General features: G+C 47.2%; 49 protein-coding genes. 41 read left to right on the top strand and 8 right to left on the bottom strand.

Going from position 1 to position 57,671, the window contains the following annotated elements; genetic code table 11:
- Positions 1–56 precede the first annotated feature (56 nt).
- The 9 genes from PGS38_RS11385 to PGS38_RS11345 all read left to right on the top strand — a co-directional run bounded on the left by PGS38_RS11385 (position 57) and on the right by PGS38_RS11345 (position 11,444).
- Positions 57–695, top strand: coding sequence for a metal-dependent hydrolase (locus tag PGS38_RS11385; RefSeq protein ID WP_158565921.1), 639 nt, complete (start codon positions 57–59; stop codon positions 693–695).
- Positions 696–950: 255 nt separating this feature from the next.
- A complete protein-coding gene (locus tag PGS38_RS11380) occupies positions 951–2,210 on the top strand; it encodes an AfsR/SARP family transcriptional regulator (protein ID WP_117805122.1) in 1,260 nt (419 codons plus the stop codon).
- A complete protein-coding gene (locus PGS38_RS11375; RefSeq protein WP_117805121.1) occupies positions 2,207–2,557 on the top strand; it encodes a winged helix-turn-helix domain-containing protein in 351 nt (116 codons plus the stop codon). The genes PGS38_RS11380 and PGS38_RS11375 overlap by 4 nt, the downstream gene beginning before the upstream one ends.
- A gap of 167 nt (positions 2,558–2,724) precedes the next feature.
- On the top strand, positions 2,725–4,443 hold the full coding sequence (locus tag PGS38_RS11370; RefSeq protein WP_055225852.1) for a phospho-sugar mutase: 1,719 nt from the start codon (positions 2,725–2,727) through the stop codon (positions 4,441–4,443).
- A gap of 107 nt (positions 4,444–4,550) precedes the next feature.
- The gene (locus tag PGS38_RS11365) at positions 4,551–6,740 is read left to right on the top strand and encodes an alpha-galactosidase (RefSeq protein WP_119188830.1); all 2,190 of its coding nucleotides are present in this window, start codon (positions 4,551–4,553) and stop codon (positions 6,738–6,740) included.
- A gap of 12 nt (positions 6,741–6,752) precedes the next feature.
- Positions 6,753–7,754, top strand: coding sequence for a substrate-binding domain-containing protein (locus PGS38_RS11360; protein ID WP_055266843.1), 1,002 nt, complete (start codon positions 6,753–6,755; stop codon positions 7,752–7,754).
- A gap of 305 nt (positions 7,755–8,059) precedes the next feature.
- Entirely contained in the window at positions 8,060–9,082 is a 1,023-nt protein-coding gene (locus PGS38_RS11355) for a glycoside hydrolase family 130 protein (RefSeq protein ID WP_117510535.1), read from the top strand.
- Positions 9,083–9,100: 18 nt separating this feature from the next.
- Positions 9,101–10,279, top strand: coding sequence for an AGE family epimerase/isomerase (locus PGS38_RS11350; RefSeq protein ID WP_055221154.1), 1,179 nt, complete (start codon positions 9,101–9,103; stop codon positions 10,277–10,279).
- On the top strand, positions 10,269–11,444 hold the full coding sequence (locus tag PGS38_RS11345) for a glycoside hydrolase family 130 protein (protein WP_022461807.1): 1,176 nt from the start codon (positions 10,269–10,271) through the stop codon (positions 11,442–11,444). Before PGS38_RS11350 ends, PGS38_RS11345 begins: the two co-directional genes overlap by 11 nt.
- A gap of 149 nt (positions 11,445–11,593) precedes the next feature.
- Here PGS38_RS11345 and PGS38_RS11340 read toward each other — a convergent pair whose 3' ends face one another.
- Positions 11,594–13,651, bottom strand: coding sequence for an ATP-binding protein (locus PGS38_RS11340; RefSeq protein ID WP_118601459.1), 2,058 nt, complete (start codon positions 13,649–13,651; stop codon positions 11,594–11,596).
- A 283-nt stretch (positions 13,652–13,934) separates the two neighbouring features.
- On the opposite strand from PGS38_RS11340, the gene PGS38_RS11335 reads away from it, so the two are divergent.
- From PGS38_RS11335 to PGS38_RS11255, 17 genes are all read left to right on the top strand, one after another.
- Positions 13,935–14,885, top strand: coding sequence for a 3'-5' exonuclease (locus PGS38_RS11335; protein ID WP_117761367.1), 951 nt, complete (start codon positions 13,935–13,937; stop codon positions 14,883–14,885).
- A 122-nt stretch (positions 14,886–15,007) separates the two neighbouring features.
- Positions 15,008–16,633: an AAA family ATPase gene (locus tag PGS38_RS11330; protein ID WP_117761366.1), complete on the top strand. Its 1,626-nt coding sequence runs from the start codon at positions 15,008–15,010 to the stop codon at positions 16,631–16,633.
- An 82-nt stretch (positions 16,634–16,715) separates the two neighbouring features.
- Complete coding sequence (locus tag PGS38_RS11325) at positions 16,716–16,946, top strand: hypothetical protein (RefSeq protein WP_117510543.1); 231 nt, start codon at positions 16,716–16,718, stop codon at positions 16,944–16,946.
- Positions 16,947–17,038: 92 nt separating this feature from the next.
- Complete coding sequence (locus tag PGS38_RS11320; protein WP_117761365.1) at positions 17,039–17,644, top strand: thymidine kinase; 606 nt, start codon at positions 17,039–17,041, stop codon at positions 17,642–17,644.
- 348 nt (positions 17,645–17,992) lie between these two features.
- Positions 17,993–18,553: a histidine phosphatase family protein gene (locus tag PGS38_RS11315; RefSeq protein WP_117805117.1), complete on the top strand. Its 561-nt coding sequence runs from the start codon at positions 17,993–17,995 to the stop codon at positions 18,551–18,553.
- On the top strand, positions 18,550–19,044 hold the full coding sequence (locus PGS38_RS11310) for an AAA family ATPase (protein WP_117510549.1): 495 nt from the start codon (positions 18,550–18,552) through the stop codon (positions 19,042–19,044). Before PGS38_RS11315 ends, PGS38_RS11310 begins: the two co-directional genes overlap by 4 nt.
- Before the next feature lie 27 nt (positions 19,045–19,071).
- The gene (locus PGS38_RS11305) at positions 19,072–19,512 is read left to right on the top strand and encodes a GNAT family N-acetyltransferase (RefSeq protein WP_117510551.1); all 441 of its coding nucleotides are present in this window, start codon (positions 19,072–19,074) and stop codon (positions 19,510–19,512) included.
- Positions 19,513–19,537: 25 nt separating this feature from the next.
- Positions 19,538–20,062, top strand: coding sequence for a GNAT family N-acetyltransferase (locus tag PGS38_RS11300; protein WP_055225836.1), 525 nt, complete (start codon positions 19,538–19,540; stop codon positions 20,060–20,062).
- 277 nt (positions 20,063–20,339) lie between these two features.
- The gene (locus PGS38_RS11295; RefSeq protein ID WP_117510553.1) at positions 20,340–20,828 is read left to right on the top strand and encodes a hypothetical protein; all 489 of its coding nucleotides are present in this window, start codon (positions 20,340–20,342) and stop codon (positions 20,826–20,828) included.
- Positions 20,829–21,247: 419 nt separating this feature from the next.
- Positions 21,248–23,212: an ABC-F family ATP-binding cassette domain-containing protein gene (locus PGS38_RS11290; protein ID WP_118640507.1), complete on the top strand. Its 1,965-nt coding sequence runs from the start codon at positions 21,248–21,250 to the stop codon at positions 23,210–23,212.
- A 460-nt stretch (positions 23,213–23,672) separates the two neighbouring features.
- On the top strand, positions 23,673–24,674 hold the full coding sequence (locus PGS38_RS11285; protein ID WP_117510557.1) for a calcium/sodium antiporter: 1,002 nt from the start codon (positions 23,673–23,675) through the stop codon (positions 24,672–24,674).
- A 12-nt stretch (positions 24,675–24,686) separates the two neighbouring features.
- The gene (locus PGS38_RS11280) at positions 24,687–25,376 is read left to right on the top strand and encodes a TMEM165/GDT1 family protein (protein WP_055225810.1); all 690 of its coding nucleotides are present in this window, start codon (positions 24,687–24,689) and stop codon (positions 25,374–25,376) included.
- A 463-nt stretch (positions 25,377–25,839) separates the two neighbouring features.
- Positions 25,840–27,426, top strand: a complete 1,587-nt coding sequence (locus PGS38_RS11275; RefSeq protein WP_119188829.1) for an AAA family ATPase — start codon at positions 25,840–25,842, stop codon at positions 27,424–27,426.
- A 38-nt stretch (positions 27,427–27,464) separates the two neighbouring features.
- Positions 27,465–27,947 (top strand): prolyl-tRNA synthetase associated domain-containing protein, encoded by a 483-nt coding sequence (locus PGS38_RS11270; RefSeq protein WP_119188828.1) that lies wholly within the window; start codon positions 27,465–27,467, stop codon positions 27,945–27,947.
- A gap of 113 nt (positions 27,948–28,060) precedes the next feature.
- Positions 28,061–28,270 carry a hypothetical protein gene (locus PGS38_RS11265; protein ID WP_330427051.1) on the top strand — a complete coding sequence of 70 codons (210 nt, stop codon included), beginning with the start codon at positions 28,061–28,063 and terminating at the stop codon, positions 28,268–28,270.
- An 86-nt stretch (positions 28,271–28,356) separates the two neighbouring features.
- Complete coding sequence (locus PGS38_RS11260) at positions 28,357–29,121, top strand: nucleoside phosphorylase (protein ID WP_119188827.1); 765 nt, start codon at positions 28,357–28,359, stop codon at positions 29,119–29,121.
- A gap of 109 nt (positions 29,122–29,230) precedes the next feature.
- A complete protein-coding gene (locus tag PGS38_RS11255; protein ID WP_243110786.1) occupies positions 29,231–29,491 on the top strand; it encodes a GNAT family N-acetyltransferase in 261 nt (86 codons plus the stop codon).
- A 107-nt stretch (positions 29,492–29,598) separates the two neighbouring features.
- Here the strand turns inward: PGS38_RS11255 and PGS38_RS11250 are convergent, their stop codons facing one another.
- Entirely contained in the window at positions 29,599–30,735 is a 1,137-nt protein-coding gene (locus PGS38_RS11250) for a glycerate kinase family protein (RefSeq protein WP_119188825.1), read from the bottom strand.
- Entirely contained in the window at positions 30,735–32,333 is a 1,599-nt protein-coding gene (locus PGS38_RS11245; RefSeq protein ID WP_118640503.1) for an AAA family ATPase, read from the bottom strand. The genes PGS38_RS11250 and PGS38_RS11245 overlap by 1 nt, the downstream gene beginning before the upstream one ends.
- A 490-nt stretch (positions 32,334–32,823) precedes the next feature.
- On the opposite strand from PGS38_RS11245, the gene ileS reads away from it, so the two are divergent.
- The 4 genes from ileS (at position 32,824) to rsmA (ending at position 42,503) form a co-directional block, all read left to right on the top strand.
- Complete coding sequence (ileS, locus tag PGS38_RS11240; protein WP_270476271.1) at positions 32,824–35,943, top strand: isoleucine--tRNA ligase; 3,120 nt, start codon at positions 32,824–32,826, stop codon at positions 35,941–35,943.
- Positions 35,944–36,050: 107 nt separating this feature from the next.
- Positions 36,051–38,513: a glycogen/starch/alpha-glucan phosphorylase gene (locus PGS38_RS11235; RefSeq protein WP_118640502.1), complete on the top strand. Its 2,463-nt coding sequence runs from the start codon at positions 36,051–36,053 to the stop codon at positions 38,511–38,513.
- 207 nt (positions 38,514–38,720) lie between these two features.
- Positions 38,721–41,615 (top strand): hypothetical protein, encoded by a 2,895-nt coding sequence (locus PGS38_RS11230; RefSeq protein ID WP_118640501.1) that lies wholly within the window; start codon positions 38,721–38,723, stop codon positions 41,613–41,615.
- 15 nt (positions 41,616–41,630) lie between these two features.
- On the top strand, positions 41,631–42,503 hold the full coding sequence (rsmA, locus tag PGS38_RS11225) for a 16S rRNA (adenine(1518)-N(6)/adenine(1519)-N(6))-dimethyltransferase RsmA (RefSeq protein WP_022461748.1): 873 nt from the start codon (positions 41,631–41,633) through the stop codon (positions 42,501–42,503).
- A gap of 726 nt (positions 42,504–43,229) precedes the next feature.
- Here the strand turns inward: rsmA and PGS38_RS11220 are convergent.
- Positions 43,230–44,381 carry an ROK family transcriptional regulator gene (locus PGS38_RS11220; protein WP_118640500.1) on the bottom strand — a complete coding sequence of 384 codons (1,152 nt, stop codon included), beginning with the start codon at positions 44,379–44,381 and terminating at the stop codon, positions 43,230–43,232.
- 513 nt (positions 44,382–44,894) lie between these two features.
- Between PGS38_RS11220 and PGS38_RS11215 the strand changes: the two genes are divergently transcribed.
- The 3 genes from PGS38_RS11215 to PGS38_RS11205 all read left to right on the top strand — a co-directional run bounded on the left by PGS38_RS11215 (position 44,895) and on the right by PGS38_RS11205 (position 46,683).
- Positions 44,895–45,293: a Fur family transcriptional regulator gene (locus PGS38_RS11215; protein ID WP_022462913.1), complete on the top strand. Its 399-nt coding sequence runs from the start codon at positions 44,895–44,897 to the stop codon at positions 45,291–45,293.
- A 170-nt stretch (positions 45,294–45,463) separates the two neighbouring features.
- Positions 45,464–46,009 carry an NADH peroxidase gene (locus PGS38_RS11210; protein ID WP_022462914.1) on the top strand — a complete coding sequence of 182 codons (546 nt, stop codon included), beginning with the start codon at positions 45,464–45,466 and terminating at the stop codon, positions 46,007–46,009.
- Positions 46,010–46,149: 140 nt separating this feature from the next.
- Positions 46,150–46,683, top strand: a complete 534-nt coding sequence (locus PGS38_RS11205; RefSeq protein WP_022462915.1) for a cob(I)yrinic acid a,c-diamide adenosyltransferase — start codon at positions 46,150–46,152, stop codon at positions 46,681–46,683.
- Positions 46,684–46,862: 179 nt separating this feature from the next.
- Here the strand turns inward: PGS38_RS11205 and PGS38_RS11200 are convergent, their stop codons facing one another.
- Genes PGS38_RS11200 through PGS38_RS11185 form a run of 4 tightly spaced genes read right to left on the bottom strand, consistent with a single transcriptional unit; the run spans position 46,863 to position 49,893 of the window.
- Positions 46,863–48,215 carry an MATE family efflux transporter gene (locus PGS38_RS11200; RefSeq protein ID WP_118640499.1) on the bottom strand — a complete coding sequence of 451 codons (1,353 nt, stop codon included), beginning with the start codon at positions 48,213–48,215 and terminating at the stop codon, positions 46,863–46,865.
- Positions 48,216–48,233: 18 nt separating this feature from the next.
- Positions 48,234–48,632, bottom strand: a complete 399-nt coding sequence (locus PGS38_RS11195) for a DUF4234 domain-containing protein (RefSeq protein ID WP_118640498.1) — start codon at positions 48,630–48,632, stop codon at positions 48,234–48,236.
- A gap of 15 nt (positions 48,633–48,647) precedes the next feature.
- A complete protein-coding gene (locus tag PGS38_RS11190; RefSeq protein WP_199692286.1) occupies positions 48,648–49,112 on the bottom strand; it encodes a DUF2752 domain-containing protein in 465 nt (154 codons plus the stop codon).
- Entirely contained in the window at positions 49,078–49,893 is an 816-nt protein-coding gene (locus tag PGS38_RS11185) for a MurR/RpiR family transcriptional regulator (RefSeq protein ID WP_022462919.1), read from the bottom strand. The genes PGS38_RS11190 and PGS38_RS11185 overlap by 35 nt, the downstream gene beginning before the upstream one ends.
- Positions 49,894–50,135: 242 nt before the next feature.
- Between PGS38_RS11185 and nagA the strand changes: the two genes are divergently transcribed.
- From nagA to PGS38_RS11145, 8 genes are all read left to right on the top strand, one after another.
- Positions 50,136–51,245 carry an N-acetylglucosamine-6-phosphate deacetylase gene (nagA, locus tag PGS38_RS11180; RefSeq protein WP_270476268.1) on the top strand — a complete coding sequence of 370 codons (1,110 nt, stop codon included), beginning with the start codon at positions 50,136–50,138 and terminating at the stop codon, positions 51,243–51,245.
- A 34-nt stretch (positions 51,246–51,279) separates the two neighbouring features.
- Entirely contained in the window at positions 51,280–52,020 is a 741-nt protein-coding gene (gene nagB, locus PGS38_RS11175; RefSeq protein WP_117761352.1) for a glucosamine-6-phosphate deaminase, read from the top strand.
- A 462-nt stretch (positions 52,021–52,482) separates the two neighbouring features.
- Complete coding sequence (gene metG / locus PGS38_RS11170; RefSeq protein WP_117510577.1) at positions 52,483–54,465, top strand: methionine--tRNA ligase; 1,983 nt, start codon at positions 52,483–52,485, stop codon at positions 54,463–54,465.
- 191 nt (positions 54,466–54,656) lie between these two features.
- Positions 54,657–55,415, top strand: a complete 759-nt coding sequence (locus tag PGS38_RS11165; protein ID WP_118595657.1) for a hypothetical protein — start codon at positions 54,657–54,659, stop codon at positions 55,413–55,415.
- A 208-nt stretch (positions 55,416–55,623) separates the two neighbouring features.
- Positions 55,624–56,301, top strand: coding sequence for a DUF3990 domain-containing protein (locus PGS38_RS11160; protein WP_082426280.1), 678 nt, complete (start codon positions 55,624–55,626; stop codon positions 56,299–56,301).
- Positions 56,282–56,929, top strand: a complete 648-nt coding sequence (locus PGS38_RS11155) for a helix-turn-helix domain-containing protein (protein WP_055220951.1) — start codon at positions 56,282–56,284, stop codon at positions 56,927–56,929. Before PGS38_RS11160 ends, PGS38_RS11155 begins: the two co-directional genes overlap by 20 nt.
- 169 nt (positions 56,930–57,098) lie before the next feature.
- On the top strand, positions 57,099–57,422 hold the full coding sequence (locus PGS38_RS11150) for a hypothetical protein (protein ID WP_147399300.1): 324 nt from the start codon (positions 57,099–57,101) through the stop codon (positions 57,420–57,422).
- 44 nt (positions 57,423–57,466) lie between these two features.
- Positions 57,467–57,625, top strand: a complete 159-nt coding sequence (locus PGS38_RS11145) for a hypothetical protein (protein ID WP_158579565.1) — start codon at positions 57,467–57,469, stop codon at positions 57,623–57,625.
- The last annotated feature ends 46 nt before the right edge of the window (positions 57,626–57,671 follow it).

The following is a 57,671-nucleotide window of genomic DNA, read 5'->3' as shown; positions in this document are numbered from 1 at the left end:
AAAGGGCGGGAATGTGCTATGATAAAGGAAATTTTACGAAAGGAAAAAACAGACAAATGCTTGGAAGAACACATTTTTTTATTGGAACAGCAGCGGCACTTGCTGTTTTACAGCCGCAGACGGTTCCCGCGCTTGTGGCCGGTGCCGGGGCTGCCGCGATCGGCGGTTTGATCAGTGACATTGATGTCGGCACTTCACAGGCGCACCGCGATGCCGATAAGATTATTACGGCAACAGTTGCAGTTGCGGTGCTCACAATTCTTGCGGAGTATAAACTGAATCTTGGAATTTACCGCCGCCTCACAAGCGACAGCAGCGTGCTGCGTCTCCTCACCGGAACGGCAGCATTTTTGCTGATCTGCGCCTATGGGAAACAGCAGCCGCACCGCTCCTTCATGCATTCATTTGCGGCGCTGGCATTGCTGACGGCGTGCGTGGACATCATCTACCCGGATGCGTCCGCTTATTTTACCGTGGGCTTTCTGTCCCATCTGGTGCTCGATTTTTTCAACCGGAAACCGGAAAAGCTGTTCTGGCCCTGGAAGAAGGGATTCTGCCTCGGATTCTGCTCAGCACGGGGACTTGTGAACCGCGCACTGCTCGGGTGCGGCATGGTATCTCTTGCTGTAGTACTGGTGCTCTCGGCGCCTGCAGGGCGGCTGATGGCTAAAATCATGCGGGCAATTTACGGATGAGATGGGATTGACAAAAAGATAACAAGACAAAAGAAGAAAAAGCAGGAATTTTTCGGTGTTAAAGTTAATATTTTATACATTTTATAGTAGGATTTTTGATTAAAATGATGTAAAATAGAAAACAGAAATCCGGCGTCCGTAATTGTTTTTGAAATGAACGAACAGGGAACCGCCGGCCCGTTACCGCAGCCGATTGCGGAGCGCAGCGCAACCGACCACAGAGATTAGAGCACAACAGGCAATACAGGAGTTAGTATGAACGAAGAAATGAAAAACCAAACAGAACAGTTACCGCTTTTAAAAGTACACATGATGGGAAGTTTTTTCCTGGAGTACGGCGACCAGCCGATTTCCTTCCGGAAAACAATGGCAACAAAATCGATGAGACTTCTGCAGATTTTCCTCTATAACAAGGACAATGGAATTTCCAGAGGAAGACTGTTGGAGAGCACATACGGAAGAGAAGATGTGGCGGACGCGGCAAACAGCCTGCGTGTCGGCGTACATCGCCTGAAAAGAAGCCTTGTCGAGGCAGGACTTCCGCAGTTTGAGTACATTTATACACAGAAAGGCGTTTACCACTGGACCAGCCCGATGCCGGTCGAGGTAGATGCGATTGATATCAAAAATAAGATCCTGGAAGCAGGAAAAGAGACGGACGAGAAAGCGCGCATGGATCAGATGATCGAAGCACTGGAGCTGTACACCGGAGAGTTCCTTGCAGATTTCGGCGAGGAAGAGTGGGTACAGGCGGAGCGCGCGCAGCTGAAAAAAGTATATTCCGATGCACTGAAAGAAGTAAGTGAGTATCTTCTGAAAAACGAGGAGTTCGATGAGCTGCAGAAACTGACTTCTGTTGCTTCCGAACTGTATCCGTTCGACGAGTGGCAGGCAGTCCAGATGCAGGCGCTGATCGGCCTGGAGAGATACAAAGAGGCCATGAAACTGTACGAGCAGACCTCGAAACATTACTTTGAAGAGCTTGGCGTTACACCGAGCGAGAAACTGGTGGAGCAGTACCGCTATCTGGGAAGCCGCATGGGCAGCAGACACCGCGTGATCGAAGAGGTACAGGCAGATCTTCAGGAGAGCCCGGGAGAAAAGGGCGGAGCATTCTTCTGTTCCCTCGCCGGATTCCGTGACTGCTACCGACTTGTTTACCGTATGTCCGAGCTGAACGGACAGATGCCGTGGCTGATGCTGTGCACCATTACAGACGGAAAAGGTTACCCGGCAAAAGGCGGTCCGCGCCTTGACCGTATGTCCGAAAAGCTGCTTGAGGTAATGAAACGCAGCCTGCGTCATTCCGATTTTTTTGCAAAATACAGCCCGTCCCAGTATGTGATTCTGCTGCAGGGCGGCAGCCAGAGAGGATGCGAACTCGTCTACAAGAGAATCAGCGAGCGCTTCTCCGAGGAGAAAAAAGGCTGGGCAAAGAATCTGAAATACAGTGCACTGCCGGCAATTCAGATCGAAAAAGAGCTTGAGTTCTTAGAAGGAGACGATGTTTTATGATTCGCGTACAGCTGCTTGGAAGATTCCGCATGTACGATGAAACACGCTGCCTCAACGAGGAAGCGATTCATTCCCCGATGATCACAAAGCTGCTGGTTTATATGATCTGCAACAAAAACCACATCGTAACACTGGAACAGTTAACCGAAGCACTCTGGACGGATGAGGAGAGTGAAAATCCGTACGGAGCACTGAAAAATATGATGTACCGTCTGCGCGGAACGCTGCGGAAGGTATGGCCGGTTAAGAGAGGATCATGCCTGCTATATGAAGGCTGTCATGGAACTGACGAAAAGCCTGGAGCACCGCAGACCGCAAAGGAAAAGTACAGGTTCTCAGTGATCTAAAAGAGCTTTATCAGGAACCAAGAGAATTAGAAAAAATAAATTAATTTTTAAGTTGACAGCAGACTAAACAAATGGTAACTTTAAGCTGTGATGAAACGAGCTTAAATCCAGAAAAAGTCTGCTGTCTTAAGTTAAATAAAGTACAACAGACAGGGAGGATAACAAACATGAGTTACAGAGAAGTATATGAAAAATGGTGCAATGATCCATATTTTGATGAGGCATCCAGAGAAGAGCTGAAAGCACTCGAAGGAAATGAGGCAGAAATCGAAGACCGTTTCTACCGTCAGCTTGAGTTCGGTACCGGCGGACTCCGCGGTGTCATCGGAGCGGGTACCAACCGCATGAACATCTACACCGTACGCCAGGCAACCCAGGGCCTTGCCAACTACATCATTTCCCAGAACGGACAGGAAAAAGGCGTAGCCATCGCACACGATTCCAGAAGAATGTCTCCGGAATTCGCACGCGAAGCAGCACTCTGCCTGAATGCAAACGGAATCAAAACGTATCTGTTCGAGTCCCTGCGCCCGACACCGGAGCTTTCTTTTGCTGTCCGTGAATTCGGCTGCATTTCCGGTATCGTCATTACCGCAAGCCACAACCCGAGAGAGTACAACGGATACAAAGTATACTGGGAGGACGGCGCACAGATTACACCGCCGCACGACAAAAACATTCTCGCAGAGGTAGCAAAAGTAACCGAGTTTTCTGCCGTTAAAACGATGGAAGAAGATGATGCAAGAGCAGAAGGCCTGTTCCAGGTCATCGGAACCGATTTTGATGACCGTTACGTTGCAAAATTAAAAGAGCAGAGCATTCATCCGGAAATCATCAAAGATGCGGCAAAAGATATGAAGATCGTCTACACACCGCTTCACGGAACCGGAAATGTGCCGGTACGCCGCGTTCTGCGCGAGCTTGGCTTTAATCAGGTTTACGTTGTAAAAGAGCAGAAAGTGCCGGACGGAAACTTCCCGACGGTGGCTTACCCGAACCCGGAAGACGAGAAAGCATGGACACTGGCGCTGAAACTGGCAAAAGAAGTAGACGCTGACATCATCCTTGCAACCGACCCTGATGCAGATCGTCTCGGCGTTTATGCAAAAGACAGCAAGACCGGCGAGTACGTAAGCTTCACCGGAAACATGTCCGGTATGCTGATCGCAGAGTATATTCTGCGTGAGCGCACCAAGAACGGAACCATGCCGGAGAACCCGGCACTCGTTGAGACGATTGTTACGACCGATATGGCAAAAGCAATCGCAAAAGCTTATAACGTGGCACTGATCGAGGTTCTGACCGGATTCAAATACATCGGCGAGCAGATCAAATTTTTTGAGCAGAGCGGTGCACACAATTATGTATTTGGTCTGGAAGAGAGCTATGGCTGCCTGGCCGGAACATATGCAAGAGATAAAGATGCCTGCGTGGCAGTTATGATGCTCTGCGAGGTTGCTGCATACTACAAACAGCAGGGCAAAACACTGTGGGATGCCATGGTGGATATGTACGAGGAGTACGGCTACTACAAAGAGGGTCTTGCAACGATGACCTTAAAAGGTATCGACGGTGCAAAAGAGATCCAGACCATGATGACCAACTTCCGTGAGAACCCGCCAAAAGAGCTGGGCGGTTTCCAGGTTCTTGCCGTACGCGATTACAAAGCAGATGTACGCCAGGATCTCGTAAGCGGAGAGAAGAGCGCGACCGGACTTCCGTCCTCCAACGTTCTTTACTATGAGCTGGAAAACAACGCATGGTGCTGTGTGCGCCCATCCGGTACTGAGCCGAAGATCAAATTCTATTTCGGCGTAAAAGGCACATCCCTTGAAGATGCAGCCGAGAAACTGGAAAAATTAAAAAATGCAATGGTAACTGCTTAAACGCTGTGTGATATAGAAACAAAAAAAGGCCTCAGCCCGGCGGGTGAGGTCTTTTTGTACAAAAATCGGCCCGGCGGATCAAGCTTACCTGAAATAAGGAGAAGAAAATGGCGATTTTATATTATGATGAGAAAAAGCTTTTTCAGTTAAATACAGAGAATACGACGTATGTGATCGGCCTGAGCCCGGAAGGCTACGTCGGACATGTTTACTACGGACCCCTTCTGCACGGAGAGCCGGATCTGTATCCGCTCCGCATGGATGAGCCGCCGTTCACCCCGTCCGTCAATAAGAGAGAGAAATCTTCGTTCCTCGACCGTTTTCCAATGGAATACCCGACCGGAGGAGTCGGCGATTACCGTGAGAGCTGTCTGAATATAAGAAATGCACAGGGCCGTATGGGATGTGAGATTTTCTTTGATTCCTATGAAATTTTCAAAGGAAAACGCCCGCTGACCGGTCTTCCGGCTTCTTTTGGAACCGAGGACGAAGTAGAAACTCTGGAAATCACCTGCAAAGATCCTGTTCTTGATCTTGTTGTTATCCTTTCCTACTCTGTTTTTACAAAAGAAAACGTTATCACCCGAAGTGTCCGCGTGAAAAATGAAGGCAGTGAAGCGCTGAAGGTAGAGAAAATCTACAGTGCCTGCCTCGATATGGACAACGAAGACTTTGAGATGCTTTCTCTTCATGGATCCTGGGGAAGAGAACGCCACATCCAGCAGGGTGCGCTCCGTTACGGAAAACAGCTCGTTTCCTCCGGAAGAGGCGAGTCCAGCCATCAGGAGCATCCGTTCGTGGCAATGGTAACACCGGGAACGGATCAGGAGCGCGGCGAGGTTTACGCAATGCATTTCGTATATTCCGGAAACTTCATCGGTCAGGTGGAACGATGCCAGTTCGACACCGTGCGTATGGTGATGGGTATCAACCAGGAGGAGTTCTGCTGGAATTTAAAAGCCGGCGATGAATTCCAGGCGCCGGAGGTTGTTATGGTCTACTCTGCCGAGGGACTTGGCAAAATGACGCGTTCCTACCATGCATTTTATCGCAGACATATGATCCGCAGCCCGTACAACCACAAAAAACGCCCGATTCTGATTAACAACTGGGAAGCAACTTACTTTGATTTTGATACCGATAAACTCCTCGATATCGCAAGAGAGGCAAAAAAAGACGGCATCGAGATGCTTGTTATGGATGACGGCTGGTTCGGAAAACGAAATAAAGACGATTCTTCCCTCGGTGACTGGGTTGTCAACGAAGAGAAGATCAAAGGCGGCCTGAAAAATCTGGTTGACAAAGTGAATGAAATCGGTCTTGAATTCGGTATCTGGTTCGAGCCGGAGATGATCTCCCCGGACTCTGATCTCTACAGAGAGCACCCGGAATGGGCGATTCAGATTCCGGGAAGAGAAGCGACTGAGATCCGCTGCCAGTACGTGCTGGATCTCTCCCGCCCGGAAGTGCAGGATTATGCGTATGAATGTGTGGCAAAAATCCTGCGCAGTGCAAACATCAAATACGTGAAATGGGATATGAACCGTCAGTTAAGCGACCTGGGAAGCACCTACCTGGACAAAGATTCCCAGCAGGAGCTGTTCCACCGCTACGTGCTCGGTATGTATGCGATGCAGGAGCGTCTGGTACAGGAGTTCCCGGATCTGCTTCTGGAGAACTGCTCCGGCGGCGGTGCACGTTTCGATCCTGGAATGCTTTACTACAGCCCGCAGATCTGGTGCTCCGACGACACCGATGCGATTGAGCGTCTGGAAATCCAGGAGGGAACAGCCCTCATTTACCCGCTCTGCTCAATGGGTGCACACGTCAGCGTATGCCCGAACCACACGGTTGGCCGTGTAACTCCGTTTACAACGAGAGGCCATGTGGCACTGGCCGGAACGTTCGGCTATGAGCTTGATATCACAAAACTGCCGGAAGAAGAGAGAAAGCTGATTCCGGAGCAGACCGCAATGTATCACAAATATCATGAACTGATCCGCGAGGGAGAGTATTACCGTATTCTTTCCAGCCGTGAAAACCACAGATCCGACTGCTGGGCAGTAGCATCGGAGGATAAAAGCGAAGTGCTTGTGACCTACGTACAGGTGCTGGCACAGGCAAATATGCCGTCCCGCAAGGTTCGCCTGCGCGGCTTTGATCCGGCGAAAAAATATCGTCTGGAGGGAACCGATGAGGTTTACAGCGGCGAGATGCTGATGAATGCCGGTTTCCGGATGAAAGATTTCTGGGGTGATTTCGTCAGCAGACTGTATCACTTTGTTGCAGTAGACTAAGGAGCAACGGATATGGCAAAAGTAAGATTGGCAGATATTGCAAAGGTGGCGGGCGTCAGCGCCGTCACCGTGCATAACGCGATTACAGGACAGAAAGGGGTCAGCGATGAGATGCGCGCCCGGATTCTGGAAATTGCAAAGGAAATGGGGTACCGCCAGCCGGGAAGCGGAGCGAGAAATACACAGGGAAAAAGCCTGCGCTGCATCGGAGTGGTGATTCCGGAACGGTATCTGGCAGAGTATACGACATTTTACTGGAAAATGTATCAGGAGATGGCACTGGCGGCGACGGAAAAGAGCTGTATGGTGACCGTGGAGATCCTGAAACAGGAGATGGAAGATGAGATGATCGTGCCGTGCATCGCCAAGGAGCAGACCGTCGATGCACTGATCCTTATGGGAGACACGAGCCGCGATTACATCCACTATCTGAAGAAAAACGTGGATCTTCCGATCGTATTTCTGGATTTCTACGACAATGAGCTGGCAAAAGATGCCGTGATCGCAGATAACTTTCACGGAATGTATCTGATGACGGAATACCTGTATGAGCATGGCCTTACCAAGCTGGCTTTTGTCGGTTCGATTCATTTTTCCAGCAGTATCATGGATCGGTACTGCGGTTTTTCTAAGGCTGTTCTGGAACACCGCGATGTGACACCGGCGGAATGGATTCTGGAGGACCGTGATGAGCGGGGCCAGATCGAAATTCATCTCCCGGAACAGATGCCGGAAGCGTTCGTCTGCAACTGCGACCTGACCGCCGGCCTTCTGATGCTCGAGCTGGAAAAACGCGGCATCTCCGTGCCGGAGGACGTTTCCGTTGTCGGCTTCGATAATTACCTGTATCCGGGTTTCCCGGATCTCAAGATCACTTCGTATGAGATCAATACGAAGGCGATGGTAAAAGTAGCGCTCGAAAAAGCGCTGAAGCAGATCCGCGGCGCGGCATCCGGCAAAAATATGGAAATTGTCTCCGGACAGCTGGTGCCGAAAGAGAGCGTAAAGCTTTGATTTTTATAACTGAATTATAAATTAAGAAACGGGGCATTTTGAAATGCCCCGTTTTTGTACATATTACACAACAAAGTCACTTAAAAATTGACAGTATCTAACGGAACTTATTTTTTAAGTAATTTCCAGTTGAAAAATTAATCATCTATGTTAAAATTAAGCTAAAGGACTGGGCGTGAGGGTGATAAAACACGGCGGTTCGGAGAAAAAAGAATTAAAAAACAAGATTCTGTCCACTAACAGAAACTTAAAAAAACAAAGTACAACTCATAAACAAACAATATTTTTCATGGAGGTTTCAAAAAATGAGCGAAGTTAAAATTATTGGAGATGCTGTCAAAAATATGCCATGGCAGGAAGGCCCGGCTGAGTTTTCCGGTGCACCGGTATGGAGATACAGCGAGAATCCGATCATCGGAAGAAATCCGGTGAAGGAAGTAGCAAGAATCTTCAACAGCGCCGTTATGCCGTACGGCGACGAGTTCATCGGAGTATTCCGTGGTGAGCAGACAAACGGAATCCCGTACATCTACCTTGGAAGAAGCAAAGATGCGATCCACTGGAATTTCGATGAGAACAAAATCCAGTTCGTTGACGAAGAAGGCAAACCGTTCATGCCGGTTTACGCATATGACCCGCGTCTTGTAAAAGTAGAAGATACCTACTACATCATCTGGTGCCAGGACTTCTACGGTGCAGCCATCGGAATGGCAAAAACAAAAGATTTTGAAACCTTCGTACGTGTGGAGAATCCATTCCTTCCATTCAACAGAAATGCCGTTCTCTTCCCGAGAAAAATCAACGGCAACTTCGTGATGCTGTCCCGTCCAAGCGACAGCGGCCACACACCGTTCGGTGACATCTTCCTGTCCGAGAGCCCGGATATGCTGTACTGGGGCAAACACCGCCACGTCATGAGCAAGAGCCCGGAGTGGTGGGAGTCCTTAAAGATCGGCGGCGGCGCAGCTCCGATTGAGACCAACGAAGGATGGCTGCTGTTCTACCACGGTGTAAGCGGCACCTGCAATGGCTATGTATACAGCATCGGCGGCGCAATCCTCGACAAAGAGAATCCGTCCATCGTAAAATACCGCTGCCAGAACTTCCTTCTGACACCGGAAGAGTGGTATGAGGAGAGAGGCTTCGTTCCGAACGTAACCTTCCCGTGCGCAACCATTCACGATGCAGAGACCGGAAAGATCGCGATCTACTACGGCGCAGCCGATACGTATGTAGGACTGGCATTCACAACCGTAGATCTGATTGTAGATTATATCAAGAAAAACAGTGTCGTACGCGAGTCTGACACCGAAATTGGAAGAAGATAAGAAAGAAGGAAAGAAAAGATGCAGTCTTTGGCAAAGGAAGTAAAGCAGGAGCTTACTGGACGGATCGTTCCGTTCTGGGAGGGCTTAAGAGATGAGGAATACGGCGGATTTTACGGCTATCAGGACTTTGATCTGAACGTGCAGAAAACGTATGAGAAGGGCTGCATCTTAAACAGCAGAATTCTCTGGTTTTTCTCGAATGCGTACCTGACCTTAAAGGACGAGAAGCTGCGCGCCGATGCGGAGCATGCGTACCGCTTTATGAAACAGGCGTGTGTGGACCGCGAGTACGGTGGCGTGTTCTGGTCTGTCACCTACGACGGAAAACCGCTCGATACGACAAAGCATACGTACAATCAGGCATTTGCAATTTATGCGCTGTCTACGTATTTTGATGCGACGGGCGACACCGAGGCGCTGGAGCTGGCAAAATCGCTGCAGCAGATCATCGAGACACACTGCACCGACGAGTACGGTTATCTCGAGGCATTTACCCGCGATTTCAAGCCGGAGAGCAATGAAAAGCTCTCGGAGAACGGCGTCATGGCAGAGAAGACCATGAATACGCTGCTGCATGTTTTCGAAGCATATACCGAGCTGTACCGCGTGACAAAGGATCCGTTTACCGGTGACCGTCTCCGCTTTATGATGGATCTCTTCGCGGATAAAGTATATAACAAAGAAAAAGGCCGTCAGGAAGTATTCTTCGACCGGACATGGAATACGCTGATTGATCTGTATTCTTATGGCCATGATATCGAGACTTCCTGGCTGATCGACCGGGGTACAGAAGTGCTCGGCGATCCGGCTTACCGGGAAAAACTGCTGCCGATCACCGGAGAGATTGCGGAAAATATCTACAACACGGCATACAAAAATCATTCGCTGATGAATGAGTGCGAGCGCGGTGTGGATGATACCACAAGAGTCTGGTGGGTACAGGCAGAAGCAGTCGTTGGATTTTTAAATGCATGGCAGAAAAAACCGGAGGAAACAAAGTATCTCGATGCGGCAAAAGACATCTGGGGCTACATCAAGGAATATGTGATCGACAAACGAGAGGGGTCTGAGTGGTTCTGGTGCGTGAATGCAGACGGAAGCCCGATTCATGAGCCGATTGTAGAACCGTGGAAATGCCCGTATCACAATGGACGTATGTGTATGGAAGTAATTGGGAGGTTAAAAGATGCTGAATAAACAGTATTATGTGGAAAAAGCCAAGGTAGACCGCCTTGTGGCAAGAAAGAACACAAAAGCAGATTTTTACAACGGTATTTATGACCGCTATGAGTATCCGGTGCTGACAAGAGAGTTCGCTCCGGTTCACTGGAGATATGATCTGGATGAGGAGACGAATCCGTACTTTATGGAGCGTCTCGGCATCAACGCTGTGATGAACTCCGGCGCGATTTATCTGAATGGAAAGTATTATCTCGTTGTCCGCGTGGAGGGCAATGACAGAAAATCTTTCTTTGCTGTTGCAGAGAGTGATACTGGTATCGACGGATTCCATTTCTGGGATTACCCGGTTGTGCTGCCGGATACCTGCGCAGAGGAAACCAACGTTTATGACATGCGTCTGACCCAGCACGAGGACGGCTGGATTTACGGAGTGTTCTGCTCTGAGAGCAAGGACAAAAACGATCCGGATCTGTCCGCGGCTGTTGCTGAGGCTGGTATCGTAAGAACGAAAGACCTGAAGACCTGGGAGCGTCTGGACAACCTGAAAACCTTACGTTCTCCGCAGCAGAGAAACGTTGTTCTGCATCCGGAGTTCGTAGACGGAAAATATGCCTTCTACACCCGTCCGATGGATGGTTTCATTGAGACCGGAAGCGGCGGAGGAATCGGCTTCGGACTCTGCGATGATATCACACACGCTGTCATCGACGAGGAGAAGATCATCAGCAAACGTATTTATCATACCCTGACCGAGTCCAAAAACGGTGCTGGAGCAGTGCCGATCCGAGGTAAGAAATGCTGGATCAACATTGCACACGGTGTAAGAAATACAGCAGCAGGCCTTCGCTACGTTCTGTATGTCTTCGGTACCGATCTGAACGATCCGTCCAAAGTCATTGCAGAGCCGTCCGGTGTATTCCTGGTTCCGCTTGGAAAAGAGAGAGTCGGAGACGTTTCCAACGTTGTATTTACAAACGGCGCGATTGCGCGTGAGAACGGAGAGGTTTACATCTACTATGCATCCTGCGATACAAGAATGCATGTAGCAACTACCACAATCGACAAACTCGAGGACTATCTGTTCAACACACCGCAGGATCCGCACAGATCCCCGGACTGCGTAAAACAGAGATGCGAGCTGATCTCCAAAAACCTGGAGCTGCTGAAAAACGAGAAATAAAAGCGTCCGCTGCGGCGCATGAAAAAAGGAGCTGTTCTCTTTACGGGAACGCTCCTTTTTTCATGCATATTATTTGTTTTTGGGTTTCTGATCGTCGATGGAAGTTAAAATTCCATAGAAGAGGCGCGGTGCATCGGGATCTGTAAAGGTCATGAAAACCTGGAAAGTGTTTCGAGAAGAACCGAAACGTCAACGGGTTTCGCGATATGGGCGTTCATGCCGGATTCCAGTGCTTTTCGGCGGTCCTCTTCAAACGCGTTTGCCGTCATGGCGACAATCGGGATTTCCCCGCGTTTTCCCGGGAGTGCACGGATCGCTTCTGCGGCCTGATAGCCGTTCATGTTCGGCATCTGAATATCCATCAGAATAACATTGTAATAATCTTCTGGTGCGTTCTGGACTGCTTTTAAGCAGAGGGCGCCGTCTTTTACGTGCTCGGCGTGAATGCCGTTTTCTTCCAGAACGGTGAGTACAATTTCTGCATTCAGGTCATTATCCTCGGCAAGCAGCACGCGTTTTTCGGAAAGCGTCTGCAGGGACTGCTCGAGAATCTCGTCTTTATGCTGGTGAGCCGCAAGCTGTTCTTCGGTCGGAAGTTCAAACGTGAGGCAGATCGTAGTTATTGTTCCGGCACCGAGTTCGCTTTCCACATCGATCGTTCCGCCCATCAGATTCACGAGGGATTTTACGATCGGAAGGCCGAGGCCGGTTCCGGTGATGTGGCTTTCGGTGGAGGAATGTTCTCTTGTAAATTCTTCAAAAATATGCGGCAGATACTCTTTGCTCATGCCGATGCCGTTGTCCTTCACGGTGATGCGGTAGGAGGCAAAGCCCTTCCTTGGTGCCGGTGTCTCTTCGATTTTTACGGAAATTTTTCCGCCCTCCGGCGTATACTTGATGGAGTTGCTGATGATATTCAGCAGAATCTCCCGTATTTTTGTCCGGTCGCAGAGGATGGCATCGTGTTCCACCGTGTTGTAACAGAGATAGGAAAGATTTTTGCTTTTTAACGAAGGCTCAAACACTGCATTCAGGGAATTGATCAGCTCGCTGTAGCTGCCGAGCTCGATTTTCAGCGAGGCTTTACCGCTCTCAATGCGCGCCATCTCAAGCACGTAGTTGATCAGGGAGAGCAGAAAACTGCTGGAGGACTTGATTTTTGCAATGTAGTCGACCGCGCGGTCCTTCTCGTCGATGTGCTTTTCCAGCAGATCCGAGAAACCGATGATGGCATTCATCGGGGTTCGGATGTCGTGGCTCATGTTGAACAGAAAACGTGTTTTTGCTTCGTTGGCAGACTGTGCTTCCTGTACGGCTTTTTCCAGTTCTGCTGCGTGAATCTCGTCTTTATAGCGGCGCATCTGGAACTGCAGAAAACCAATAGAGGCAAGCAGGGAAAGGATGAGCCCGAGTGCAAAGAAAACAAAAACCTGCAGCAGACTGAGCCAGCCGTTTTTCGGTACAATTTCAAAATGCCAGGTGTCGTTCGGCACGGTGCAGAGAACTTCCATGGCATCGGAACGCCGGGAATTACCGGAGTGTGCGATGGAAACGTGTTCGCCGGTGGCCGGAGAAATTTTCCAGATTTCGTAGGTATAGCCGGCTTCTTCCAGCGTATTCAGTTCGATTTCATCCAGAAAGGATTCCCAGTCGAGAACGAGAAGCGAAAAGCCCCAGAAGGTCTTGTTTCCACTGTCATCGGTTGTGTAGATCGGGTCAAAAAGCAGTGCGCCGATGCCGCCCTGCTGCAGTTCAAATGGTCCTGCGATGGTGTACTCACCGCTCTCTTTGGCAAGAGTGGCCTCCTGCCGTCTGGCAGGATTTTCGAGCGTATTGAGTCCGAGAGCGGCTTCGTTTCCACGCATCGGATAAATCAGTGTGACAATGCCGTCCTTTGCAAGCTCATGTGCTTTGATGACATTCTGGTCGTCCTGCATCAGCGAGGAGAGGACGGAAAACTCTTCGTCATTGACGGTATAACCGGCTTCAATCATGTGTTTCATCAGATTGGATTCGGCAAGATAATGGTTTAACTGCGATTTCACGCGGCCGATGGTCGTCTGTGCGGTATAGTCAGCTTTCAGCTTTGCTTCCTTTAACTGATTCTGATACAGAAAACCGGCGCAGAGCTCGACAAGAAAAAATGTAATAAAAAACAGCAGAAGCGCCTGAAATCGAATCTGTTTTTGCGTTAATTTTGTTTTCATATCGGATGCTCATCTAAATTCGTAATATTTCCGGCTTTTTCAGGTGATTTTTTTGAGTAAAAACGAAGGCCGGAGTTAAAAATATTATATCGGATTTACCCTGGGATTTCAATAAAAGAAGCGTTAAGTTTGAAAGAGAACAGGATGAAATGAATGGGAAATGTAATGCACAGGAAGAAAATTGCCAGAATGGGCAGAGAATGGAATTGCCAGATAGTTGCTCATTATATCAAAATCATTTATAATAGGGACAGACGACACAGAATGAAGGATTGACAATACAATGGACTATGTGATTTTTGACCTGGAATGGAACCAGTGTCCCTATGGAAAAGGAAAAGAGAACCCGAAGCTGCCATTTGAGATTATTGAGATCGGCGCGGTGAAGATGGATGGTGAGCGGAATGTGCTGGGAACGTTTCACCGGATTGTAAAACCGGTGGTCTACCAGCATCTCCATCACCGGACGCGCGAGGTCGTCGGACTGACAGAAGAGGATCTGCAGAACGGAATCCCATTTGCGCAGGCCGTGCAGGAATTTTTTGCATTCTCCGGCGGTGCGTGCATGTTCGGCACCTGGGGACCGGGAGACCTGACGGAGCTCCAGCGGAACATGAAATTTTATAACCTCCTGTCGCTGATCCGCGGGCCGATTCATTTTTACGATGTACAGAAACTGTTCGCGATCCAGTACGAAACGATGAAGAGCCGCCGGGCGCTCGAGTACGCCGCCGACTTCCTCCATCTCCCGAAGGACGAGCATTTTCATCAGGCGCTTTCGGATGCAAAATATACGGCCGACATTTTTGCGCGCATCGATATGGATGTTGTGCTGGCGTACGACTCGATCGACGTATATCAGAACCCGAAATCGAAAAAAGAGGAGATCCACGCCGTCTATAATGGCTACACGAAATTCATCTCCCGCGAATTCGACACAAAAGAAGAAGCCATGCACGACCGCGAGGTCTGCAGCACGCACTGCTGCATCTGCGGGAAAACGGCAAGAAAACGCTTACGCTGGTTTTCGGCCGGCGGGAAAAACTACTACTGCGTAGCCTGGTGCCCGGAGCACGGATATTTGAAAGGCAAAGCCCGCATGAAACATTCGGATGAAGGAAAACTCTTCGTCGTGAAAACCATCCGCATCAGCAGCGAACAGGAGGCGGGGGAAATCCGGCAGAAGAAAGAGAACCTGCGGAAGAAGAGGAATCAGAAGAGGAAAGAAATGTAAGAAAGGCAGAGGAAATGGAAACGGGATAAAAGGTTTCATTTCTTCTGCCTTTTTAATTGGAAAACAGAGCGGGATCGGTTATAATAAAAAATAATGGAACGTATGAAAAGAGGAGGCGCAGAATGGGAGCTTATTTAAACAGTCAGACACCGTATACCCTGTATCAGAGTGAGAGCCGCAGCCCGTATTTTGTGGATAAAACAATGCTGCTGCAGGAACTGTTTCCCTATGTGGCTGCAGGGAATCGCCATCTTTGCGTCACAAGGCCGCGCAGATTTGGAAAAACAATTGCGGCCAATATGATCAGCTCGTTTTTTCAGAAGGGTATTGATTCAGGTGAACTTTTTGACCGGCTTAAAATTTCAGAAGCGGATGACTGCCAGAAATACAAAAACAAGTATAACGTCATTCGGATTGATTTCAGTAAAATGCCGAGAAACTGTGAATCTTACCGACAGTATATCGAGCGTGTGGAAGAACTTCTGATCAGTGATCTGCGGGAAGCGTATCCGGATGCAAAAACCAGTGAAACAGATGCGATTGGAGATATTCTGGAAGAGATCTTTCAACAGTATCATGGCGAAAAATTTATTTTTGTTCTGGACGAATGGGATTTTATTTTTCACAGGGGATTTATAACAGAAGCGGATAAAGCAAAGTATGTGGCATTTTTAAGTAATCTGCTGAAGGACCGTCCCTATGTGATTTTATCGTATATGACGGGAATTTTGCCGATTGCGAAATATTCCAGCGGATCGGAACTGAATATGTTTGCGGAGTTCACGATGGTAAATTCACCAATGTTCGGAACATACTTTGGATTTACAGATGACGAAGTGGATGATTTGTATGAAAGGTACTGTAGAGAATGCGAAAAACAGAGAAAAATAAAAAATGTGACGCGAAAAGGTCTGCGAGACTGGTATAACGGTTATTATACAAAATCGGGAGAGCGGGTATACAATCCACGCTCCGTTGTTTTTGCACTACAGTTTAACAATCTGGCAAATTACTGGACCAGCTCAGGTCCATATGATGAAATTTATTATTACATTCGAAATAATGTATCCGACGTCAGGGATGACCTTGCACTGATGGCAGCAGGAGAGTCAGTTTCGGCAAAAATACAGGAATATGCGGCCACTTCCATGAACCTGTCTACGAGAGATGAAATTTACTCTGCGATGGTGGTGTATGGATTTTTAAGCTATTTGAATGGAAAAGTGTCTATTCCGAACAGGGAATTGATGGAGAAGTTTGATGAGCTGCTGATGAAGAATGAATCTCTGGGATATGTATATCGTCTGGCGAAAGAGTCCGAGAAAATGCTGAAAGCGACTCTGGCGGGAGATACGCATACGATGGAAAAAATTCTGGAACTGGTGCACGATACGGAAGTTCCGCTGCTGTCGTACAACCATGAGACAGAATTGTCAGCCATTGTCAATCTGGTATACCTGGCTGCGCGTGACAGTTACCGGGTAGAGCGTGAGGATAAGGCGGGAGTTGGGTATGTGGATTTTATTTTCTATCCATATGATCTGACCGCAGATGGAATTATTCTTGAACTAAAAGTAGACCACACTCCGGAAGAAGCAATTCAGCAGATCAAAGACAGGAAGTATGCATTAAAATTTGTGCCGCGGCTTGCAGAACAGAAAAAGTATACAGGAAAAATACTGGCTGTGGGAATTGGGTATGAAAAGACGGAGAAAAAGCACAGGTGTAGAGTGGAAAGCTTAAATTGAGTGCTTGAGAGGTAAGAGAACTATCGATAAAAGCAGGTTTGTCGGTAGTTTTCTGTTATAGAGAAGAAATGGGGGCAGAGCAATGAAAACAATCCATAAAATTTCCGGAATTTTTCTGTGGTGTGTCGTTGGCGTGTTTCTTGGAAAGAGCGTTTATACGTATTATGACTACACAGCACACCCCGGTTTGTATGAGACGTGGTCTGCACCGTGGTATACAGGGATTCTGCGGGATGGCGTAATTGCGGCGGTTCTGATTGCGGTGACGCTGGCGGTTCGGTGGGTGATTCAAAGAAAAATGAGGAAGGAATAGAAGGCGATGATTTTTAAGAGACTTGGCTTGATGAGGAGTCGTTTTTACGGAAAGAACTGAAAGAATAAGAAAAGACAAAAGGACGAAAAACAATGGCAAAATTATATTTCCGCTACGGCGCGATGGGCAGTTCGAAATCTGCTAATATTTTGATGGTTCGCTATAATTATGAGGAGCGCGGGCAGTATGCTGTCCTGTTGAAGCCGCGGACGGACAACCGCGACGGAGAACATGAAATCAAGTCCCGCATCGGGCTGGAGGCACCGGCGGAATATGTGGATGAATTTTTAAAAGAAATTTCAGAGACCTGGAGTGCAGACAGCGGGGAATACCGGTATCACGGAAAGAAAGTGGATGCGGTTCTTATCGACGAGGCGCAGTTTCTTTCTCCGGAGGAAGTTGATACGCTTTCGGACATCGTGGATTTTTATGGGATTCCGGTTCTCTGCTACGGTCTGCGTGCGGACTTCCAGACACATCTGTTTCCGGGTTCGAGAAGATTGATGGAAATCGCTGACATCATCGAGGAAGTCCCAACGGTCTGCTGGTGCGGAAGACGGGCGCAGTGCAATACGAGATACGCAGACGGAAAAATCGTTCGGGAAGGCGCGCAGATTTTCCTTGGATCGAACGAGAGTTATGTGGCGCTTTGCAGGAAACATTATAAAGAAGGAAAGCTGTGGAAGGAAGATGAGTAAGATAACAATATATGAAGTACAGGAGAGAATGCCGCGGATGGAAACGCTGGTGGAACTGTGGGAAGCTTCCGTCCGTGCGACACATCATTTTCATCGTTAATAGGAGCTTCTTTTGCAACAACATCCATTCGTATCAGTTTATCAAGAATATCCACAAGAGCAGGTCCGCTGGAAACATTTGATTGCTGCAATATAATCTTTTCTGGGATAATACTCCGTTTTGCACCATGCTTTTTATCGCTGGGGAACATCAGAAAAAGGATATGGAAAAAAGCCGATGGAGATGTTTTTGATTAAAAAACTTTAGGAATAACAGCAGGGGAGAGTGAAGTGAAAAAAATATTTTTAATGAGGCATTCCATCCCGGAAAAAGGGGATATACCGAATGAGCAGATTCCTCTATCGGAAGAGGGAAAAGCGCTTGCTGTATCAAAAAGAAATATATTTTCAAATGTGGACAGATGCTTTTCTTCACCTTATCGGAGAGCAATGGAAACGGCTGAATTCATCGCAGATCACCCGGTCATTGTGAAGGAGCTGCATGAAAGAACGATCGGGGATGCCAGGGAGGATTTCTGGCTGAAACAGTATGAAGATCACGATTTTCGCAATCCGGGCGGGGAATCGTTAAATCAAGTGAAGGTGCGGATGAAAACCGCGATCGATTCTATCGTCGGACAGATGGAAGAAGGAGAAACAGCACTCGTGGTTTCTCATGCGACGGCGATCTGTGCATATTTGCTTTCTTACTGTGAAATTGAAGTGAAAGATGCGGAAAACAAAGTAAGAAAAATATCCTTCCATGGAAAAGAAATCCTGAATGGCAGATTTCAGCCGGCAGATGGATTTGAAATCCTTTTTGAAAACGATATTTTTTCGGACATTCGTGTTATGGGGAGAGAAAAATGAAAACATTATATTTGATCGGCGGAACGATGGGCGTTGGCAAGACGACGGTAAGTCAGCAGCTGAAAAAAGATCTGGCGAACAGCGTTTTTCTTGACGGCGACTGGTGCTGGGACGCCGATCCGTTTCAGGTGACGGATGAGACGAAAGAGATGGTGATGGACAACATCTGTTATCTGCTGAATAACTTTCTGCATTGCAGCGCTTATGAAAACGTTATTTTCTGCTGGGTGATGCATGAGCAGAGTATTGTTGATGAAATCGTCAGTAAGCTGGACACGGAAGAATGCAGAGTGATTAAAATTTCGCTGATCGTGGATGAAGCAAATTTGCGGAAGCGGTTATTATCCGACATCGCAAATAAGATTCGTACGGAAGAGATTATGGACAAAAGCATTGCACGAATTCAGATGTATCAGGTACTTGATACGGTAAAAATTGATACGAGTAATAAGAGTGTCTGTGAAATTACAGAGGAAATTGCAGCACTTTAAGATCAAAAAACAAGGAGCCAAACCAAAATGACCGAACGAATCATAGACAATGAACTCCGGCTGATCCCATATTACAGGAATGACGAGGCCTCTCTTCCGTGGTATCAGGATCTGGACGTGTGTAGGCAGGTGGACAACCGGGAGAAGCCGTATGATGTGGAGCTGTTGCATCGGATGTATGATTATCTTACCGCGCACGGTGACTGCTATTATATAGAATATAAGGGCGTGCTGGTGGGAGATGTTTCGCTGAGAGAGAATAGTGAAATCGCTGTCGTTGTCTGTAAAGAATACCAGAATCAGCATATTGGAAGACGGTGCGTTCTGGAGATGCTGAAGCTTGCAAGAGAAAAGGGAATGGAGCGGGTAAAAGCCAATATTTATTCTTTTAATGGACAAAGCCAGCGCATGTTCCAGTCGGTCGGATTTGAGAAAACGGCGGAGGAATGGTATGAGTCTAAGCTGTAAGTGATTGCAGAGAAAGAGAGAAGAAATGAACATAAAATACAATCAGCTGTGCATTAGAAATGCCGAAAAGAAAGATTGTGAACAATTAGCCGTCTGGTGGAACGATGGAACCGTCATGGCCCACGCCGGATTTCCAAACGGGCTTGGGACAAGCGCAGCGGAAATTGAAAAACAGATTGCCGACGACAGCGATGAAACAAGACGAAGACTCATCATAGAATACAACGATGTGCGAATCGGCGAAATGAGTTTCTATGTATTCGAAAATCATCGATATGAAATCGGAATCAAAATCTGCGAATCCGATTACCAGGAAAAAGGCATTGGAAGAGTTGTACTGAGCATGCTCATAGAAGAATTGTTCCGCATGGGAGCCAACGTTATTTTTCTTGATACCAACCTCAAAAACACAAGAGCACAGCATGTCTACGAGAAACTCGGCTTCCGCAAAACCGCAGTCCATTACAATTCCTGGAAAAATCAGCTGGGGGAAATGGAATCTTCTGTCGACTATGAGCTGACGGCGGATGAGTTTTGCAATCTGAAATAGAAATTGTAAAATAAATGAGGGACGAGTGTAAAGAAAGTTCGATGGGAGAAAGAAGTATGGTATCTTTGACATTGTCTAAAAAAGAAATGGGTTTTCACTGGGTAAGGTTTATGCCTGACAGGACTTGCTCGTTTCTTTTTTTGCTTTATAAACGATTATAATTTATCCATTGCGGCAGTGTTAATGTAAAAACAGCAAGTCCTCTTGACAATGTGATTAGCCTGAACTAACATGAAGCTATAAGAAACATAAACGGTAGTCTGAGGAGGAATGTGAGATGCTGTTGTTGCAAAACATATTATACTGTCTTCTGTTTATTCTGATGGTAAAGTGTCTGGTAAGAAATGATGGAATGAACTGTGTTTATTTTTATCCAAAGGAATATATAGAAGAAGCCGATAAACGTGGACTGATCGACAAAGATGCGGTCATGAAAAAAGGAAAGCAGGTTATGATTCCATTTTGCATCATTTTGTTCGTGGTGCTGATCGCGATCATTTTTGTCTGGAATAAAGTCACCGATTTCAAGACGGCATATCTCCAATCCTACCTCTTCCTTGTGGTGATGAACTGGTTCGACGGAATTATGCTTGACCGGGTGTGGGTTGGACACAGTAAAATATGGGAGATCAAAGGAATGGAAGGGATTCCGTACATAAAACCATGGAAAACCGTGCTGACAAAACGAGGCCTGGCGACGATTCTGTATCTGATCATTGCACTTGTGACAGCTGGGATTGTAGTGCTGGTTGGGAAAATCTGTTAAGAGACAGCATTGAAAAAAAGAGAAGAATATTATATACTACTCATGAGTAGTATTTTTGCGTAAGGGACTTTCGGAATATATAGGAAGTTAAATATCTCTGTTTTACTGGAGCAAATCAGTAAAACAGAGATATTTTTATGCCGCAGGCGTACCAAATTTGATTCGAAAAATTTTTGGCATTGAGAACGAAGGGCGGAGACGGTATAATGGAAGCAGAATTTTAACATCAGTAGACAAGAAGTCCCCCGCTTCTAAAGCGGTGGGATGAATTGTTAAAAGAAACATAACAGCAGTGGCGGGCGGAGAGAAATCGGTATCCTCCACTGACATGAGGTAAGTCACAGTCGAACTATTTTCGACATGTCAGACTCCGTGAAAATACCGACTGTGAGGTTCACACAACAGAAAAGGTATAAAACATGAGATATCAGATCAGAAATGCAAAAGTACAGTTTGGCGCGGATACGATTTTAAACAGTGTGAATTTCGAAATTCACGATACAGAAAAAATTGCAATTGTCGGTAGAAACGGCTGTGGAAAAACGACGCTGCTGCGGCTGATTGCCGGGGATATTGAGATGAGTAATCTGGACAGCGACGAGACCTGCGGGATTACAATGAGCGGAAAACAGAACATCGGTTTTCTGCGCCAGATTAATTTTACCGATGGAGATGTGCCGGTAAAAGAGGAGCTGGAGAAGGCTTTCTCAGAAGTCTTTGCGTGCGAGGCACGAAAAAAGGAAATCGAAAAGCTGCTCGCCGAGACGGAAGATCACAAAAAGCTGCTGGCGGAGTACGATTTTCTGGAGCGGAGAATCGAGAGTCTGCACGGGTACAGCTGGAAAAAAGATATGGAAACGATGTTCCAGAAATTTGGTTTTGCGCTCGAAGATCTGGAAAAACCGATCGGTGAATTTTCGGGCGGACAGCAGACAAAAATTGCCCTAATTCAGCTCCTCTTACAGCGCCCGGACATCCTGCTTCTGGACGAGCCGACCAACCACCTCGACATCGCTGCAGTGGAGTGGTTGGAAAATTATCTGAAAAGCTACGAAAATGCCGTTATCATTGTATCACATGACCGCATGTTTCTGGACCGCGTGATTGATGTGACGTATGAAATCGAATACGGTGACATCAAACGGTATCCGGGAAATTATTCGGCATTTGTGAAACAAAAAGAAGAAGCACAGATCAAACAGGAAAAAGACTATGAAGCGCAGCAGAAGGAAATCGAGCGTCTGACGGCGTGGATTGAAAAATGGAAAAACACACCGACAAAAGTTGCGGCCACCCGTTCGAAACGAATGGCGATCGAGCACATGGTAAAAATTGAGAAACCGCGGCGGTTTGACACGAGGACATTCCACGCCTTATTCCATCCGGTACGCGAAAGCTATACGGATGTGCTCACGATGAAGAAACTGAAAATCGGATACGATACCGTCCTGAGCGAGGTTTCGGCCGTCATCAAAAAAGCAGAACGGATTGTGATCATCGGAGAAAACGGAAAAGGAAAATCGACGCTTCTGAAAACCGTTGTGGGCGAAATCAATCCACTGGGCGGAAGTTATCAATTTGGAAACCGCGTGGATTTTGCCTACTTCGATCAGCACAAAGCAGTCAACCAGAAATTCGACCCGGAGCAGACGGTGCTCGACTATTTCTGGAGTCTTTATCCGAACCTGCTTCGCAACGATGTCCGAAGCGCACTGGGAGCCTTTCTGTTTTCCGGTGAGGATGTCGAAAAGAAAATGGGGCAGCTCTCCGGCGGTGAAAAAGTGCGGCTGGAGCTCTGCCGGATTTTCTATACGAAACCGAATTTCCTGATCCTGGACGAGCCGACGAATCACATGGATCTGGCGGGAAAAGAAGCGCTGGAAAAAATGCTGACCAGCTACGAGGGAACCGTTTTGTTCGTATCGCACGACCGTTATTTCATCAACCAGGTGGCAACCGGTATTCTGGAGTTCGGCGAGAGCGACGTACAATTTTACGAAATGAATTATGCACAGTATCTCGAAGAAATCAAACGGCAGACGCCGGGCAGAGAAACGGGAAATGCGGGAGGAGCTGTACGAAAACCGGCCGACGTTCCGACGCTGGATGATGTGTTTGACAAAAAGAAATATTATAACCCGGGAAAAATTCTGTCCCGCTTAAAACGGCAGCTCGAAAAATACGAGGAGCAGCTTGCGGAGAGTGAGAGCAGAATGTCAGAACTTCAACTGGAAATGATGGACCCGGAACTTTCCGCAGATTACGAACGGCTGATGGAGCTTCAGACGAAAATAGACGAAGAAAATCAGACACAGGAATCCCTGCTGGAACGCATGATGGAAACGGAACTGGAACTCGAAGAGATGGAAACACAGGACGAATAGAGAGGTGAGTACCATAGAAAAGATAGATCAGTCTAAAAATGGACTATCATGAAAATGAAGTTTTTCTCGTTTTAGGATATTCGGTTTGTTATATTTTGTAAAGTATTCTGCACCCATGACTGGTATGCATTCGTAAGCGGGGCTGAAATCTTTCGGATAAAAAAGTCAAATTTTGTTGACAACCCCGAAGACATTTGATAGTATTTATCAAGTAATGTAATATTCCATGAGGGAGTAGTTAGCACGAATGTGTGATTTGTCAACATTCTGATTATAAGAAAAGAGTATAATCTGGCAAATCTTAAATAATGAGACTCATGTATATCGATGAATCACCGGTGTATCGCATATCGGATGTTCCTTGATATACATGAGTCTTTTTTTGCGGATAATGAGTAAAACCTGCTTCTGTTAACGATACTATTTTGGAATATATGCTTGGAAAACAAAGGAGGAAAACATGGAAAATTTCATCAACAACGCCCCGTTTGCTCTTGTGCTTGTCTGTCTCGTCATCGGTTTTGTCCTGCTGATCAAAGGTGCGGACTTTTTCGTAGAAGGAAGCTCAAGCGCAGCAAAGAGACTGCACGTTCCGTCGATCATCATCGGACTGACCATTGTTGCCATGGGAACATCACTTCCGGAGACCGCGGTCAGTGTATCAGCTTCACTTACCGGCAACAACGAGCTTGCCGTCAGTAATGTCATTGGTTCCAATATCTTTAACCTGATGGTTGTCATCGGTGTCTGTGCCGTACTGACTACTGTAGAAGTTGCAAAGGAAACCATCAAAAGAGACATCCCGCTGTCCCTGATCTGCGCCGGACTTTTAATGGTTTTGGGGATTAGCGGACTCGGCGATAAATCCGGTATGATGCTCGGTCACCTGGACGGCGTGATCTTAATTGGTTTTTTCGCAGGCTATATTGTCTACATGGTTCAGATTGCGTTAAAGGCAAACAGGGAAGGAAAAAAAGTCGAAATTGAAGGCGGTTCCGATGAGGATATCAAACTGCTTTCCGTTCCGAAGAGTATCGTGTTCATCGTCGGCGGAGCAGTCGCCATTGCAGTCGGCGGAGATGTGACCGTAGATGCCGCAGCGAGAATCGCAGGCGATCTCGGAATGAGCCAGACTCTGATCGGATTGACCATTGTTTCCATCGGAACTTCCCTTCCGGAACTCGTAACTTCTATCGTTGCTGCGAGAAAGAATGAAGTTGATATGGCACTTGGCAACGCGATCGGTTCTAATATCTTCAACATTCTTATGGTACTTGGCATTGCATCCGCAATCAGCCCGATGGCCATCATTACGGAAAATATAATTGATTTGTGTGTATTGATCGTATTCACGGTATGTGTATGGATTTTTGCAGGAACCAAAAAGAAAATCGGAAGAGTCGAAGGTTTCTGTATGGTCGCATTTTATGCCGCATATGCCATTTATATCATTATAAGATAAGGGGAATGGAAAATGGTGTTATTTCTAAAGGTGTTTCTTACCGAGTTCATCGCAGAGATGGGCGATAAGACGCAGCTCATGCTGATTGCGCTTACTTCGAAGTACAAGCTGAAAGACATTATCCTGGGAACCGCAGCCGCGATTCTGGTACTGAATGGAATGGCGGTTCTCGCAGGCGGCCTCGTCAGCGAATTCATTCCGGACTGGCTGATTAAGACGATTGCAGCACTCGCATTTCTTTACTTCGCAGCATCCACCATTTCCGGTGATGATGACGAGGAAGAGGAAGAAGGCGGCAAATCCAAAATTCGGTTCGCACCGCTCGCCGTTTTCTGTACGTTCTTCGTAGCAGAGCTCGGAGACAAAACACAGCTTACCGCAATCACCTTTGGTGCAAATGAAGGGATGGGATCCGCATTCGTTGTATGGATCGGATGTTCTCTCGGACTGTTCGCAGCGGATATTCTCGGAATGCTGGTCGGCTATCTCTTAAAGAGCAAGACACCGGATGGGCTGCTGAATACACTGGCGTTTGTCATCTTTTCAATTTTCGGTGTATACACACTTTACCAGGGACTGAAACTGATCAGCGCAAGCGTCTGTCCACTGCCGGTATGGCCGGTACTGATCGCTGCAACGGCTGTTTTTGTTGTTGCATGTGTCTGTCTTTTTGTGAAAAGAGAGAAGAAAAAAGCAAAATAAAAACTGCGTGCCGCATACTCATGATTTTGATGAAAACTGCGGTGCGCATTTTTTATGCGGCAAAATGAAAGTTTACCATTGAAGCATTTATAGGGTATAATATTTTGTAACTATTCAGAGCCCCATCTCGCCATATGAAATTCCAGAAAAATAGCTCATTCATGTAAACATGATTCGCGATTTTTCTTCCATTTCGCATGGCTCTGAATAGTTACAATATTTTCAAATCATTATTTACGAGGATGAAGGATAATAACATGTCTGATTTTAGTATCAACGAAATGCAGGAAATGCAGAAAGCGGGAAAAATGCGGACTGAAAAACAGAAGACCGGAATTGTATGGGATTCTCACAGGAGGACGAAAGTGAAAAACCGGAAGCTGCGTGGGAAAATCCTGTCCTTGTGATAGTCAGAGGGATCAAGTATAATGAGTCATATAAAATGTTGACGGGAGGGATTTGCATGGGAAGTTATCTGAATCCGGGAAATGAAGCATTTGCGGTTGCATTAAATTCTGAGATTTATGTTGATAAAACAGGACTGCTGACTTATACGAATAAAGTCATGAACACTCTGCAGGGATATATCTGCAACAGCCGCCCGCGGCGGTTTGGAAAATCAATTACGGCAAATATGCTCACCGCGTATTACAGCAAGGGCTGCAGTTCGAAAGAAATGTTTTCCGGGCTGGAAATCAGCAGGGCAAAGGATTTTGAAAAACATCTGAATCAGTATGATGTGCTCCACTGGGATATCCAATGGTGTATGGAACCGGCAGGCGGACCGGAGCGGATTGTTTCTTATATCTCAGAAAAAACGATTTCGGAGTTAAAAGAATATTATCCCCATATACTTCCAGAAGAAATCCGGTCACTGCCGGAGGCGCTGTCGCGGATCAACGCGGCATCCGGGACAAAATTTATTGTGATTATAGACGAATGGGATGTTCTGATTCGTGACGAGGCGGCGGATCTCAAAACACAGGAAGAATATATCAATTTTCTGCGGGCGATGTTCAAAGGGACGGAGCCGACAAAATATATTCAACTGGCATATCTGACAGGTATTTTGCCTGTAAAAAAAGAAAAGACACAGTCGGCACTGAACAATTTCAAAGATTATTCGATGCTGCATGCCGGGCCGATTGCACCATATGTAGGTTTTACAGAAACAGAAGTTCAAAAACTATGTGAAGTATATGGTCAGAAGTTTGAAGAAGTCAAACGATGGTACGACGGTTATCAGATTGGGAAATATCATGTATACAATCCAAATGACGTTGTGAACCTGATGCTCGAAGGCGAATTCCAGAGCTACTGGTCCGGAACCGCATCCTATGAGGCGATTGTTCCGCTGATCAATATGGATTTTGATGGCCTGAAAAGTGCCGTAATCGAAATGCTTTCAGGAGATCATGTTCCGGTTGATGTTACCTCTTTTCAGAACGATACCGTTAGCTTCGCCAATAAAGACGATGTGCTGACGTATCTGATTCACCTTGGATATCTGGCCTATGACCGGACATTTAGAACTGCTTTTATTCCGAATGAGGAAATCCGTCAGGAATTGATTCTGGCAACGAAAAGGAAAAAATGGAATGAGTTGATTGTATTTCAAAAAGAATCAGAGCAGCTTCTGAAAGATACAATTCAGATGAATGGAAACGCAGTAGCAAAAGAAATTGAAAAAATTCACAGGAAATATACTTCTGTGATTCAGTATAACAATGAAAACTCACTCAGCAGTGTTCTGTCCATTGCCTATTTGAGTTCCATGCAATACTATTTCAAACCAATCCGCGAATTTCCCGCGGGTCGTGGATTTGCAGACTTTGTGTTTATTCCAAAGCCGGAGTTTCAGAATTATTACCCGGCGCTTGTTGTGGAACTGAAATGGGACAAAAGCGTCAGAGCAGCATTAGATCAGATCAGAGACAGAAAATATCCGGAGTCTGTTGCATGCTATGCAGGGGAGCTTTTGCTGGTGGGAATTAACTACAATGAAAAAACAAAAGAACATGAATGCCGGATTGAAAAGTATGAAAAATAAGGGCATATTTCAATTTCAGTTTACAGAGATAAAAGAGTATGGATAAGATAGAGATATATCATTATTTAAAAAGGCAAAATATAGCGTATGAAATTACGGAACATAAGGCAGTTTTCAATATGGAAGAAGCAGATGCTGTTGATTTGCCATATCCAGAGTGGGGCGCTAAAAATTTATTTGTTCGCGACGATAAAAAACGTAATTATTATTTGATAACGATGAAAGGGAACAAGCGAGTAGATTTGAAAGCGTTTCGCAGGCAACGTGGTCTGCGTGCACTTTCTTTTGCAGCTGCGGAGGAATTATTTGATATTATGAAACTGATACCAGGTGCCGTTACGCCGCTTGGTATTCTAAACGATGCCGAACACAGAGTTCAAGTCTTCATGGACGTGGAATTTGTCGGAAATAAAATTGGTGTTCATCCAAATGATAATATAGCAACCGTTTGGATGCAGGCTGATGATTTAATGAAAATAATTCAGAAGCATGGAAATACTGTGGAATACGCATGTATATAATCGAAAGGTATTGCTGAAAAGTCTGAAAAAAGAAAAGTTCACAAACAAAAAAAACGTGGTACGATGGTTATCAGTTGATTACGCATCGGCAGACTGGAGACGAAATTTATTCCATGTATAGCCCGAAATCTGTGGTAGAAGCCATGCTGCGCCACAAATTCGGAACCTATTGGAACCAGACGGAAACGTATGAGGCCTTAAAAATTTATATTCAAATGGATATGGATGGCCTGAAAGATTCTGTGGTTCGAATGCTTGCCGGTATCAATTATAATAAAAAAACGAAGAAACATGAATGTGTTATTGAAGCAATGCAAAAATAAAAAACGGAAGTCTCATGTCTGCGCAGTAAGGGCGGCGGATATGGGACTTTTTGATAAAGACAATTAAAATTTATGGAGGAGAAAGAATGATTATTGATTCTTATGATATCAACAGCGAGCCGATTGTAAAGCTGGAGAATTTTTATGGGGAGAAGCAGCATCTGGTAAAAAAATGTATGATAATTTTTTCAAAAGTAATATATGAATACATGCTTGAAAAATTCCCATGCCGACAGATTGCAGAAGTAAGAGCATGCAATGGAAATATACCGGTTTGGACTCTGCCATATGAGGAAGAAACGATTGCTTTCTACCTGACACCAATTGGTTCCGCTCTTGCAGCAGGAACGATTGCCGAAGTCAATCATTTAACAGGAGCATCCGTCTTTATCATGTTTGGCTCGTGCGGCAGTCTGGACAAAGAAGCAACCGATGGAAAGTTTATTCTCCCAACGGAGGCATACCGGGGAGAAGGACTGTCCTATTATTTTGCAGAACCGCAGGACTACATAAAAATAAAAAACACGGACAAACTGGCGGAATTTTTCAAAGAAAGGAAACTGCCATACGTTCAGGGGCGCGTATGGACGACAGACAGTATGCTTCGGGAAACGGTAAATCTTGTAAGAAAACGAAAAGAAGAAGGATGCATTGCCGTGGAAATGGAACTCGCAGGCGTTCAGGCGATCAGTGATTTTTATGGATTTGAACTGTATGATTTTCTTGTTGCGGGAGATGTGCTGATCGAAGGAAACTATGAAACGGATGGATTATCTGCCGCTAACCACGATCTGGACAAGCTGTTTCTGGCGCTGCAGATAGCAAAAAACATGAGGATAGAGGGACGGTAAAATGAAATATAAAGAAAACATAATTTTGAAAAATGGGCAGGATTGCATAATACGAAATGTTCTGTATGAAGATGGGTCGAGATGTCGGATTTGTATGTAGTAACACATAGTGAGTCCGATTATAAGAGGTTTTACAGAAATCAACGGAACCGAAATCTGTAAACTATACGTAGATCCATGTCTGCAGAACAACGGGGTTGGCCACGCGCTGATTACCTTTGTAATTGAAAAGTTTGACGCAGACCATCTATGGGCATTGGAGAAAAACACGCGTGCCATTGCGTTTTACAACCGCCACGGATTTCAGTGGACAGGAACGAAACAGCTGGAAGCAGGAACGACAGAATATCTGCTGGAATTAAGACGATGAGAGCGCGGCGTGCTTTCTGTCCTTCCTGCAAAAATTAAAGCAGGAGAAAACGGTCTTGTATTTTAACCGACTCAAGCAAGTAGCGAAGCGGATTGCGAATATCCGCTTTACTGAAGCAAAAATAGCCGAAAAGCTTGTTCTACCGTATCGGCCATATTTTCTGCCGCATTTTTCACATCCATAGCTTCTTCGAGTGAAACGACGCTCCGCATAATAGGGAAAAAGGCATCAATTCCGGCGGCGTTGCATGTGGATGCATCTTTTGTAACACAGCCTGAGAATGCAAGGACAGGTTTGCCGTATTCTTTTGACAGTTTTGCAACTCCGATCGGCGCTTTTCCCATCACGGTTTGCCCATCGAGCTGTCCCTCACCGGTGATGACAAGATCAGCGTCTCTCACATCATCACGAAGTCGGGTTTCATCCAGTATGATCTGAATGCCGGGTTCCAGTGAAGCAGAAAGAAACGTCTGAAAAGCAAATCCAAGTCCGCCCGCAGCACCCGTTCCGGGAAATTCCGCGTCAACGTTCGGGAATGTTTTCCGGCAGAGTGCGGCGTAGGAGGCAAGCGATGTGTCCATACGTTTGATCATGACAGCATCCGCGCCCTTCTGCGGTCCGAAAACGGCGCTGCAGCCGTTGGAACCGCAGAGCGGATTCGTTACATCGCAGGCAATACGGAAGGTGCATTCCGAAAGTTCCGGCAGAACGTGATCTGTCGTAATCGCGGTAAGAGATTCCAGTCCGACAGCACCAAAAGGAACCTGTTTTCCTTCTGCATCGAGCAGTCCGAAACCGAGTGCCTGTAGCATACCAATACCGCCGTCATTTGTGGCACTTCCGCCGATTCCAATGATAAAGCGGTGGCAGCCATTGCGGATGGCATCGCAGATAACCTCACCGACACCGTACGTTGTGGTGTACAGCGGATTTTTCTCATCGCCGTGTACCTGCGTAATACCGGCAGCCCCCGACATCTCGATAATGGCGGTCTGCGTCCGGTCGATGATGCCATACGGGCAGATAACCTGCTTTCCGGCAGGACCGGTCACCGAAACGGAGACAAGCCGTCCGCCAAGACCTTCGGTCAGTGCCTGAACGGTACCTTCACCGCCATCGGCAAGCGGGCGCACAACCGTCTCCACCTTCGGATCGACACGATAAATCCCGGTGGCGGCCGCTGTTCCAGCCTGCAGAGAGGAAAGGCTTCCTTTAAAAGAATCAATTGCAATCACAACTTTCATCATTTTTCTCCTGATTTCAAATATTTTTCAATCCGACACTCATGCACCTTCGTCTTCTTATCATAATTAACACCAACCAGCAGAATATCCCCTGTATAAGATGCAATGGAAGCCGGGTAATGCTGTCTTTTAATCTGATCCAGTGCCGTTTTCGCATTCTTGTTCCATTTCAGTTCTACTACAAGCGCCGGAAAATCGTATCGGTATTCCGGCTTTGGCAGAAAGACAAAATCGGAAAAACCGCGCCCGGTCGGAAGTTCACGAGTGGGTTTGAAGTAATATTGCATCGTACTTAAATAAGCAATCGTGAGGACACAACTGAGCGAATTTTCATTATGATACTGAATCACGGAAGTATATTCCTCATGGACCTTTTCAATTCCGGCAGCGACAGCATTTTCATCCATATCGAGCGTAGCATCTAAAAGATCCGCAGATTCCTGCTGGAAAGCGAAAAGTTCATTCCAATGATTGGAAGTCACCGCAGTCAGAAACTCCCGGCGGATTTCTTCGTTGGGAATATATGCCATCTGTGTCTGCTGATTGTAGGCAAGATAGCCCAAATGAATCAGCAGCGTCAGAACATCATCTTTATTTACAAAGCTGACCATGTCATTTTTAAAAGAGGTAACCATGACAGGAACTGCGGCGCCGGAGAGCATCTCCAGAATTGCTGTTTTCAATCCGTCAAAATCCATATTGATAAAAGGAACCATCGAGTCGTATGTGCTCGTCTCCGACCAATAGCTTTGGAATGTCCCATCCAGAAGCAGACTTGTTACCGCGTTTGGATTGTATACATGGTAATTTCCAAGCAGATAGCCGTCGTACCATCGTCTGACTTCCTCAAAATTTTGTCCGTATTTCTGACAGAGAGCGGAAACTTCATCTTCTGTGAATCCAATATAGGAAGCCAGCGGGCCTGGATTCAGCATGGAATACTGATGAAAATTATTTAAGGCAGACTGCGTTTTCAATTTTTTGATCGGAAGAATACCCGTGAGAAACGCAAGCTGGATATATTTCGTCGGTTCCGTCCCTTTGAACATTCCACGAAGAAAATTAATGTAATCATCCTGAATTTTCTGGTTGGAGGCCTCATCACGAATCAGGACATCCCATTCATCAATAATAATCACAAATTTCTGTCCGGTCGCCTCTTTGATCCGGGACAGAGCGTCGGGAACGGTGGAAACTTCCGGCGGAAGCTGATCTGCATAGATGGTACGCAGCTCGGCCAGTGTACATTCTGTAATGTAGGCCACAATCTGTTCCGGATCGCTGACATTCGAAAGAAACCACTGGATGTCCAGATGAATCACATCGTACTGGTTCAGATGCTTCTCAAAGTCTGCCGTCTGGCTGATCGCAAGGCCAGAAAACATCTTTCTGGAATCACAGCCCTTGCTGTAATAGGCCGCCAGCATATTTGCAGCAAATGATTTTCCAAACCGCCGCGGGCGGCTGTTGCAGATATAGCCCTGCATGGTGTCCAGAACTTTGTTGGTATACGATAAAAGTCCTGTTTTGTCCACATAGATTTCGGAATTGAGAGCAACCTGAAATGCACTGTTGTCCGGATTCACAAATCTTCCCATGATTTCACTTCCCTTCCGTTTTTTGATTATACCCCGATTTTACCATTCCCCCATCCAAATAGCAACGCACACCCCCGAAAATCCCGTAAAATTGCGGAAAAGAACCGATAAAATGTGCTTTCCACTCTTGACAACGCTTACAGCCCCTAGTTATAATAAGGCATGAAAAACGATGACGAAGACAGTAGTCTGCGCGTGAACGGTCTGTGGAAAGCGAGCCGGGGATGGTGGGAGTCCGGTACAAGTAGCGGCAGGTGAACATCACTTCCAAGTTGCAGTTCTGAATCTGCGTACCCGGCGCATAAAATATAGAAAACCGGAGAGCAGTGGTAAGAAGTTGCCGGCCGTTCCCCGTTACAGGAAATGCATATGATAGTATGTAACAGGTGGTTACGATAAGTACAGCTTTCGTCCTATTACAGGGCGGGAGCTTTTTCTTATTTTACGCGAGCAAATCAAACGAGAAACTTAAGTTTCAGGAGGTACAAGCATGTACAAGAAAGTTTCAACCGACATGAACTTTGTCGAGAGAGAAAAACAGGTTGAGAAGTTCTGGGAAGACAATCAGATCTTCGAAAAAAGTATGAAAGTGCGTGAAGGAAATCCGTCCTACGTGTTCTATGACGGACCGCCGACCGCAAACGGAAAACCGCACATCGGCCACGTAGAGACCCGTGTTATCAAGGATATGATCCCGAGATACCGTACCATGAAGGGTTATCAGGTGCCGAGAAAAGCAGGCTGGGATACCCACGGACTGCCGGTAGAGCTGGAAGTTGAGAAAAAGCTCGGTCTGGACGGAAAAGACCAGATCGAAAAATACGGCGTAGAGCCATTTATTGAGCAGTGTAAAGAAAGCGTATGGAAATACGAGGGAATGTGGGAAGACTTCTCCCATACCGTTGGCTTCTGGGCTGATATGAAAAACCCATACGTTACGTATCATAACGACTACATCGAGTCCGAGTGGTGGGCATTAAAAGAGATCTGGAAGAAAGGTCTTCTGTACGAAGGACACAAAATCGTTCCTTACTGCCCGCGCTGCGGTACCCCGCTTTCTTCCCACGAAGTAGCGCAGGGATACAAAGATGTCAAAGAACGTTCAGCCGTTGTCCGCTTTAAAGTAAAAGGCGAGGACGCTTACATCCTGGCATGGACCACCACACCGTGGACCCTTCCGTCCAACGTTGCACTCTGCGTCAACCCGGATGAGGATTATGTAAAAGTAACAAGCAAAGGATATACCTATTATATGGCAGCTGCTCTGGTAGACACCGTTCTCGGTGAGGGCGCTGAAATCCTGGAGCATTATCAGGGTAAAGATCTCGAGTTCAAAGAGTACGAGCCGCTGTTCCCGTACGCTGAGAAGAGAATCGGAAACAAAAAAGCATACTATGTAGTCTGCGATACCTACGTAACACTGACCGATGGTACCGGTGTTGTTCATATCGCACCTGCATTTGGTGAGGACGACTCCAAAGTCGGCCATAGATACGACCTTCCGTTCGTACAGCTCGTAAACGAAAAAGGTGAAATGACCGAGGAAACTCCTTGGGCGGGCACCTTCTGCAAGAAAGCAGATATGGCGGTTCTGCAGGCACTCGAGGACAAGGATCTTCTGTTTGATGCACCGCTGTTTGAGCACAGCTACCCGCACTGCTGGAGATGCGATACTCCGCTGATCTACTATGCACGTGAGACCTGGTTCATCCGCATGACTGCAGTAAAAGAGGATCTGATCCGCAACAACAACACCATCAACTGGATTCCGGAGAGCATCGGAAAAGGACGCTTCGGCGACTGGCTGGAGAATGTTCAGGACTGGGGACTTTCCAGAAACCGTTACTGGGGAACTCCGCTTCCGGTATGGCAGTGTGAATGTGGCCATCAGGACTGCATCGGCAGTATCGAAGAACTGAAAGAAAAAGCCGACAACTGCCCGGATGACATCGAGCTTCACCGCCCGTACATCGACGCAGTGACCATTAAGTGCCCGAAATGCGGTAAAGAGATGCACCGTGTACCGGAGGTTATCGACTGCTGGTTCGATTCCGGATCCATGCCGTTCGCACAGCATCACTATCCATTCGAGAACAAAGAAACCTTCGAGAAACAGTTCCCGGCACAGTTTATTTCCGAGGCTGTAGACCAGACACGTGGATGGTTCTACTCCCTGCTTGCAATTTCCACTCTGCTGTTCAACAAAGCACCATACGAAAACGTTATCGTTCTTGGTCTGGTACAGGATGAGAACGGACAGAAGATGAGTAAATCCAAAGGAAATGCGGTAGATCCGTTTGACGCACTGCAGACCTACGGTGCCGATGCGATCCGCTGGTACTTCTACACCAGCAGCGCTCCGTGGCTGCCGAGCCGTTTCGCAGGCAAGACGGTCGTGGAAGGACAGAGAAAGTTCATGGGAACCCTGTGGAACACCTACGCGTTCTTTGTTCTGTATGCAAACATCGACAACTTCGATGCAACAAAATACAGTCTGGAGTATGACAAGCTGGCTGTTATGGATAAATGGCTGCTGTCCCGTCTGGAATCCACTGTAAAAGCAGTAGACGACAACCTGGCAAATTACCGTATCCCGGAGGCAGCAAAAGCACTGCAGTCCTTCGTGGATGATATGAGTAACTGGTATGTACGCCGCTCCCGTGAGCGTTTCTGGGCAAAAGGCATGGAGCAGGATAAGATCAATGCTTATATGACTCTGTACACCGCACTTGTAACTGTTGCAAAAGCAGCAGCGCCGATGATTCCGTTCATGACCGAGGACATCTATCAGAACCTCGTAAAGAGCATCGATGCAAGTGCACCGGAAAGTATCCACCTGTGTGACTTCCCGGAGGTACATGAGAACTGGATCGATCCGAAGATGGAAGAGGATATGGCCGACCTGCTGGAGATCGTCGTTATGGGACGTGCCGCAAGAAACACCGCCAATATCAAGAACCGTCAGCCGATCGGAACGATGTATGTGAAGAGCGAGTTCCAGCTTTCCGAATTCTACAAAGAGATCATCGAGGACGAGCTGAATGTCAAAGAAGTTGTATTCAAAGATGACATCGCAGATTTCATCAGCTACAGCTTCAAACCGCAGATGCGTACCGTAGGACCAAAATACGGAAAACTCCTGAACAAGATCAAAACCGTACTGTCCGAGCTCGATGGAAACAAGGCAATGGCAGAGCTGAAGAGCACCGGCGAACTTAAACTTGACATCGATGGACAGGAAATTGTATTATTAGAGGAGGATTTGCTGATCGACATGGCACAGATGGAAGGCTATGTTTCCGAATCCGACCATACAATCACTGTTGTTCTGGATACCAATCTGACTCCGGAACTGATCGAAGAAGGCTTCGTACGTGAGCTGGTAAGCAAAATCCAGACTATGCGTAAAGAGGCAGGCTTTGAGGTTATGGACAAGATCCGTGTATACGCAAAAGACAACGATAAGATTGTAGACATCATGAAAAACCATGGTGATGAAATTAAATCTGAAGTTCTGGCAGAAGATATCGTGACCGGAGAGACAAAGGGCTATGAGAAGGAGTGGAATATCAACTCCGAAAAGGTTACCATGGCAGTAGAACGTATCTAAGATTATTTTTGGATGTGTTTTCACGACGATCATTAATATGAAATTGGCCTGCGAGCGGGGAGAAAAACAAGCTCTCCGCTCGCAGACTGCTATTAAGGAGGACGCAGATGTTAAACGCCGAGTTCAAAAAAGAAACTTTTAAGAACAGTGTGAAAGAAAATGTAAAAATGCTGTACAGAAAGAACCTGGAAGATGCTTCCCAGCAGGAAATTTATCAGGCAGTCTGCTATGCAGTAAAAGATGTTATTATTGATAACTGGCTGAAAACCCAGAAGGCAATGGAAGAACAGGATCCGAAGATTCTGTACTATATGTCCATGGAATTCCTGATGGGCCGTGCACTTGGAAATAACCTGATCAACCTGACTGCATATAAACAGGTACAGGAAGCTCTCGAGGAAATGGGACTGAACCTGAACCTTCTGGAGGATCAGGAGAGAGATCCGGCTCTTGGAAACGGCGGTCTTGGCCGTCTGGCAGCATGCTTTCTGGATTCTCTGGCTACTCTTGGATATCCGGCGTACGGCTGCGGTATCCGTTACAAGTACGGTATGTTCAAACAGCAGATCCGCGACGGTTATCAGGTAGAAGTACCGGATAACTGGCTGAAAAACGGCTATCCATTCGAGCTGAAACGTCCGGAGTATGCAAAAGAGGTAAAATTCGGCGGATATGTGGCGCAGGAGTACGATGAGGCTACCGGACGCGTAAACTTTGTGCAGAAGGATTACCAGTCTGTCAATGCAATTCCTTACGACATGCCGATCGTAGGATATGACAACGACGTTGTAAATACTCTGACTATCTGGGATGCAGAGGCTATTCAGGACTTCTCATTGGATTCCTTCGACAAGGGTGATTACCACAAAGCTGTTGAGCAGGAAAACCTTGCAAAGACCATCGTAGAGGTTCTGTATCCGAACGATAACCATTACGAAGGAAAAGAGCTGCGTCTGAAACAGCAGTATTTCTTTATTTCTGCAAGCGTACAGAGAGCAGTTGCAAAATATAAAAAACAGCACGATGATATTACGAAGCTGTATGAGAAGGTTACCTTCCAGCTGAATGATACCCACCCGACCGTAGCTGTTCCGGAGCTGATGCGAATTCTGATGGATGTGGAAGGCCTTGGCTGGGATGAGGCATGGGAGATTACGACAAAGACCTGTGCATACACGAACCATACGATTATGGCAGAGGCACTTGAAAAATGGCCGGTTGACCTGTTCTCCAGACTTCTTCCGCGTATCTATCAGATCGTAGAAGAGATCAACCGCCGCTTCCTGATCCAGGTAAGAGAGCAGTACCCGGGTGATGAAGAGAAAGTCCGCCAGATGGCAGTCATCTACGACGGACAGGTTCATATGGCCCGTCTGGCTATCGTAGGCGGCTATTCTGTCAACGGTGTTGCACAGCTTCATACCGAGATTCTGAAAAAACAGACCTTAAAAGACTTCTACGAGATGACTCCGGAGAAGTTCAACAATAAGACGAATGGTATCACACAGCGTCGTTTCCTGCTTCACGGAAACCCGCTCCTGGCTGACTGGGTAACCGAGTACGCCGGAGACGGCTGGATCACCGATCTGCCGAAGATCGAAAAGATCGCTAAGCTGGCAGATGACACCCAGGCACAGAAGGAATTTATGGAAATCAAATATAAAAATAAAGTCCGCCTGGCAAAATACATCAAAGAGCATAACGGTATCGATGTAGACCCGAACTCCATTTTCGATGTTCAGGTAAAACGTCTGCATGAGTACAAACGTCAGTTTATGAACATTCTGCACATCATGTATCTGTATGACCGCCTGAAAAAGAACCCGGATATGCCGTTCTACCCGAGAACCTTCATCTTCGGAGCAAAAGCATCCGCAGGTTATGAGCGTGCAAAAGCGATCATCAAACTGATCAATTCCGTTGGTGATGTGGTAAACAACGATCCGACCATCAAAGGAAAGATCAAAGTCGTATTTATCGAGGATTATCGTGTCAGCAACGCAGAGCTGATCTTTGCCGCTGCTGATGTTTCCGAGCAGATTTCCACCGCAAGTAAAGAGGCTTCCGGTACCGGTAACATGAAGTTCATGCTGAACGGTGCCCTGACTCTTGGAACCATGGACGGTGCAAACGTAGAGATCGTTGAGGAAGTTGGAAAAGAGAACGCCTTCATCTTCGGACTTTCCGCAGATCAGGTTATCGAATATGAGAACAACTACACCTACGATCCGATGAGCTACTTCATCCACGATCAGGACATCCACAACGTAGTGATGGATCTGATCAGCGGAAGATACTCAAACGGCGACACCATGATGTTCCGTGATCTGTATGACTCCCTGCTCACACCGAAGAATGCTCCGCGCCCGGATATGTACTTTACCCTGGCAGACTTCAAGTCCTATGCGGCAGCACAGGAGCGTGTTGAGGATAAATACAGAAATACTTCTGCATGGGCAAGAAGCGCGATCCTGAATACCGCACACAGCGGCAAATTCACATCCGACCGTACTATCCAGCAGTATGTAGATGATATCTGGCATCTGGACAAGATTACTGTCAGAAAGTAATCGGAATCAAATATAAGTAGTTAGGGGACACCTGCTTTTCCGGGAAAAACCGGAGGGGCGGGTGTTCTTTTTTTAATGCCCGCTGGAAGGATTTGCATCCCGAAAAATGCCTGCAAAACAGGCATTCTTTTGACATTCTACGGGGAGTGTGGTACACTGTTCGTGTCTATGAACTAAAACAATCTGAAATGTATTGAGGTGAAAAGATTGGATAAAGCTGAATATCAAAGCCGGCTGGAAGAGCTGAACAGTCTGGTAAAAAAAGAGGACTATGAGGGGGCACTTGCAGTTGTAGAAGCCGTTGACTGGCGGCGTGTCAAGAGTCTGCGCACGCTCGGCATGGTAGCGGATGTCTATGAGGCGAACAAACGATATCCGGAGGCGAAGAAGATTCTGCTGATGGCGTATGACCGTTCCTCCATCGGAAAGGGCATTCTGTACCGCCTGGTAGAGGTCTCCGTAAAAATGAAAGACTTTGATGAGGCGATTGACTTTTACAACGAGTTTGAAGCAGTCGCACGTCACGATAATTCCCGGTATCTGCTGAAATACAAGATTTTAAGAGGACAGAAAGCGCCGCTTGAGGAGCAGATTTCCCTTCTGGAGGAATACAAAGAGCGGGAATTTACCGAGAGATGGGCATATGAACTGGCAAACCTTTACAGCAAAGCCGGAGAGACGCAGAAATGCATCGATGCCTGTGATGAGCTGATCCTGTGGTTCAGCGAGGGCAAATATGTGACAAAGGCAATGGATCTGAAAATGAAGTACGAGCCGCTGTCACCGTCCCAGCAGATCAAATACGAGCATCGTTTTGACTACAAAAAGAATGAAGAGCCGTCCGAGGATCCGGAAGCACTTAAAGTGCGGTTAGCCGGAGAGAGCGGAGCCGGTGAAATGGCTGCGACGAAAGAGCCGGCAGAGACGCCGGAAGTAAAACCGGTAAACGGCGGTGTGATGAGCCAGTATGTGGCCGGTGAAGAAGAAAAAGAAGCCGGTTCGCCGTACGAAGCATATGAGAAAACACAGCAGGCCGAGGCAGATGCAGAGCAGGTGCAGGAGTACGAAGCACTGCAGCAGACAGAGGAGCCGATCGAGGAGATTCCGGAAGAGCAGGCGTATGCAGACAGCACGCCGACGTACCTTGGAAATACGATCGATCTTCACGCAGAGCTTGCAAAGAGCATCCGCGATGTCTTCTCCTTCCGCGGAAAGAAACAGGAAGAGACGGCAGTCGAGGAAGAGACAAGCGAAGAGCCGGTACAGTACGAAGTAAAAGATCTGGAGCCGGAGCAGCTTGATGTAAACGTAGAGGTATCCCCGGATGCCAACACGACGATCAAGACAAGACCGCAGCCAAAACCGAAGGAAAAAGCCGAGCCGGTAATGCCGAAAGCACCGAAGCCGGAGAAGAAATACGAAGAGCCGGACCTCGAAGCACTGTTCCAGGAGACCGCAGCAAACCTGTCGGAGGAAGTTGCGGAGGAAGAAGCAGAAGAGCCGGCTGAGCAGGTAGCAGAAGCCGAAACCGCAGAGCAGCCGATGGATCCGGAGTCCGAGGCAGAGGCACGGGAAGCGGCTGAGGAGCCGCAGGCGGAAGCTGAGCCGGAAGAAGCAGCAGAACCGGCAGATGAAGCGGAAACCGAAGAGATCACAGAACCGGCGGATGAGGCTGAAACCGAAGAAGCTGCAGAGCCGATGGATGAAGCTGAGATCGAAGAGATTATAGAACCGGCAGCCGAGGCTGAAATCGAAGAAGCAGAAGTTACAGAACCAGCAGTGGAAGCTGAAACAGAAGCAGCCGAGAAGGCTCAGGCGGAAGCCGAAATTGAGGAAACCGTAGAACCGGCGGAGACGCCGTCCATGGATGCAACGGTTGTCATCCCGGATCTGAAACCGGCAGAGGAGACACGGCCGACCATCGATTTTAGTGAGCTTCAGGCAGCGCTGAACGCAGAAGTGCAGGAAGCTGAAAAAGCATCGGAAATCGAACTGCCGGACGAGCCGGAAACTGCGGAAGCAGAACCTGCTGATGAGCCGGAAAGCGAAACAGAGCCGGAAACCCCGGCCGAGACTGAGCCAGCCGATCCGTTTGAGCCGGCAGGAACCCAGCCGATCGAGATTACCCCGGAGGAAATCGAAATCGAAGTTCCGACCGAGCCAAAGCGTGAGCGCGTATCCGATGCGACGATCAACATGAGCATCGAAAAAACAACGGATGCCACCGTTCAGCTGATCCGCGACAACATTCCGGAAGGAACTGTTGCGAAATCGATTGAAGAGGTGCTCCGCGAGGAGACGCCGGAGGAGGCAAGACTCCGCATCCTGAACGACACCCAGCCGGATAAGCTGAGTGATGAGCAGAAAGCGCTGTTTACTTACTTTGCGAAAGTTCCAGGCATGGATATCCAGATTCTGGATGCAATGCATGGTGTTTATCATTACGCAGGCGACCGTACTTCCCGTCATGGAAACATTGCCATTATGGGCGGATACGGTACTGGAAAAACGAAGCTGTCGGAGGATCTCGTCCGTGCAATCTGTGCTGACTTAAAACTTCCGGCAACGAAGATGGCCCGTCTGGATGCATCTGTTCTGAACAAAAAGGACTGTGCGCAGATTGTTTCAAAGCTGGCGGGAGGTTTCCTCCTGATCGAGCGTGCCGGTCTGATGTACCCGGAGACGATCGAGAAGCTGTCGCAGGCAATGGATTTCCGTACAGACAGTCTGGTTCTGATCATCGAGGATGAGAAGGTCAGCATGAGAGGTCTTCTGCGGAATTACCCTGATTTTGCGAAGAAGTTTGAGACGGTCATTTCGATTCCTGTTTTCACGAACGACGAGCTGGTTACGTTTGCCCGCACGTATGCGCGTGAGAATGGATACAAGATGGACGAGATGGGTGTGCTTGCTCTGTATACACAGATTGGCAACAATCAGAAGGAGGGCGAGCCGATGACGATTTCACAGGTCAAAGATATGGTGGATCGTGCCATCGCCCATGCAGAAAAGGGAACCCGTAAATTCGGAAGACGCATGTCCAGAAAGCATACCGATGCGGACGACCGCGTGATTCTTTACGAGAAAGACTTTGAGTTCTAAATACATGGAGAATTTATGGAGAAAGTAAAACCGTGGCTCGGGGAGCCGCAGAATACCATAGCCGTACTGCAGAAGTACGGCTTTGTATTTCAGAAAAAGTATGGTCAGAATTTTCTGATCGATCCACATGTGCTGGATAAGATTGTAGCCGCTGCAGGTATCGGACCGGACGATTTTGTTGTGGAAATCGGACCTGGTATCGGTACGCTGACGCAGTATCTTGCGTATGCTGCGCGGAGTGTGTGTGCGGTGGAAATTGACAAGAATCTGATCCCGATTCTGGAGGATACGCTGTCGGATTATGATAATGTTGAGGTTATCAACAATGATGTTTTGAAGGTGGATCTGGCGGCGCTGGCGAAGGAGAAGAACAACGGACGGCCGATCAAGGTTGTGGCGAATCTTCCGTATTATATTACGACGCCGATTATTATGGGATTATTTGAGAATCATGTGCCGGTGGATTCGATTACGGTTATGGTTCAGAAGGAGGTTGCGGACCGGATGCAGACGGGGCCGGGATCGAAGGATTACGGGGCGCTGTCGCTGGCGGTGCAGTATTATGCGGAGCCGTATATTGTGGCGAATGTGCCGCCGAACTGTTTTATGCCGCGGCCGAAGGTTGGAAGTGCGGTGATCCGGCTGACGCGTCATGAGGTGATGCCGGTGGAGACGAAGGATGAGAAGTTGATGTTCTCCATTATTCGGGCGTCGTTTAATCAGAGACGGAAGACGCTGGCGAACGGACTGAAAAATTCGGAGCTGCTGCATTTTTCGAAAGAGGAGATTGAGGCTGCAATCACAGCCTGCGGCTGGCCGCTTACGATTCGTGGGGAGGCATTGAATTTACAGGAGTTTGCGCGGTTGACGGATGAATTGTGTAAATAGAGGGGACGCCTCGCCGTCGCCCGTCCGCCCTCGCGTGATGCGCATGGCAGCGGTGGAAAAGCGGGGGAAAAACGTAGAAAAAATGGAGGTCTTTCGACAGACACCGGCATTATTCGCCAGGAAAGCCTGATGCTTTCCCAGCTCAGAATGCCTTGAAATCTGGTGTTGAGCACCAGATTTCAGTCTCTCGAAAGGCCTCCATTTTTTCTGGTTTTTCCTGCCCGCTTTTCCAATGCTGCCATGCCGCATCACGCAAGGACGGACGGGCGGCGGCGAGGCTGGTAGTGGGGGCGGGAGGGGAGGTCTGGATCCGCCCGGATGGGCGGATCGGCGTGAGATTGTTGTGAGGAAGATGGGAGAAAATGAGAAAAAGGCATGAAAAAAAGCACCGTTGGCGAAACAGTGCTTTCTTTCATTTTTATTTTTAAAGGAAGGAGAGCCGATTTTCTAATCGGCAATATGAAAAAGAAAATTGTGTAAATAATGTTGGCATTCATTATTTATGCTTTTAGTATACGGGTAAATTATGTTGAAAGCGTGTTCATGTTGTAAAAAAATCATGAACAAATTGTGACTATTCAGAGCCATGCGAAATTTCAGAACAAATTGCGAATCATGCTTGCATGAATGAGTACTTTTTTCTGAAATTTCATATGGCGAGAAGCCACATCAAGATGCAGCGCAGCGGAATCGAGATGGGGCTCTGAACAGGGACTTATTTCTGAGTTACAGGTCCAGCAGCTTAAAGGTGGAAATTCCGAGGAAGTTCCGGGAGCAGAGGCTGATTCCGCCCATGAGGACGGAGACATCCTGCAGGTGAGCCGGGAGGACGTGGAGGTACCAGCGGAGGCGGTTCTGGATTCCGGAGGTGATTTCGTCGATCAGACCTGGGATGTAGTTGGTGAAGGAGCTGTTGATGACGATGACGTCCGGGTTGAAGGTGTGGAGAACCGTGTTCAGGCTGATTCCGATGTAGTGGGTGAAATCCTGCATTACTTTGAGGGCGTTGGGGTTGCCTTCCTGGTAATACTGGATGAAGCGTTCGACGGAGACGTTTTCTAAGCCTTCGGCGGCGGCAAAATCGTTTAGGACGGAGGCTTCGGAGATGTACTGTTCGAGGCAGCCGTGGTTGCCGCAGGGGCAGGGCCGGCCATCGGGGAAGAGGATGGTGTGGCCGAATTCGCCGGCGTAGCCGTTCTGGCCGGTGTAGAGTTCGCCGTCAATGAGGATTCCCATGCCGACGCCTTCGTGGATGTTCAGGAAGATCATATTTTTAAAGTGCTCTGCGCAGGCGGCTTCGCCGATGACGGAGAGGTTGGCTTCATTTTCTACGATGACAGGAACCTGAAATTCTTCTTCGAGGTAGTTTTTCAGGTTGGAGTGTTTCAGATCGTAGTAGGGTGTGAATAAAACGAGGTCGTCGCAGACGACGCCGTAGATTCCGATGGAGATTCCGACGAGGCCGCACGGAGTCTTGGGGAGGTCGGATTTGGTTTTGTGGAGGAGGGAAATCAGGTATTCCTCCAGTGAGAGGGATGGATCAATCGGGTATTCTTTTACAGTACATGATTTTCCCTTCAGATCTCCGGTGAGAATGGTGATCTTTTTTACGCCGAGATCGACGGCGATGATGGAACCGCAGCGATTATTAAAAGTAAGCAGAATCGGTTTTCGACCCATGGAAGTTTTTTCGGCGCTGCCGAGTTCTATGACGAGCTGGCGGTCGAGCAGTTCCTGGACGATGGTGGATACGGTTGCTTTTGTCAGATGCAGCATTTTCGCCAGATCTGCGCGGGAAAGCGGCGGATGGTTGGCGATTGCCTCGAGAACCAGGGCGCGGTTCATGTCTCGTATATATTCCTGATTTCCGGTACTCATAAAAAATCCTCCATTCTGCCGCATTGGCTGTACATCAATCTTAACATAAATGAGAGAGAAATGACAGGGAAAATCGGGGATGGGCAATACGAATAGAAAAATTAACGGAGAAAAACGATTTCTAGACAGAGTAGAGAGTAAGGGACAGAATTAGAAATAAAATATGTGATAAATACACAAAGAAAGTATAAAATAATTCTAAAAAATGTACAAATTCACAGAAGATTCACTGCACGTTCATAATCTGTTCATAATTAATTGGTATAGTTATCTCAGTTCCAAAGGAACAGCGTGTATGCAATCACTACACAATTAAGATTTTTTCATAATAATAGCCCAGGCACCGAGAGGTTCCTGGGCACTCCTCGTTTTTGGGGAATTTTTGATCTTGGGACAGACGGAAATCTGTGTAGACAGGGTAGTGATCTTTTTCTTGACTTTTGCGAGAAGCAGCCTTATAGTATAAATATAATAACAATTACTGTTATCGAAAGATACGAAAGGAAAAAAACTATGTCAACACTCAAGTATAGCAGACAAAGAGAAAGCATCAAAGTCTGCCTTCAGGGGCGAAAGGATCACCCGACCGCAGATATGCTCTATACCGATGTACGGAAAGAATTTCCCAATATCAGTCTTGGCACAGTATACCGGAACCTGTCTCTTCTTTCTGAATTAGGAGAGATCAAGCGTCTTACAACAGGAGATGGCCCGGACCGGTTCGATGGAGATACTTCCACGCATCACCATTTCATTTGCAGAAAATGTCACTGCGTGACAGACCTTACAATGCGTGACATCAGCGAAATCAAGAACGTAGCAGCGGAAAATTTCAGAGGTACGATCGAAGATTACTCTGTGAATTTTTACGGCATCTGCGAGAACTGCAAAAATCACCCGGGGAACGTATAGCATCCCCAGGAAGAAAGAAAAAATTAAAAATAGGCATTGACAAAAAGGGAAGCTTATGTTAAAGTAATATCAGTAACAGTTACTAATATCAAAAATAAAAAACTGTTATAAACCACAAAATTGGAAATGATAAAATTAAATACACAACAAAAAGAAAGGAAAGAAAGACTATGAAAAAATTTGTATGCAGCGTATGTGGATATGTTTATGAAGGAGCAGAAGCACCGGAAGTCTGTCCGATCTGTAAAGCACCGAAAGAGAAATTTATCGAGCAGGGCGAGGATCTGACCTGGGCAGCAGAGCATGTAGTTGGCGTAGCATCCGATGTTCCGGAAGATATCAAAAAAGACCTGAGAGCCAATTTCGAGGGCGAGTGCTCCGAGGTTGGTATGTACCTGGCAATGTCCAGAGTAGCATTCCGCGAGGGATATCCGGAAGTAGGTCTGTACTATGAAAAAGCAGCTTACGAAGAAGCAGAGCACGCAGCAAAATTCGCAGAGCTTCTCGGCGAAGTCGTAACCGACAGCACCAAGAAAAATCTGCAGATGCGTGTAGAGGCAGAGAACGGAGCAACCGCTGGCAAAACAGATCTTGCAAAACGTGCCAAAGCCCTGAATCTCGATGCAATCCATGACACCGTGCATGAGATGGCAAGAGACGAAGCTAGACACGGAAAAGCATTCGCTGGTCTGCTGGCTAGATATTTCGGTAAATAATCAGGAAACCTTTTTGGGGGGCGGAATAAAATCTGCCCTCCTTTTTCCGTTGTTTACAATTTTTACTTGGGATTGCGAACTTGTTTCGAATTACCTGTTGTTTACAAATGAACATAGAAAGAAAAAGCGAGGTTTTCACCATGGAAAAACAGACAGGCTGTGTCCACATCTACTGTGGGGATGGAAAAGGAAAGACGACTTGTGGTATGGGACTCTGCACGCGTGCGGCAGGGTATGGATACCGTGTTTTGATTTATCAGTTTATGAAAGATAACAGCACGAGCGAGCGGAAGGTGCTCTTACTGTCGCCGAATGTGACGTTTGTGCCGGGGCAGGACAAGATAAAGTTTTCGTTTCTGATGACACCGGAGGAGAAGGCAGAGCAGAAACGGTATTATGAAGAGCAGTTTCAGAAAGTGACAGAAAAAGCAGTTCAGGAAGAATACGATGTACTGTTTCTGGACGAGCTGGTTTATACGATTGGAAGCAAACTGTTTGATGAGCAGCTCCTTCTGGATTTTCTGGATCACAAGCCGGAGAAGCTGGAAGTGATTCTGACCGGGCAGGGACCGTCGGAGGCGCTGATTGAGCGGGCGGACTATGTTTCGGAGCTGAAAAAAATCAAGCATCCGTTTGACAAGGGTCTTGCGGCAAGAGATGGAATCGAGCGGTAACGATGAAAAAACAAGAAAAAAGATACTGTTTTGAGGGGAAGATGATTCCATGCAGAACAGTATCTTTTTCTTGATTTTGCGGGCAATGAACCAAAATCTGTGATGGAACAAGTTTTTGGTGATTGCCGCGATAACCTGAGAAGTATCTGGAAGCCGCTGTAAGACAGAAAATAACGTTATTATTTCGCACCGCGATCCGCAATCATTTTCGTGGATTTCTTCACGCAGTACAGACATGTCGGTGCGATATAGCAGCAGGCGGCGAGCCATGCAGCCTGGTCCGCAAAGCAGATTGCGGTGAAGCCAAACGCACCGACAAATCCCAGGCAGACAATCGTTCGTGCCAGCATCTCCATTACGCCGGAGAAAACGGCTCTTCCCGAGTAGCCAAGTCCCTGCGTTACCATACGGCAGACATTCAAAATACCAAGCATCCAGTAGAAAAATCCGAGGCAGCGCAGATATTTTGCCGAAGCGTTGATTGCTTCGAAAGCAGAGCTGACAATAAAGAGCTTTGTCAGCGGCCGTCCGAACAGAATCATGATGACACCTGCAAACGCACCATAGCCGACACCGACAAGCACACCCTGGCGGAGTCCCTGACGGATTCGCTTTGACTGGCCGGCTCCGAGATTCTGACTGCAGAAGACGGAAGCCGCGGTACTGATCGCATCAAACGGACACATCATAAACTGTTTGATTTTCATAGCAGCTGTGAACGCCGAAACATAAACACTGCCAAGCCCATTATTCGCTGACTGCATTACCATACTGCCGATCGCCGTGATCGAAAACTGCAGTCCCGTCGGAATGCCCATTGCGAGGAGTTCCTGCGCGGCATCCTTTCGCAGAGTGCGGTTTTCCTTTGTCGGAAGCAGGAGCTTTACCTTACGGGAAATAAAAAACAGACATAAGAGTCCGCTGATCGCCTGGGCGGAAATCGTCGCAATCGCCGCGCCTGCGCACCCCAGATGCAGAATGATAATATAGAACAGGTCGAGGAAAATATTCAGGATTGCCGAAAATGCCAGAAACAGAAACGGCGTGCGGCTGTCCCCGACGGCACGCAGGATGCTGGAAAGATAATTGTACAGAATCGAAAACGGAATCCCGAGGAAAATCACAAGCTGATATGCGTAGGCATCCGCGAAGATATCGGACGGAACCGACAGCAGGTGCAGAATCGGTGCACAGAGTAAACTGCAGAGTGTGGTCAGAATGGCCGCAATCAGGACAGCAAGTGCAGCACCATTAAAAATATAATCGCGCATTTTATCAAGCTTTCCGGCGCCGAAATACTTGGCAACCGGAACACTGAATCCCGTGCAGCTTCCCATACAGAAGCCGAGCACCAGAAACTGTACACTGCTGCTTGCACCGACGCTGGCGAGCGCCTCCGGGCCAAGTGCCTGGCCGACAATCGCCGCATCGATGATGTTATACGTCTGCTGCAGCAGATTTCCGATGAGAAGCGGAAAGGCAAACGAGAGCATCAGCTTTACCGGATTTCCCTTTACCATAGATGTTGCCATAAAAAACGCCTCCCCTGCTTAATATGCACGTGAATTATAAACGAGCGCCGTCTTATTCAGGTTCTGGATCATGAAATAGTCGGCAACGAGCTGGCCGATGCCGCCGGTCAGGTAGCCAAGCAGCGTCCACAGAAGAATGGCAGAACCATTTTCCTCAATCGTCACACCGTAGCGGTCGTAGGATTCGCGGTACATGCGGTTCGCCTGTTTGTAACGCCAGTAAACGCCGTAAATTCCACAGGTAACCCAAGACAGAAGCAGCACAATAATGTAGTTCGGGCTGTCTTCGCCGTCACCGTAAAAGATGGTGTTCAGGTCTTCCACATAAACATACCAGAAGTAGATCGAGTAGAGTCCGCAGGTGACAATCGAAAGCAGAAGATAGACCCAGAAACTGCGGTTGTCTTTTACATTCATTTGTAAATACCCCCTTTAATTAAGATAGAACCATTGTAGCACGCGCCCGAGAGAGGGGTCAATAGAAAGGAGCGGGTCGTGGTAATAAATGCGCCAGGCATAAACGGCGAGAAGCAGTACGACAAGCACCGTAATGATCCCCTTTTTAAAACGCCGAAGTCCCGCCGTCTGTTCCGGCCCGAAGAAGAGCCAGACACCTGCGGGCAGCACGGCATAGACAAGCGGATGCATCCGAAACGCCGCCTGAAAATGACCGGAGAGCATTAACAGTACCGCGCGGCTCATTCCGCAGCCCGGGCAGGAAATGCCTGTGAAAAAACGGATCGGACAGCCGATGCCTGTGAGGGTGATGAGGGCGACGTAAACGCCGAGGAGCAGGCAGAAGAAAAAGAAATCGCGGCAGCGTTTCCTCAGAAAAGAAAGATACGCGCTGCCGCGGCCGGGATCACGTTTCATGGAGTTTGGTGACGGCGTATTCATATAAAGCCTCCTTGCGCTCGCTGTCGGTCGTGAGAAAATGCGAGTACAGAACGTCGATCATAACGAGAATCGGGAACTGCGGAGAGATTGCGCCGCCGTTTTTCAGATGCTCTTTGACCGCAAGCAGCAGGACTTCATCGCAGAAGGCATCGTAATCGCTGGAGCTGCGGGAAGTAAAGAGAATGGTAGAGGCTCCCTTTTCCTTTGCGGCTCCGAGCGCACGCAGCACCTCCGGTGTCTGTCCGCTGACGGTAATGCCGATTGCAGCGCAGCTCTCATTGAGCAGAACGGCATTCATTTTCATGATGTGAATGTCGGTAATTGCTTCAATATCCACGCCTGCAAGCATAAAACGCAGCTTCATTTCCTGGGCGGAAAGTCCGGAGCTTCCAAGACCGTAGACATACACCCGACGCTTCGAAGTGAGAATATGGCAGATGCGGTCAATCTGCGCGCGGTCGGCGAGCGAGTAGCTTTTATTCAGCAGCTCCTGATACGTATTCAGCACCTGTTTGATGTGATCGTCCGTACCGGGCAGTGCGGCGTTCAGACCTTCCTGGTAACGGTAGACAAATTCGCGGTAGCCCGTGTAGCCGCATTTTTTCGCAAAGCGGGAGAGCGAAGCCTCCGAAACATAGAGTAGTTCCGAAACGTGGCGCGCGGACAGATCCGACTCGTCGGTATTATGAATAAAAAAATCTGCTACCGTCCGTTCCAGGGGAGTGAACGAGGGATAGACAGACTCAATGACAGGAATAATCGATTTTTCAAAGTGTTCCATGGAACGTAAGTCCTCCTGGTATCTGTAAATATCTGAAAAAAATTCAGATCAGTTCTTGTTTTATTGTATCACAGGCAGAGTGGTGAATCAACTTTCAATTGTGTGTGAATTGCACGGGAAAGCGGGCGGAAAAATGGAAAGAACTTTAATGACGTGAAAGTAATTTCTAAAATATAAAAATAGTTGAAAATAAAATCAACATAAATTATAATCAGAACAGATCAAAGAAAGAAGGCAAGACAATGATTATCAAAAACGGACGTGTATTTCAGGAAGACGGAACGTTTGCGGAAAAAGATCTTTATATAGAAGGAAAACGTTTCGTTTCCACAAAAGAAGAAGTGATCAATCAGGAAGTGATCGATGCGAAAGGCATGATGGTTCTGCCGGGACTGGTTGACGTACACAGCCACGGCGCTGCCGGACATGATTTTTCAGACGGAGACGTGGAAGGTTTAAAAGAGATCCTGCGCTACGAGAAAGCGCACGGCATTACCTCTTACTGCCCGACATCCATGACACTGCCAAAAGACGATCTGCTGAAAATCTTCGGAACCATCGAAGCAATCAAAGATGAGCCGGAAGCAGAAGTGATCGCCGGCGTCAACATGGAAGGACCGTTCATCGATCCGATCAAAAAAGGCGCACAGGCAGAGGAGAACATCGTGGCTCCGAACGCTGAGTTCTTCCGCGCATGCAATGCGGCGAGCGGCGGAAAAATCCGTCTCGTAACCCTGGCCCCGAATATGCCTGGCTCACTGGAATTTATCAAAGAGGTTTCCGATGAAGTCATGGTTTCCATCGGCCATACAACAGCAGATTATGACACCGCGCTGGCTGCCATGAAAGCAGGAGCACACCATGTCACCCATCTGTACAACGCCATGCCGCCGTTCGCACACCGTAACCCTGGTGTCATCGGCGCCGCATTCGACGATCCGGAGTGCCGCATGGAGCTGATCTGTGACGGCTATCACATTCACGGTGCGGTTGTCCGCGCGACCTTCTCCATGATGGGAAGTGAGCGCATGGTTCTCATCAGCGATTCCATGATGGCAACGGGAATGCCGAACGGAACGTATTCCCTCGGGGGACAGGCTGTCTGGATGAAAGACGGAAAAGCAACCCTGACCGACGGTGAGACCATCGCGGGTTCCGCTACGAACCTGTACGACTGCATGAGAAAAGCAGTTTCGTTTGATATTCCGCTGGCAGATGCCATTTTTGCGGCAACAAGAAATCCGGCACAGAGCATCGGTATCTACGATGAAGTAGGATCCATTGCACCGGGCAAAAAAGCGCATGTACTTCTGATGGACGACGAACTGAACCTGAAACAGGTTATTATGTAATTTATTATATAGAAGAAATTTGGAGGAAAAACAAATGTTATTAATTGAAGCAAAAGATTACAATGATATGAGCAGAAAAGCAGCAAACATCATCTCCGCGCAGGTGATCATGAAACCGCACGCAGTGCTCGGCCTTGCAACCGGATCTACCCCGGTCGGCGCTTACAAACAGCTCGTTGAGTGGTACAACAAAGGCGACCTTGATTTCGCAAATGTCACCAGCGTAAACCTGGACGAGTACAAAGGACTCTCTCCGGAGAATGATCAGAGCTATCGTTACTTCATGAACACCAACCTGTTCAATCATGTCAACATCAACAAAGAGCGCACCTTCGTTCCGAACGGACTGGAGCCGGACAGCGAAAAAGCATGTGCAGCATACAACGAAATCATCCGCAGCGTCGGCGGCATTGACCTGCAGCTTCTTGGACTTGGAAACAACGGCCACATCGGATTCAACGAGCCGGGCGCAGCATTCGAGAAAGAGACACACTGCGTTGACCTGACCGAGAGCACCATTCAGGCAAATAAACGTTTCTTTGAAAAAGTAGAGGATGTTCCGACCCAGGCATACACCATGGGAATCAAGAACATCATGCAGGCGAGAAAAGTTCTGCTGATCGTCAGCGGCGAAGGAAAAGCAGAGATCCTCGACAAAGTTCTGTACGGACCGGTTACTCCGCAGGTTCCGGCTTCCATCCTGCAGCTTCACAACGATCTGACAGTTGTAGCAGATGAAGCAGCAATGTCTGTGATCAAAGCAAACCACAGATAATTGTTACGATGAATGAAAGGTCCGCCGAATGGGGAGAATATGAAAAAATCCCCGTACGGCGGGCTTTTTTGCGGTTTACAAATTGATGTAAATGTGTTAGCATAAAACCAGTGCATAAAAACAAAACACAGTGACGAAGAGAGTACATCTGCATGTGCGAATTTACAGAGAACACCCCCGAAAACTATTCCGGTTTTGCAGGCTGAGAGGGGAGGAGGAGCGGCAGATCGAACATGGCTTCCGAGAGGCGCACCGAACCGTGAGAACAACAATCTGAAACGGTAAGGCTGCGACAGGTTCCGCCTGTTACAGCGGAGAGGTATAGCACATGTACCTGCAGAGGTTTCTGCCGTGAGGCAGGGACGAAAAGAAGTGGTATCACGGGTAAACAAACCTGTCTTCTTCCGACTACAAGAGAGCGGAATAAGGCAGTTTTTTTATTTGAAAGGAGAAATGAAAGCAATGGAAAAAATCAGACCAAAATATTATATCACCACGGCGATTGCCTACACATCCGGCAAGCCGCACATCGGAAACACCTACGAGATCGTACTCGCGGACAGCATCGCCCGCTTCAAACGTCAGCAGGGCTACGATGTATTCTTCCAGACCGGAACCGATGAGCATGGCCAGAAGATCGAGCTGAAAGCAGAAGAGGCAGGTATCACGCCAAAAGAATTCGTAGACAACGTATCCACCGAGATCAAGAGAATCTGGGATCTGATGAATACGTCCTACGACAAATTCATCCGTACCACCGACGCCGATCACGAGGCACAGGTACAGAAAATCTTCAAAAAACTGTACGATCAGGGAGATATCTACAAAGGATATTACGAAGGTCTTTACTGTACACCGTGTGAATCCTTCTTCACCGAGTCCCAGCTCGTAGACGGAAAATGCCCGGATTGCGGACGCCCGGTTACGCCGGCAAAAGAAGAAGCATATTTCTTCAAGATGAGCAAATATGCACCGAGACTGATCGATTATATCAACACTCATCCGGAATTCATCCAGCCGGTTTCCAGAAAGAACGAGATGATGAACAACTTCCTTCTTCCGGGACTGCAGGATCTCTGTGTATCCAGAACCTCCTTCACCTGGGGAATCCCGGTATCCTTCGACCCGAAGCACGTTACCTATGTATGGCTGGATGCACTGACCAACTACATCACTGGAATCGGTTATGACTGTGACGGAAACAGTTCCGAGCAGTTCAACAAGCTGTGGCCGGCAGACCTGCATCTGATCGGAAAAGACATCATCCGTTTCCATACCATTTACTGGCCGATCTTCCTGATGGCACTTGATCTGCCGCTGCCGAAACAGGTATTTGGTCATCCGTGGCTGCTGCAGGGCGACGGCAAGATGAGTAAATCCAAAGGAAACGTGATTTACGCAGACGATCTGGTAGACCTGTTCGGCGTAGACGCTGTCCGCTACTTCGTTCTGCACGAGATGCCGTTTGAGAACGACGGTGTCATTACCTGGGAGCTGCTGGTTGAGCGTATGAATTCCGACCTTGCCAATACTCTTGGAAACCTGGTAAACCGTACCATCTCCATGAGCAACAAATACTTCGGCGGCGTTGTGACAAAGACCGGCGCAGCAGAAGAGGTGGATGATGATCTGAAAGCAGTCGTTACCGCAACAAAAGCAAAAGTTGCTGCAAAGATGGAAGAGCTGCGTGTGGCAGATGCAATGACTGAGATCTTTGGTCTGTTCAAACGCTGCAACAAATACATCGACGAGACGATGCCGTGGGCACTGGCAAAGGATGAGGCAAAGAAAGACCGTCTGGAAGAAGTTCTGTACAACCTGGTAGAGAGCATCACCATCGGCGCATGCCTGCTCGAGTCTTTCATGCCGGAGACCACCGAGAAGATCCTGGCTCAGTTGAATGCAGAGAAACGCAGCTACGAAGAGCTGGATCAGTTCGGACTGTATACATCGGGCAATCAGGTAACCGATCAGCCGCAGATCCTGTTCCAGAGACTCGACGTCAAAGAAGTGATGGAAAAAGTAGAAGTGATCCAGGCAAAACAGAAAGCTGCTATGGCTGCCGCAAAAGAAGAAGAGGAAAAAGCCGAAGAAGCTGTTGTAGATGTAGAGCCAAAAGAAGAGATTACGTTCGAAGACTTTGGAAAAATGCAGTTCCAGGTAGGTGAGATCATCTCCTGCGAACCGGTGAAGAAATCGAAAAAACTCCTCTGCTTCCAGGTCAAAGTCGGAAGCCAGACAAGACAGATCGTCTCCGGAATCAAAGCATATTACAAACCGGAAGATACCATCGGAATGAAGGTTATGGTCCTGACCAACCTGAAACCGGCCAAACTGGCAGGCATGATGTCTGAAGGAATGCTCCTCTGCGCAGAAGACGCCGAAGGCAACGTATGCCTCATGACCCCGGAAAAAGCAATGCCGGCAGGGGCGGAGATCTGCTGATGGATTAAAAGAAAAATAGAGTAAATAGAGAAATCCCTTTCCATGCGTGATGTGTGGGGAGGGATTTTTTGCGTTTTAAAAAGTTAAGGAAAACGTCATATAAAGATTCTGAATCTTATGATAATATAATGATAAAGAGAGAATATTTGAACGGGTTTATCGAATATGACAACAGGAAGGAGGAGCGTTGTATGAGAAAAATGCGGACGTTATTTCTGGTTTTACTTTGTTGCGGACTGTCATTGTATGCGGGGGTATCTTATGTGAAGGCAGAGGAAAAGGTTCCTTCTGATTACGATGCTTATTTGCAGGAAACAGGGATGCCAGAGAATGAGATACAAAAGCTGGATGAGCATGTGAAGCAGTTTATCGTCGATGATTTAAAAAATGGGGATGGAAAATTTGAGTATATGAAAATCGATGTAGGAAAACAGGCGATGAATGGAAGAGAGGAAGATTTCGAATGGATTGAGTTCTATGCATCAGCCTTTCAAATTGGTTCGACGATTTATATTTATCCGACCTATGAATTTGCAGAGAACAAAAAACCCTGTGGAAACGACAGCTTTTCGTTTTTGTTGGGAGAGGCGATAAGACCGTATGAATTTGGCGGAACCTTATGGTATAAGGACAGAACAATGAGCGACTGGGAAGTCAGTGGGAATCTTATTGCAAACAATCAACAGCTAAATGGCGCCAGCTATTCCGGGAGCCAGCTGGGAACACCGAGATCTGCGATGAAATTCATGGGAACCACATACTGCCATGCGTCGGTGGGGACGGGGGATGATAACAGAATTTTGATGGGGTATTCGTATCAGCCGAAGGAAGTAAGAGTTGAGTTATTCGGATGGAGGCTTTCGAGAAAACAAATAATTTTTGTGCTGGCGGGAGGAGTTGTTGTAGGAAGCGTATGGTGGAGAAAAAATAAGGGTAAGACGCAAAAATAGCCACCCCTGTCTGCAAACTAGGCGACCATTTTTGACATAATTAGTAAACAGGCTGACCGTCTGTCGGCAGAGCTCTTTTTCGACATCATAGCATCACGCTTTTGTAAAAATGTCAAAAGTTCTTTCAAACGTATTTTCTGAATCCGAATTTTTCTATTTGTTGTTTTTATACGCCTTTAGGAGTATAATTTGAAGCAGAGGTGGTAAAATGAAAAAAACAGTTTATCATGGTTCGGATCATATTATTGAACGGCCGAAATATGGTTATGGAAAAATTTATAATGATTATGGTGTTGGATTTTACTGTACAGAAAACCAAAATATGGCCAAAGAATGGGGTGTCAGTGCGGATAAAAATGGTTACGCAAATAGATATGAGATTGAATGTGATGGATTGAAAGTTCTCAATTTGAATATGCGCGACTATACAATGCTCCATTGGCTTACGATTTTGTTGGAAAATCGAGAATTTGATGCATCCACACCGTTGGCGGCAGAAGCAAAAGAATATTTGCTACAAAATTTTCATCTTGATTATGAAAAGGCAGATATTATCATTGGATATCGTGCTGACGACAGCTATTTTTCTTTTGCAGCGGATTTTATTAATGGTGCAATTTCTTACCGTCAGTTGAGTAATGCAATGCGTCTGGGAAAACTGGGCCAGCAGTTTGTTTTAAAAAGCAGAAGAGCATTTGAACGTTTGGAATTTACAGGGTATGAGATTGCAAGTGTGCAGGAATGGTATAAGAGGAAAGCATCCCGTGATCATATGGCGCGTCGGCAATATTTTGATCTGGAACGAAACCGCCGTCAGCGGGGTGATTTATATATCACCACAATTTTAGATGAGGAGATGAAACCAGATGATCCACGCTTACGATAAATTATATCTTTCTGTTGCACAAAAAAATCTTGCCTGCATGCTGGATTATATGGTCAATGATTTAAAACGGCCGTTGGAAACTGTATGGCAGTGGTTTTGTATGAGTAATACAGCGTCACGGTTTGAACGAGGTGACTGTTCTGTGGTAGCGGGAATGTCGGGAGTTGAAATTGCATATGAAGTATTACAGGAAGCAGGGGAACCAAAGCCGGAACAAGCCCCCTCTTATTCTTACGATCGCAGCCCTGAATATTGGACAGGCTGGGCGTTGGCCTATTATCAGTGGAGTACCAGTTTGTCTTTTGCGGAAATAAACCAGGCTATTCCTGTAACTGAAGTGCGAATGCTCTACACGCCATATCATGAAATGGATGTTCGTCAGTTTGTAGATAAAATGAATGAATTATATCGTGAAGCAAAACCGGAGACAAACTTGAAAGAATTGCGTACTTTTGCAAATCTAAGTCAGAGTGAACTGGCACAGCAGGCAGGTGTTTCGGTTCGGACCATTCAGCAGTATGAACAGCGAAGAAAGGATATTAACAAGGCGCAGACAGAGACCTTGTTGAAGATTGCGCGGGCATTAGTATGTACGGTAGAAGATCTGGTGGAGAAAGTTCCAACTTGATAAAATGAATAAAAAGTTTTTTGTTCAAAGTTTCAGAAAACGTCATAAACTATTTCAGGCGTTTACGCTATCATGAAAATATAAAAATGGTATCATGGAACATTCATACGAGACGGGGGTGAACAAAAAAATGGTCTTTTTTCGAATGCTGCATTCCGATTTCAGCAGAATGATAAAATCGTGGAAATTTTATCTCGCAATTGCCTTTATTGCCGTACTTACCTTCCTGAGCATTTACCCTGAAGCAGCAGGATCAGGAGGAAACTGCTCGGTTTATTATCTGGTGAATGCGCGCGGCGGTGTAAGTGCATTTCTGGTGACGAATACAATTCTTGTCGTATTGCCGTTCGCGCTCAGTTACTGGGAGGATGTGCAGAAAAATTATATCAACTGTATTTTACCGCGGGTACATAGCAGCGTTTATAGTTTTTCCCATGTGTTAATGACGGCTTTCTGGCTGTGTTTTTGGGATATTCGCTCTGCTTTGGGCTGATGGCGCTGCGGCTTCCGCTCATAACATCCGATGAGGTCAAAGCATTGACAGAAACGATGGCGTTGATGGGATATGACAGCCTGCTGCTGCATGCACCGATGCTTTACTTTGCTATGGGTAAAGAATGGGAGGGTTCCATACTAAAGATAAATTATAATGCATGGAATTGCCTTGATTTAGGGCAATTCCATATTTTATTTTAAAAGAAAGTATATGGTAAATAACTCGTCCTCCCGAAAAAGATATGCC

This window comes from Fusicatenibacter saccharivorans (assembly GCF_027667425.1).
Taxonomy (GTDB): Bacteria; Bacillota; Clostridia; order Lachnospirales; family Lachnospiraceae; genus Fusicatenibacter; species Fusicatenibacter saccharivorans.
The sequence above is the reverse complement of the archived record's forward strand: the minus strand, read 5'-3'. Positions and strand labels throughout refer to the sequence as shown.

Bases quoted from the DNA above. Each gene is read 5' to 3' on its own strand.
- PGS38_RS11385 (WP_158565921.1), top strand. From the start codon at position 57: ATGCTTGGAAGAACACATTTTTTTATTGGAACAGCAGCGGCACTTGCT.
- PGS38_RS11380 (WP_117805122.1), top strand. From the start codon at position 951: ATGAACGAAGAAATGAAAAACCAAACAGAACAGTTACCGCTTTTAAAA.
- PGS38_RS11375 (WP_117805121.1), top strand. From the start codon at position 2,207: ATGATTCGCGTACAGCTGCTTGGAAGATTCCGCATGTACGATGAAACA.
- PGS38_RS11370 (WP_055225852.1), top strand. From the start codon at position 2,725: ATGAGTTACAGAGAAGTATATGAAAAATGGTGCAATGATCCATATTTT.
- PGS38_RS11365 (WP_119188830.1), top strand. From the start codon at position 4,551: ATGGCGATTTTATATTATGATGAGAAAAAGCTTTTTCAGTTAAATACA.
- PGS38_RS11360 (WP_055266843.1), top strand. From the start codon at position 6,753: ATGGCAAAAGTAAGATTGGCAGATATTGCAAAGGTGGCGGGCGTCAGC.
- PGS38_RS11355 (WP_117510535.1), top strand. From the start codon at position 8,060: ATGAGCGAAGTTAAAATTATTGGAGATGCTGTCAAAAATATGCCATGG.
- PGS38_RS11350 (WP_055221154.1), top strand. From the start codon at position 9,101: ATGCAGTCTTTGGCAAAGGAAGTAAAGCAGGAGCTTACTGGACGGATC.
- PGS38_RS11345 (WP_022461807.1), top strand. From the start codon at position 10,269: ATGCTGAATAAACAGTATTATGTGGAAAAAGCCAAGGTAGACCGCCTT.
- PGS38_RS11340 (WP_118601459.1), bottom strand. From the start codon at position 13,651: ATGAAAACAAAATTAACGCAAAAACAGATTCGATTTCAGGCGCTTCTG.
- PGS38_RS11335 (WP_117761367.1), top strand. From the start codon at position 13,935: ATGGACTATGTGATTTTTGACCTGGAATGGAACCAGTGTCCCTATGGA.
- PGS38_RS11330 (WP_117761366.1), top strand. From the start codon at position 15,008: ATGGGAGCTTATTTAAACAGTCAGACACCGTATACCCTGTATCAGAGT.
- PGS38_RS11325 (WP_117510543.1), top strand. From the start codon at position 16,716: ATGAAAACAATCCATAAAATTTCCGGAATTTTTCTGTGGTGTGTCGTT.
- PGS38_RS11320 (WP_117761365.1), top strand. From the start codon at position 17,039: ATGGCAAAATTATATTTCCGCTACGGCGCGATGGGCAGTTCGAAATCT.
- PGS38_RS11315 (WP_117805117.1), top strand. From the start codon at position 17,993: ATGAGGCATTCCATCCCGGAAAAAGGGGATATACCGAATGAGCAGATT.
- PGS38_RS11310 (WP_117510549.1), top strand. From the start codon at position 18,550: ATGAAAACATTATATTTGATCGGCGGAACGATGGGCGTTGGCAAGACG.
- PGS38_RS11305 (WP_117510551.1), top strand. From the start codon at position 19,072: ATGACCGAACGAATCATAGACAATGAACTCCGGCTGATCCCATATTAC.
- PGS38_RS11300 (WP_055225836.1), top strand. From the start codon at position 19,538: ATGAACATAAAATACAATCAGCTGTGCATTAGAAATGCCGAAAAGAAA.
- PGS38_RS11295 (WP_117510553.1), top strand. From the start codon at position 20,340: ATGCTGTTGTTGCAAAACATATTATACTGTCTTCTGTTTATTCTGATG.
- PGS38_RS11290 (WP_118640507.1), top strand. From the start codon at position 21,248: ATGAGATATCAGATCAGAAATGCAAAAGTACAGTTTGGCGCGGATACG.
- PGS38_RS11285 (WP_117510557.1), top strand. From the start codon at position 23,673: ATGGAAAATTTCATCAACAACGCCCCGTTTGCTCTTGTGCTTGTCTGT.
- PGS38_RS11280 (WP_055225810.1), top strand. From the start codon at position 24,687: ATGGTGTTATTTCTAAAGGTGTTTCTTACCGAGTTCATCGCAGAGATG.
- PGS38_RS11275 (WP_119188829.1), top strand. From the start codon at position 25,840: ATGGGAAGTTATCTGAATCCGGGAAATGAAGCATTTGCGGTTGCATTA.
- PGS38_RS11270 (WP_119188828.1), top strand. From the start codon at position 27,465: ATGGATAAGATAGAGATATATCATTATTTAAAAAGGCAAAATATAGCG.
- PGS38_RS11265 (WP_330427051.1), top strand. From the start codon at position 28,061: ATGTATAGCCCGAAATCTGTGGTAGAAGCCATGCTGCGCCACAAATTC.
- PGS38_RS11260 (WP_119188827.1), top strand. From the start codon at position 28,357: ATGATTATTGATTCTTATGATATCAACAGCGAGCCGATTGTAAAGCTG.
- PGS38_RS11250 (WP_119188825.1), bottom strand. From the start codon at position 30,735: ATGAAAGTTGTGATTGCAATTGATTCTTTTAAAGGAAGCCTTTCCTCT.
- PGS38_RS11245 (WP_118640503.1), bottom strand. From the start codon at position 32,333: ATGGGAAGATTTGTGAATCCGGACAACAGTGCATTTCAGGTTGCTCTC.
- ileS (WP_270476271.1), top strand. From the start codon at position 32,824: ATGTACAAGAAAGTTTCAACCGACATGAACTTTGTCGAGAGAGAAAAA.
- PGS38_RS11235 (WP_118640502.1), top strand. From the start codon at position 36,051: ATGTTAAACGCCGAGTTCAAAAAAGAAACTTTTAAGAACAGTGTGAAA.
- rsmA (WP_022461748.1), top strand. From the start codon at position 41,631: ATGGAGAAAGTAAAACCGTGGCTCGGGGAGCCGCAGAATACCATAGCC.
- PGS38_RS11220 (WP_118640500.1), bottom strand. From the start codon at position 44,381: ATGAGTACCGGAAATCAGGAATATATACGAGACATGAACCGCGCCCTG.
- PGS38_RS11215 (WP_022462913.1), top strand. From the start codon at position 44,895: ATGTCAACACTCAAGTATAGCAGACAAAGAGAAAGCATCAAAGTCTGC.
- PGS38_RS11210 (WP_022462914.1), top strand. From the start codon at position 45,464: ATGAAAAAATTTGTATGCAGCGTATGTGGATATGTTTATGAAGGAGCA.
- PGS38_RS11205 (WP_022462915.1), top strand. From the start codon at position 46,150: ATGGAAAAACAGACAGGCTGTGTCCACATCTACTGTGGGGATGGAAAA.
- PGS38_RS11200 (WP_118640499.1), bottom strand. From the start codon at position 48,215: ATGGCAACATCTATGGTAAAGGGAAATCCGGTAAAGCTGATGCTCTCG.
- PGS38_RS11195 (WP_118640498.1), bottom strand. From the start codon at position 48,632: ATGAATGTAAAAGACAACCGCAGTTTCTGGGTCTATCTTCTGCTTTCG.
- PGS38_RS11190 (WP_199692286.1), bottom strand. From the start codon at position 49,112: ATGAATACGCCGTCACCAAACTCCATGAAACGTGATCCCGGCCGCGGC.
- PGS38_RS11185 (WP_022462919.1), bottom strand. From the start codon at position 49,893: ATGGAACACTTTGAAAAATCGATTATTCCTGTCATTGAGTCTGTCTAT.
- nagA (WP_270476268.1), top strand. From the start codon at position 50,136: ATGATTATCAAAAACGGACGTGTATTTCAGGAAGACGGAACGTTTGCG.
- nagB (WP_117761352.1), top strand. From the start codon at position 51,280: ATGTTATTAATTGAAGCAAAAGATTACAATGATATGAGCAGAAAAGCA.
- metG (WP_117510577.1), top strand. From the start codon at position 52,483: ATGGAAAAAATCAGACCAAAATATTATATCACCACGGCGATTGCCTAC.
- PGS38_RS11165 (WP_118595657.1), top strand. From the start codon at position 54,657: ATGAGAAAAATGCGGACGTTATTTCTGGTTTTACTTTGTTGCGGACTG.
- PGS38_RS11160 (WP_082426280.1), top strand. From the start codon at position 55,624: ATGAAAAAAACAGTTTATCATGGTTCGGATCATATTATTGAACGGCCG.
- PGS38_RS11155 (WP_055220951.1), top strand. From the start codon at position 56,282: ATGATCCACGCTTACGATAAATTATATCTTTCTGTTGCACAAAAAAAT.
- PGS38_RS11150 (WP_147399300.1), top strand. From the start codon at position 57,099: ATGATAAAATCGTGGAAATTTTATCTCGCAATTGCCTTTATTGCCGTA.